The sequence below is a fragment of the Actinomyces sp. Marseille-P3109 genome, from assembly GCF_900323545.1.
Taxonomy (GTDB): Bacteria; Actinomycetota; Actinomycetes; order Actinomycetales; family Actinomycetaceae; genus Actinomyces.
The window spans coordinates 2,247,169-2,304,839 of sequence record NZ_OOHN01000008.1 but is presented as its reverse complement, the minus strand read 5'-3'; the positions used below and the strand labels follow the sequence as shown (position 1 = coordinate 2,304,839).

Sequence of the window (57,671 nt, the reverse complement as noted above, 5' to 3'; positions counted from 1 at the left end):
GGCCAGCAGGTTGCCGGTGCCGGCGGGGATGAGGGCCATGGGCATCTCGGTGCCGGCGAGCTGGGAGGAGACGGCGCGCACGGTTCCGTCACCGCCGGCCACCATGATCAGGTCGACGCCGGCCTCCAGGGCGCGGTGGGCCATGGAGCGGCCGGGGTCGTCGGGGGTGGTCTCCAGCCAGATGGTGGGGCGCCAGCCGGCGGCGTGCACCTCCGCGGCGACCCGGCGGCGCAGTAGCGAGAGGTCGTCGAACTTGGTGGGGTTGTAGATGACGGCGGCCCGCTTCTCGCTGCTGGCGCGCGACAGGCGGGCATTGACCCAGCTGGTGAGGATCGCGTCGATGCCGCCGACCCACAGGGCCAGGTTGGCGAAGGCGGCGCCCAGGAGGAACCCGCCGACGAGGTCGCTGAGCGCGGCCAGGCCCATGTACCACTGGCCGACGGCGGTCACGGCGACAGCGGCGTAGCCCAGGACGGTGCCGGTGGCGACCATGGCGCTGCGGTGGTGGGCGCGAGCGAGGGTCACCAGGACCCAGGAGGCCAGGGTCATGGCGGTGACGTGCGCGTTGGGGTAGGCGTGAGTGAAGGCGGAGATCGAGTCGGCGAAGGCCGCTCCCGGGGCGGGGTGGGCCAGGCGCAGGGCGATGAGGAACTGGACGGGGATGCCGGCTGCGGCGATGGCTAATGAGACGCTCAGACGGCGCATGCGGGCCGTATAGGCGTAGATCACCCAGGCCACGATGATCACGAGGATGAGGAGAGGATGGGTGAGGGTCGCGAAGGCCTCGGCGAGCTGGCCCGCGGCTGAGCGGGGGTGAGTGTCAGGTGCGGGGAGCAGAGCGTCGAGGCCGAGCGGGCCGCCGGGGGACTGCGGGGCGGCGCTCGGGGTGGGCGCGCTCAGGCGGGTCCAGACGATGAAGGCCAGGGCGAAGCAGACGCACAGGACGGCCTCGACATACTTCAGGCGCATCGGGGGGCGTGAAGGGGAGGAGGCGGCGGTGTCGCGTCGGGGCCTGCTCACGCTCGCTCGTCCTTTCCACCGGTTGATTGTCCGGAAGGCAGCCTAGCCGGTGTGGCTGGGGATGGCATATGTCCGGGCTGTGGGCGCGGGACGGAGAGTGCGCGCCGGTTCTGGCCGGTCCCGACGGCGGTCCAGGGCGACCGGCCGCGTCCTGATCGTCGCTCGGCGGAACTGCAGACGTTCCCCGGGTGCTCGCTGACGGTGCGCACGTCGACGTCGAACAGCCCGGCCATCGGGCGCAACGTGACTATGTGTTGCGCCGTTGGATGTCTGATCGGCTGGCGAGCGCCTGGTGGCCCTCGAGCCCCAGGCCGCGGGCGTGATGCGCCTCCAGCGCCTGCTTGCCGAGGTGCTCACTGCCCAGCACCTCGCCGACGATGCGGACAGCCTCCTCCCAGTCGATCGGCTCCGGCGAATAGGCCTCGGCCAGTGCAGGGTAGTCCGGAAGGAGCTCGTCGCAGGCACCTGAGCCGAGGGGAAGCACCTCTCCCTGAGCCCGGGATAGCACCCCGGCGATGGCCATCATCAGTGCGACCCGTCGTAGGCCGGCGATGCCGTGCTCTGCCAGGAAGGCCAGGTAGGGCTCCTCCTCCCGGTACCGGACCGCGATCGACAGTGTGTGGAGGGCGTCCTGGAGCTCATCGATCCGTTGGGACTGCTCCTCAACCCGGCGACGTAGCTCCTCAAGCTCCGTGCTGGATTCCGGCATGCACGGTGCCTCCTTCCCCGTCGTGTCCTCGCCTCAGAGTAGAGCCTTCGGCGTCCGACCTCGAGAGCGGAGAAGGTGCTCTCCTGCGAATCTCCGACGGAGCGGCGTCGTTCTGGGCTCTCACTTCACGGGGTTCGGGCCCTACCGGCCAGGGGATGACCGCTCCTGCACGGGACCCGGACCCTCGTGGGGTACACCCATGTCCCAGCCTGTGGCACCCAGGCCTCATGCAGGACGGGGATGGCCGTTGCTGGGAAACGAAAACCCACGTCACGGAACGTCCATGACGTGGGTCTGAATGATGACTCAATCGTCGGGGTATTCGGCCTGACGGCCTCTTACTCCCTCCTCCTCAGACGTCTCACGAGCAAACTCGCGGACGTCCTCGTCGTCGGGGTGGCGGGATTTGAACCCACGACCTCTTCGTCCCGAACGAAGCGCGCTACCAAACTGCGCCACACCCCGTGTGCAGCAGGCGTCAGCATAGCCTCCTCCCACCGCGGGGAGGAAATCGGATCCACTGAGTCGTCCGTCACGTCGCCGGCCGTGCCTCTCGGGCCCCGGTTGGCGGCCGACGACGTCCGTGACAGGCTGCTGCTTGTCACCGGTTCGGTTGCCGGAGCGCCCCAGGGCGTCTCCAAGGCCCCAGTGCCCGGCGGCCGGCCCGAGGATCCGAGAACCCGAAGAGACCGCCCAGAGCATCAACCGCGGAACAGGAGGACCCCTCATGCGCATCGAGGCCGTCGTCGGCGACATCACCACCGAGAAGGTCGACGCCATCGTCAACGCCGCCAACAGCTCACTCCTCGGCGGTGGGGGAGTTGACGGCGCCATCCACCGCGCCGCCGGCCCCCGCCTGCTCGAGGCCTGCCGGAAGCTGCGCGCCACCGACCTGCCCGACGGTCTACCGGTCGGCCGCGCCGTGGCCACGCCCGGATTCGACCTGCCCGCCGCCTGGGTCATCCACACCGTCGGCCCCAACCGTCACGCCGGCGAGGACGACCCGGCCCTGCTGCGTGCCTGCTTCGACAGCTCCCTGGCCCTTGCCGTCGACCTCGGCTGCACCAGCATCGCCCTACCGGCCGTCTCCGCCGGTGTCTACGGCTGGCCGATCACCCAGGTCGCTGAGATCGCCGTGGCCCGGGCCCGCGCCGTCGAGCAGCCCTCCCGCACCGAGCCCGACGCCGTCGGCCGCCTCGAGCTCATCCGCTTCGTCCTGTCCTCGCAGGCCAACCATGAGGCCTTCGCCCGCGAGCTCGCGCGCACCGAGGGCTGACGCGGTCAGTCCGCCGCCCCTCTTCCTCTGAATGGGCGGGACAATCGACGCCGTCGGGGACATTTCTGCGCGGCCGGGGGCGTGCCACGAGAACCGGGACCATCATCCTGCACCCGCACGCGCGGGCTGTCCCCGGCCGGAGGAAAGCGCACCCGTAGGCGCGGAAGGCTTCTCTACAATCACCGGTATGACCACTGATGCTCACCATGAGAACCGTTCCGTCGGTCCGGGCGGCGCGGCCGGCCCCGTCGGTCGTGACCCCTTGCCGCTGGCGGGCCGCACGGTGCTGGTCACGGGGGTCAGCCGCCGCGTCGGTATCGGCCACGCCATCGCCTGCCGCGCCGCCGACTACGGGGCGAGCGTCGTCGCCCACCACTACCGCCCGCACGACGCGGCCCAGCCCTGGGGCGCTGAGGACGTCGAGGCCGTCATGGCCTCCATCCGCACCCACCTGGTCGGCCCGGCCCGGCTCATCGATATCCCCGCCGACCTGGCCACCCCGGGGGAGCCGGCCCGCGTCGTCGAGCAGGCCGCAGCTGCCGCCGGCCATCTCGACGCTCTCGTGTGCAACCAGGCCATGAGCAGCCCCGACGGGCCGCTCAGCGAGATGACCGAGGCCGTCCTGGACGCCCACTGGGCCGTCGACGCCCGCGCCTCCATCCTCCTGGCGCAGTCCTTCGCCGCCCAGGAGGGCTTCGCCTCACCGGCTCCCGCCGCCTCCGGGGGCTCGCGCCGTCAGCCGGCAGGCGGCGGCCGCGGCGCCATCGTCTTCCTCACCTCCGGCCAGGGCCTGGGGCCCCTGCCCGGGGAGATCGCCTACACCGCCGCCAAGGCCGCCATCGCGGGCGTCACCCTGACCATCTCCGATGAGCTCATCGACGCGGGCATCACCGTCAACACGGTCAACCCCGGCCCCGTCGACACCGGCTACGTCACGCAGGCGGACCACGAGGCGACGGCCGCCATGTTCCCCCGGGGACGCTGGGGTGAGCCCGACGACGCCGCCCGTCTCATCACCTGGCTGCTCACCGACGAGGCCCGTTGGATCACCGGGCAGGTCATCAACTCCGAGGGCGGCTTCGCCCGGTGGCGCCGCTGACGGCCGGTCGAGGCCCCGAAATCGACCAAAATTTCATAGACGACACGGCTCCGCGTCATCTATGAAGTTTTGGTCGAAGTTGGTGGAGCGCGCCGACCCTCAGGTCGGAAGCAGCCTCAGCAGCGTGGCCTCGGGCCGGCAGGCCAGGCGCACGGGCGTGAAGGGACTCGTGCCGAGCCCGGCGGAGACGTGCAGGTACATGTGATCGGCCGCCCGCAGGTCCCCGATCCTCCCCGGCCACTGTGACAGGCCCGAGGCCCGCCCCGGGTCCAGGTCGCAGTTGGTGACCAGTGCGCCCACGCCGGGCACGCACAGCTGCCCGCCGTGCGTGTGGCCGGCCAGGACCAGGTCGACGTTGTCGGCCGACATCGCATCCAGGACCCGCCGGTAGGGGGCGTGCGTGAGCCCCAGGCGCAGCGCTCGGCCCTCGTGGTCGCGGATCGCGGGCAGGGAGACGGCCGACCCCGCCGACCCTGCCGACGCAGCATCGCCGGCGGTCTCGGGGGCGGGGAAGACATCGCGGTTGGCATGCGGGTCGTCGACGCCGACCAGCTCGATGCGCCGCCCGCCAACAGTGAGCGAGGCACGTCGGTTGGTCAGGTCCGCCCAGCCGCCGGCGGCCTGGAGGTCTCGGACCTGCTCCCAGGGCAGGGCCTCGATGTCCTCGTCGCGCACGCGGCTGGAGGCCTTGCGCGGGTCGCGGTGCAGGTAGCGCGTCGGCAGGCGGAAGACGGTGGTGCGGTAGTCGTGGTCGCCCATGACGAAGGCGCCGGGCAGGCTCGTCAGCGGCTCGAGCGCCCGCCGCAGCGGCTCCAGCCCGGAGGCCAGGGACAGGTTGTCGCCGGTGTTGACGACGACGTCGGGCCGCAGCTGCGCCAGACGGCGCACCCATTCGACGCGCGCCTCGGTGCAGTCGGTCAGGTGCAGGTCGGCCAGGTGCAGCACCGTGAGGGGCTCCTCGTCGGCCGCGAGGACCGGCACGTCGATGCGCCGCAGGACGGGGCAGCGGGCCTCGATGAGGCTGTAGGCCAGTGTGGCCGCCCCCAGGGCGGTGGTGGCGCCGACGACGGACAGGGCCGTGCGGCCGGCAGGGGAGGGCGTCATGGAGAGTGGGATCCTCTTCTGTTCAGTTGTTCACAGGTGGCCGGCGATCACTAGTGGGAGGGGATCTGCAGAGTCGGTTCCCCCGCCAAGGCCTGGGACATGTAGTCACGCCACATCGGCACGGCCAAATCGCTACCGTACATTCTCTCGAAGTAGCGCCCACCAATAGTCCTGCCCACGAGGCTCCTGCTGCTCTCCTTCGCGTCACCGATCCAGACCGCGGTGGACAGTTGCGGGGTGAAGCCCACGAACCAGGCGTTCTCGGCTTCGTCCGTGGTTCCGGTCTTGCCCGCAATCGGCCTCCCGATTCCGGCGTCCTTGGCAGTACCTCCAGGTTCCGACGTGGCTTGGAGCGTGGTCGCCGTCTGATCTGCGACCTTCTCCTCCAGGGCCTGGGTGCAGTCGGCGCTGGGGACCGCCATCGAGGTGCCGCTCGCATCCAAGATGGACTCGATGGCGATGGGCTTGCAGTACTTGCCCCCGGAAGCGAAGGTCGCATAGACATTGGCCATGCTGAGCGGCGGCACGGGCTTGGCGCCCAGGGCCAGCGCGGGGTCGGGATCCAGCGGGCTCCCGTCCGCCTTGGTGACGCCGATGGAAGCGGCGAACTGCGTGACCTCGCAGACGTCCAGCTGCTTGAGCATCTCGGTGAAGCCCACGTTCATGGATTGCTTCGTGGCGTCCCTGACGGTCATGTTTCCAGCGTTGGTGCCGGCGACGTTGTTCACGGTCCAGGAGCCTGCGGCGAGCTGAGGGGCGCAAGGAATATTGAACGTGTTGGGCGGATAGGTTCGTGGCCCGGACGCATTCACTGTTTGAGCAGCCGTGTGGCCGTTCTTGAGCCACTCGGTCAGGATGAGGGCCTTGAACGTGGACCCCGGCTGGAAGCCGACAGTGCCGTCGCTGAGCTCGACCCCGCCGTGCTTGGCGTCCGCCGCGAAGACGAGCTGAGAATCCTCATAGGTGGTGTTCTGAGCGATGGCCCGGATCTTTCCTGTGCCGGGCTCGATCGAGGCGATTGTGGAGTTAGCGTCATCGGAGTTCCCGGTCGGAGTGTTGGCCTGAATGACGCCGTCGGCGGCGCTCTGCTGCTTGAGGTCCAGGGTGGTGGTGATCTTCAGCCCGCCGCGTGTCAGGAGCTGACGGCGCGAGGCGACATCGGGCCCGAAGTTCTCCGACCCGAGGATCTCGTTGACCACGTAGGTGCAGAAGTAGGCGGCGGTCCCAGCGGCGCCGCAGCCCGCTGGGGTCTCCGAGACGTTGAGCATGCTTTCGATCGGGGTGGCGACGGCCTCGTCGTACTGCTGCTGGGTAATGAACTTCTCCTCCAGCATCTTGGAGAGCACCCAGTCCATGCGGTTCTTGGCCAGTTCTGGCTGGCTGACGGGGTCGTAGGCGCTGGGGGCGTTGGTGGTGCCGGCCATGAGGGCGGCCTCGGCCACCGTCAGCTCACTGGCCGACTTGCTGAAGTAGTGCCGGGCGGAGGCCTCGACCCCGTAGGTCGATGGGCTGAAGGCGGCGATGTTGAGGTATCCCTCGAGGATCTGCTGCTTGGAGTACTTCTGCTCCAGGCTGAGCGCGAACTTCATCTCCCGCAGCTTGCGGGCGACGGTGCTCTCAGTGGCGTCCCGGATGATCTTGTGGTCGTCGTTCCTCAGGCCGGTCTCGATGAGCGTGTTGCGCACGTACTGCTGCGTCAGGGTCGAGGCGCCCTGGCGCGAGCCGCCGGCGTTGTTGGAGACCAGGGCGCGCACCATGCCGGTGGGGTCAACCCCCTGGTGCTGGTAGAAGCGCTGGTCCTCCACGGCCACGATGGCGTTCTGCATGTTGACCGAGATCTGGCTCAGGGGCACCACGATGCGGTTCTCTGCGTAGAACTGGGTGATCTCCTGGCCGTCGGCCGCGTACAGGGTCGAGATCTGGCTGGGTTGCTGGACGTTGAAATCGCTGGGGAGCTCCTCGAAGAGCTCGGCGGAGGCCTTGGTCAGGGCCGCCGTGACGCCCACGAAGGGGGTTGCGAAGCCTGCGGACAGGACCCCGCCGACGCCCGAGAGTGCCAGAAAGACCACGAGCATCGAGACGACCTGAGGTGGTGCCAAGGAGCGCCCGCGCGCAGAGGATTTCGCCATGGCGCCAGCCTACGTGGAATCACTGGGACGGTGCAGTGGTGTAGACCCCCTTCGGCCTGAGAAGACCCTTGGAGACTGCCCCGATGTCCCTCTGATTCAAGGGATGCGCGTCGGCGGGGTGCCGTCGTCGGGGCGGTCAGGGGTGGTCGGAGTGGCCAGATGGCGAGACAACTTTCGGTGCTCAGGAGATTCCTAAGAAATGTTCAGGGGCGGGTCACTGCGGGATTACGGTTCACCGACGGCGTTCGTGCTCTCGCGGGTGCCGCCCGGCCGTGAGAACCGGAATTCCCAACCTTGCGAAAGGTGGGATTTCGGTGGACTCGACGTCCAGCAATCGGCTCGCTCTCAGAGAACTCTTCTTGAATGGGCTGGTATGCGCCGGTCCCGCCGAGTTCTGCGCCGTCGAAGGCGCCTGGACCACAGAAGTGGGATTTGGTGCGCGGCGCTCGGTTGCCATACGGTAACGGCTGTGACGTGTCTGACAACGGCGTCGGCCGTTGAATGAATCGGGAGCGAGTATGACTCAAGACGACCAGACCTGGGCGACCCAAGCAGCCTGCGCATCTGTCGAACCCGACCAGCTTTTCGGCAAAGGGGCCGAGCAGCGCGATGCCAGGTCACTGTGCTTCTCGTGTCCGGTTCGTATGGAGTGCCTGGCCGAGGCGCTCAACTCCGAGTCCAGCTTCGGGGTCTGGGGCGGACTCACCGAGCGGGAGAGACGGGCGCTGCTGCGGCGCTTCCCCGAGGTGGACGACTGGGGCCTGTGGCTCCAGCGCGAGGATGACGATCTTGTCGCCGAGATCCACGCCCGCCGCGCCCCCCGCATCCTGGCCCGAATGCGCTGCGCCTCCTGAGGGCGCTGCGCCTCCTGGAGGCTCCCGGAGGCTCGGACTCAGCTCATGTCATCCGATTTTCCGGTGCTCCGGGGCGGGCTCTAGGCTGAGCCCCATGACTGCATCCTCTGACCACGTACCCGCGGCCGCCTCTCCGACCACTTGGGAGTACGTCACCGTCCCCCTCATCACCCACGCCACCAAGCAGATCCTCGACCAGTGGGGGGCTGACGGCTGGGAGCTCGTCCAGGTCGTCCCCGGCCCGTCGGGCACGGAGAACCTCGTCGCCTATCTCAAGCGCCCCAGGGGCTGACGGCGCTCGCTCGGGCAGGCACGCCAAGCCGGTTGCGTCGTCGGGCTTCCGTCCGCACCGACGATGCGGACGGCGTCCCGGCGGAACGCAGGCACAGCGTCGCGTCTGCGGCCCGTGCCGATGGTCCGCAGACGCGACGCTGCCAGTTTCGTCGGTGCTGCTGTGCCGGTGCTCAGCGCAGAAGCGAGCGGTGCGGAGGGCTCGTGACCCGAAACGGGCCCTCAGCGGGCGCGACGGCGCAGGCGGTCGACGTCGAGCAGCGTGACGGCACGGCCCTCCAGGCGGATCCAGCCGCGGGAGACGAACTCGGCCAGCGACTTGTTGACCGTCTCGCGCGAGGCGCCTACCAGCTGGGCGAGCTCCTCCTGGGTGAGGTCGTGGGGGACGTGGACGCCGTCGTCGGTGGGCGATCCGAAGCGGTCGGCCAGGTCCAGAAGGGCCTTGGCCACGCGGCCGGGCACGTCGGAGAAGACGAGGTCGGCCAGTGCCGTGTTGGTGCGGCGCAGGCGCTGGGCCAAGGCGCGCAGCATGTCCTTGGCCAGCTGCGGGTGGGACTCCACGAAGGTCATGAGCTGGTTGTGGTCCAGCGTCAGGAGCTCGGTGGGGGCCACGGCGGTGGCGGTGGTGGAGCGCGGGCCCGGGTCGAACAGGGTCAGCTCGCCGACGATCTCACCGGGGCCGAGCACCGCGAGCAGGTTCTCGCGGCCGTCGGCGCTGGCGTGGCCGAGCTTCACCTTTCCGGAGAGGAGAATGTAGAGGCGGTCGCCTGAATCGCCCTCATTGAAGAGGGTCTCGCCACGGCGCAGAGTCGTCTGCGTCATCATGGCGCGCAGTTCCTCCTGCTCCTCCGGGCTCAGGCCCTCGAAGAGCGGGATCCTGGAGATAATGCTGTCTTCCACGGAGATCCTCCTGGTGGTTAGGGGGCTGGCGTCCCGCATGCGGGAGCCCTCGGGTCTATCCTGCCACGGCTTGTGACCTGTGGCACGCCGTCGAGCATTGTAGCCTCCGTGTGTTGCAGGTCAAAGGGAAGTGAGCAAAATCGGGTGCGTCCTGTGCCACGTCCGAACCGGGTGCGGTTGCGGGTGATCGGGAGGATCGGCTGCAATGGCTCCCCGATAAAAAGGGCTGCGGCGACGCCGGTGGGGCCGCCCCGGATGCTGTGGACGTCAGCGATGTCAGCGGCCGTCAGCGGATGTCAGCGGATGTCAGCGGACGTGATGGACGTCGTGGAGGCTGCGCGTCCTGCCGGCCGGATCGCGAAGAGAGGATGAGGTGCCCGAGGTGACGAGCAATGCCGCGGCGGCGGGATCCGCATCGAGATCGGTGCCGGGGGCGACGTCGGGTTCCGGGACGGGGCCCATGCCGAGTTCCACGGCGCTGGCGCAGACGGCTGGGGTCGTCCCGCAGGTCCCGGAGGTGTCGGCCGTTGCGGACCCGGTCTGGCGCGCGGGCGCCGTCGACGACGAGCTCATCGCCCTCTATCCCGACGCCGCCTGCTCCCTCGACCACGACGGCCCCTTTCAGCTGCTCATCGCCACCGTCCTGTCCGCCCAGACCACTGACGCGCGCGTCAACACGGTCACGCCCGAGCTCTTCGAGCGCTACCCCGATGCCGCTGCCCTGGGGGCCGCCCGGCGCGAGGACCTCGAGGCGATCCTGCGGCCCCTGGGCTTCCAGCGGGCCAAGGCCGGCCACCTCCTGGGCATCGGCCAGGTGCTTGACGAGCGCTTCGGTGGCCGGGTCCCGCGCAGCCGCGAGGGCCTCGTCTCGCTGCCGGGCGTGGGACGCAAGACGGCGAACGTCGTCCTCGGCAACGCCTTCGGTGAGCCGGCCATCACCGTGGACACCCACGTCGGGAGGCTCTCGCGCCGTCTGGGGTGGACGACGTCGAAGGACCCGGTGCGCGTGGAGAAGGACATCGCCGCCCTGTGGGAGCCCTGGCGCTGGACCGACGGCTGCCACCGGCTCATCGAGCACGGGCGCCGGGTGTGCCTGGCCCGTTCGCCCCGCTGCGGTGAGTGCGCACTGCTCGAGGCCGGGCTGTGCCCGCGCGTGGGCGTTTGATGGGTGTCTGAGCGCGGTACCCGCGGAGCCGCCGTCGAGCCGGGCGAATCTCGCGTAGCCCCACCGTTTTTCTGTAGGGCTACGCGAAAGATGACCGGCTCGAGGACGTCAGGTGGAGGCGTCCGGGGCTGATGTCGGGCTAGCCCCACCCCCGATTCGCCAGATGGCCGGATGGGGCGGAAGGGTTGGAGCGGCCAGGCTGGAGGCATCCACCCCCTCCTCCCCCTCCGCTCGGGTCGTGCCGCCCTCCTCGGCAACGCCATCAGCGACGCCGGTCGGAACACCGCCCGTGATGTCTCCGCCTGGACCGGCCGCGTCGTCGGTCGCCATCCGCCTGCGCGGCCTCACCCGCGTCTACGAGGTCCCCGGACGTCAGGACGCCCGCGTCACCGCCCTGGACCACGTCGACGCCGACCTGCCCGAGGGCAGCTTCACCGCCGTCGTCGGAGCCTCCGGATCGGGCAAGTCGACGCTGCTGCACTGCATGGCTGGGCTCGATGAGCCCAATGACGGCCAGGTGACCATGCTCGGCACCGTCACCTCCGGGATGCGGCCGGCCGAGCGCGCCCGGTTCCGCGCCCGCCACGTCGGCTTCGTCTTCCAGGAGTACAACCTCATCGCCTCCTTGAGCGCCGCCGACAACGTCTCCATGCCCTCGCGCCTGGCCGGGCGTCCCCTGAGCGACGCCCAGACCCGGGCGGCCCTCGACGCCGTCGGGCTCGCTCACCGCACCGGCCTCAAGCCCCACCAGCTCTCCGGCGGGGAGCGCCAGCGCGTGGCCATCGCCCGCGTCATGGCCAGCCGGCCCCGGATCGTCTTCGCCGACGAGCCCACCGGTGCCCTCGACCTGAGCTCCGCCGCCCTCGTCCTGGACTGGCTGCGCCGGCTCACCGAGCAGGGCACCACCGTGGTCATGGTGACCCACGACGTCGAGGCCGCCGCCAAGGCCGACGCGGTCGCCGTCATGAGCCAGGGGCACCTGGTGCAGTGGACCAGCTGCCGTGACGCCCGCCAGATCGCCGAGCTCGTCCACGCGGCCCGCGCCTCACGCGCCGCCTGACGGCGAAGAGACGGAGAGGATCGGAAAAGATCATGGTCACACTCATCTGGAGCGACCTGCGCCACCACGCCCGCCAGTGGTTGTGGTCGCTGCTCGTCGCCACCGTCGGCGGAGCCATCATCGGCGTCATCACCATCGCCTGGTACAGCGCCCTGAGCTGGGCCCAGGCCCAGGGCGTGGCCGAGCTCGTCAACGCCTCCCACATCATCGGCTCCAGCCTCGTGTCCTACGCGGGGCTGGCCACCGCCGTCATCCTGTCCACAACGCTGGGACTGACCGTCTCGGCTCAGCAGCGCTCGCACGCGCTGTGGAAGGTCCTGGGCATCCCCGGCAGTCGCATCCGCCGCATCATCCTGGCGCAGGTCGGGGCTGTCGGTCTGCTCGGAGGGCTCCTCGGGGCGGTGGCCTCGCTGCCGCTGGCCCGCGTCTACCTGCTCACCTGGCGGGAGTTCGAGGGCTTTCCGCACGATCTCCCGGTGATCATGCCGGGCTTCGGGGTGCCGTTGACCATCGCCGTGACGACGCTCTTCTGCGTCCTCGGCGGGACGGGGGCGGCCCGGCGGGCGGCGTCGGTCCCCGAGATGCAGGCGCTGCGGGAGGCATCTGCCCCGCAGACTCGGACCCGGTGGTGGCAGTGGGTGATTGTCGGTGTCCTGGTCCTGGCCCTGGTGCTGGTTCCCTTCGACAGCGCCATGCCTCTCAACGAGGCGGAGAGGGCGGAGATGGTCGCCGCCGGTGCCAACCTCAACGACCCTGGGGAGCGCGCGGTCGTCGGCGGCTCCATGGGGCTCATCGCCGCGATCGCGGCCCTCAGCGTGCCGAACTGGACCCTGCGGCCGCTGCTGACCTGGTGGACCGCGCTCATCCCGGGCCGCAGCCCCGCCTGGTTCGCCGCCCGTGCCAATGCCCGCCACCGCGCCTCCTTGTCGATGACGACGATCGTTCCCTTCGCCATTGCCGTGGCCATGACCGGAACCGTCTACGCCGCCGTCGGCGCCGGGCAGGCCACCGGGGCCCAGGGCTCGGTCAACGGGTTCCTCACCGTCGGGGTGCCGATCTTCCTCATCGCCGGCGTCGGGGGGATCGCCAATATCGCCATGGTGGGGCGGGCCCGGCGCCAGGAGGGCGCGCTGCTGGGGGTCATCGGGGCGCGGACCCGTACGGTCCTGGCCTCCACCGCGCTGGAGGGCGTCATCTACGCCGTCACCGGCATCCTCTTCGGGCTGGCCGCCACCGCCTTCAGCGCCGTCTACGCCGCGCTGTACTCCGGGGGCGGGATGGCGGTTCTGGTCGCCTCGGTCCCGGTGGGGCTGCTGGCGCTCGTCAGCGGGATCTCACTGGTGCTCGCGGTGGCGACCACCTGGCTGCCCGCCCAGCTCGACCGCCGTCCCCTCATGGACAACCTTCGCCAGCCGGTGTGAGCCGGCGTCGCACCGCACCGCACCTGCCGAGCCGGGCATATTTCGCGTAGCCCTACAGTATTTCTGTAGGGCTACGCGAAATATGCCCGGCTCGAGGCATGAAGGGAAGGCATGAACGGAAGGTCAGACGGAGGCGGCCGGGGCGACGTCGGCCAGGAAGGACAGCAGGACCCGGACGAGTTCGGCTGGGGCCTCCTCCTGGGGGAAGTGGCCGGAGCGGCGGATCGTCGCCTGGCGCAGGTTTCCGGTCACGTGGTGGGTGTCGCGCGCGTAGGCCTGGGCGGGCTGGACGGGGTCGAGCTCGCCCTGGACCGACAGGACGGGCACCGCTACCGGCTTGTCCAGCGCCGCCGTCTCCGCCCGGGACAGCATGAGGTTGCGCAGCGGCTCCAGGGCGCTGCGGGCGGCACCGGGCCGGGAGAGGAGCTCGGCGTAGTAGGAGGCCTCCTCGGCCACCGCCTCCCGGGTATGAGGCCCGGCCCAGGAGCGCAGCAGACCCTCCAGGGCGCCGCGGCTGCGCAGGCGCCGCTCGGCCAGGCCCGGGATCTGCAGGCTCGCATACTGCAGCGCCGGCCCCGACAGCACCCGGGCCCGCAGCGACCGCAGCGCGAGCGGGTGGGGGGCGCCGATCGGGACGATCGCCATCGTCAGGTCCGGGGCCACGTGCGGCAGCGCCCAGGCGACCTGGCCGCCGAGCCCCGCTCCGATGACCACGGCCCGCTCGTGGCCCAGGGAGCGGACCACGGCGGCCAGGTCCTGGGCCAGTGTCACCAGGTCATAGCCCGACGGCGGCCGGTCCGAGCCGCCGAAGCCACGCAGGTCGAGAGCCGCCACGCGGTGTCCTGCCTGCGCGAGGGCAGGGATGACGTGACGCCAGGTCCACCAGCACTCGGGGAAGCCGTGGACCAGGAGGGTCAGGGGGCCGGCGCCGGTCGGGGCCTCCGGGCCCGCCAGCGCGACATGGAAACGGGTGCCGCGGGCGGTGAGGTCGCGGTGGGTCCAGGGGCCGGGGCGATTGACGTCAACAGGCACGGTCGCAGCCTACTGGCCGGCGCCCGGCACCGCCCACGGGGGTGCCGGGCGCCGTCGGGGACGGACTGGTTCGGCTCACCACGCACGGGGACCTTCTACGCGTACGAGGACAGAAATCCCGCATCCGTACGCGTGAGATGTCCCCGGCCGCAGGGAAAGGTCCCCGCACGCGCAGAATGCCCCTCGGCAGTACGGTGGTTGCGGTCCGGCTCCCCGAGCCATGCCGGAGATGGCGATCGGGTTCAACGTCGCCACTGATCGCGGATGGAAGGAGAAGGCATGACTGCCCATCGCCACCATGACTCGGGTGATGGCTCTGCCGACGATCTCGCCGAGGGCATCTGCCCCGACGCCTACGGGCGCGCGAACGCGGATGTCGCGGTCTCGGACGCCGTTGCCGACCCGGCTCCCGAGGAGGGGGCGGCCGCCGGGGCCGGCGGCACCGGAGGAGAGGATGGACCGGGGCTGATCTCGACCGGGCGTCTGGAGGCCTTCAGCGACGGCGTCATCGCCATCGCGATCACCCTGCTGAGCCTGGAGATCAAGCTGCCCGACGAGGGCGGGAGCCTCCTGCGCGCCCTGGCCTCCCTGTGGCCCGGCTACGTGGGCTTCGTGCTCAGCTTCCTGCTGGTGGGGCAGGTCTGGCTCAACCATCACGCCATCTTCGTGCGGGTGCGCAGCGTCGACCAGTGGATGCTCATCTGCAACCTCTTCCTCCTGCTCGATGTCGCCTTCCTGCCCTTCGCCACCTCGGTGCTCACCCGCTCCCTGGAGTCCGGCCACGACGAGCGCACGGGCGCTGTCTTCTACGGGCTGGTCATGGTGGTCGGTGGGCTGTTCTTCAACGCCCTGTGGCGCACGGTGATCCGGGACCGGAGGCGCCTGCGGCCTGAGGTGACGGAGGCGGAGGTGCGGTCCATGACCCGGCGCTTCGCCATGGGGCCGTGGCTGTACGCGCTGGCCGCGCTGCTGGGCCTGGTCAGTGCCTGGCTGAGCGTGGTCACCTACGTGGCCCTCATCGTCTTCTACATGGCCGGACACCGACCGCGCCGGGTCAGCCCAGCAGCAGGCTGAGGGCGACGTAGACGCCGGTGCCGCCGATGAGCGACAGGCCGATCGAGCGCCGCCACAGGTGCAGTCCCGCCGTCGCCCCGATCCCGCCGACCGCTGGCAGCCAGGTGGACGGCGCCAGGCTCACGCCGCCCAGCGTGTAGGCCACCAGCACGATCATGACGCCCAGGGGCATCGCCCGGGACAGGAAGGCCAGCAGCGCGCTGTCCTTGCGTCCGCGCAGCAGCACGAAGGGGGCGATCCGGCAGGCGAAGGTGATGACGGCGACGACCACGACGGCGATCGCGATCTGCGGGGTGGTGAGCATCAGGCGGCCTCATGTCCCGCCGTCGTCGCAGGAGACTCGCTCCCTCGCCCGCGGCTGCGCCAGGCGTACAGGCCCACGAGGCCGACGGCGAGTGCCACCAGCGCGGTCAGCAGCGCCGCCGATCCGCCCATCGCCAGGCCGACCCCGCCGGCCACCAGTCCCAGGCACAGCACCCCGGTATCGGGGTGGTTGCGCCAGTTCTCAATGGCCAGGACCACGAACAGGGCCGTGAGCACGAACCCGAGCAGCTCGATGCGCTCGCCCACCAGGGAGGCCAGCGCCGTCCCGGCCAGCGCGCCGATGGTCGTGCCCGCCACCCAGGAGGACTGGCTGATCGCCTCCACGGCCACCAGGTATCGCCCGCTCATGGCCCGACGATCACGGGCCGCCAGGAGTGCGTAGACCTCATCGGTGATGGCGTGGACGGCGTAGAGACGGGTCAGCGCCCCGCCGCGCACCCGGTCCAGGGGGAAGCCCAGGCCGTAGAACACGTGCCGACCCGAGACGAAGCCGGTGGACAGGGCGATGGTTGCCAGTGGCTCGCCGCCGCCGGCCAGCGGCACCAGCAGCATCTGCATGGTGCCGGAGTAGATGACCAGGCTCCACACCGGGGCCCACCACCAGGACAGCCCCTCGGCGACCAGCAGCATCCCGGCGGCCAGCCCCAGGGTCACGTAACCGACGACGACGGGCACCGCGTCACGGGCGGCGTCGCGGGCCGTCTGCATCCGTGGGGCCGTCTGTGGAGCCTGCCGCGAGGGCGCCCCGGAGGAAGGCCGGGCGGCGTCGGGCTCAGTCACGGCTGTCGCGGTCGTCGGTCTCCTGCTCGTGCTGACCGGCCCGGCGTGCCAGGTGGGCGACGACCGCGACCATGATCGTGAGTACGCCCATGAGGATGAAGCGACCGGACAGGCCGTCGTCCATGACGTAGGTGGACAGGGCGTGCCCCAGGTCGGAGTGGGCCTGAAGCCGGTCGACGGTCGGGCCCAGGACCGACTGGGCGACGCCCGGCATGAGGACGAAGGGCAGGCCGATGACCGTGCTGATGGCGCCGACGACGAAGGCCCCCAAAGAGGAGCGCGAGATCATGAACAGGGCGGCGGCACAGGCCGCGGTCCCACCCAGGATCTCCAGGGCGCCCATCGGGGAGGCGGCGGCCGGCCAGGCCGAGGGGTTGCCGCCGGTCAGGGTGGCGGCGCCGTCGTGCACGAGGAACCAGGCCACCGGGAACAGGACGATGGCGATGAGCACCCCGGCCCAGTGGGTCTCGGCGCGCGAGCTCGAGGTGGTCAGCACGCTGGCGCCCTTGAGAAGGATGCTGTCGTCGTCCTCGGCCGAGCCGGTCATGGCCGCGGCGGCCTGCCGGGCGCGCGAACGGCCGCGCTCCTCGGGGTCATCGCTCTCCAGGGCGTCCGCGGCCGCCGAGAGGCCCCGGGCGGTCGAGGTCGAGGGCCAGACGGGGGACTGCTGCGAGGAGAGCTCCGACGGCGCCGCGGCGGATGCGGAGCTCGATGCCGGGACCCGCTCGGACGCTGTGGCGGAGGAGGCTCCGGCTGCCGCCGCCGGCCGGGCGGTCGGTGCGCTCTGAGAGGCGGGGGCGGGGCGGAAGGCCTGGGGCGTCGCAGCGGTCTGCGGCGATGACGGCGCCGAGGCCGATGCGGACGGCGCTGTCGTGGCCGCGGCAGTGGCGGCCGTTCCGGACGCCGGTGACGCGGCCGACGACGTGACCGACGTGGCCGTGGCCTTGGCCGTGGGCTCGGAGGCGGCCTCGGCTGCGGTGGTGGCCGGGGTGCCGGCGGAGGCCTCCGGGCGGTATCCGGGAAGCCTCGAGGAGGGGGCCGAGGCGGTCGAGGAGGGGGCCGAGGCGGGCCTGTTCGTCGAGAAGCCGGCAGGTGAGGCGCTGGCGGTGGGGGAAGCGGAACGCACGGAGGAGGTCGACTCGGCCGAGCGCGCCGTGGAGGCGCTGGCCGCCGAGCTGGTCCGAGCCAGCTGGGCTGCCGGGGTGGCCGGCCAGGCGGGGGCCGAGGGGCGGTTGTCGACCGGCCTGTCGGCGACAGGCTCGGCCGGCTTGGGCGAACTCGTCGTGTCCGGCGTCGGTTCCGCCGGTGAGGCCGCTGAGGATGCCGACGGCCCGGCAACCGGCTGGGCCGACGACGCACCCGCGGGGGAGGCCGCCGATGAGACGGCCGGTGCTGTCAAGGGGTGGCTCTCCGGCTGCCCATCAGCGGCGACGGATCCGTCGGTACCGGGAGCTCCGGCGGCCCTGTCGCTGGTGGTGCTGGTGGGGCGAGCAGCACCGACGGTGCTGGCGGTGCTGGCCTTGGCGGCCGTCACCGGAACAGCCGCTGCCCTTGCGGCTCTGGCGGCGGAGGGAGCCGATGGCGCCGAACCGGTCGCTGAAGCAGCCGACACGGCCGACACTGCCGACACTGCCGATGCTGCCGTCGTCGAGGCCGCCGATGACGCCGACGCCGCGGTCGACGCGGATGATGCCGATGCGGCTGCCCCGCCGGCGGTGGCTGCCTCGACCGTGGTGGCGTGAGCGACGCCCTCGTCGGAGGTAGGGGCGTCGGAGGTGACGGTCCCCGAGCTCGACTGCTGTGTCCGTGGAGCAGGGACCTCAGGGCCTGCGGCCTGCTGAGTCTCCTCCCGAACGTCTGCCTCGGGATCGTCATCGACGTCGTTCGTCCTCGCCGGGGCGGACGCCGCCGATGGCGTCGTGGCCGTCGTCTCCTGATCCTCGGGCTCGTCCGAGACGTCCGCAGGCTCCGCAGGGTCCTCGGCGGTACCGGCCGAGGAGGCGTTCACCGCTGAGCCTGCGGCTGTGGCAGCCGCTGCGCCCGCGATCGCGGCCGTCACCGTGCCTGTCACCGTACCTGTCACCGTACCTGTCTCTGCACCCGTCTCCGCGCCCGTGGCGCTCACTGCGCCGGCAGCGGCCGGCGGCTCGTCCTCATCCACAGACTGCTCGGGGGACGACGACGTCTCCGCGGTGGACACGGAGTCCTCCTGGCGAACCGGCTCCGCGGGGTCCGCGGGGTCCTCGGCGGTACTGGCCGAGGACAGGGAGGAGAATCCGGCCGAGCCGGAGTCGGCGGTCGCAGGGACCGTAGAAGCCGCGGGGGCCGTGCGGGCCTCCGGGGCTGCGGAAGTGGCGGCCGACTCGCCCGGAGCCGACGACGGCGGAATCGACGGCGGCATGTCGGGGCTCACCGCGCTGTCGGTCTCCTCGTGGTCGATGGCGGTCCTCACGACCGTCTCCCCGTCCTGCTCGGAGTGCTCGGACGGCGTCGGCGCCGCCTGAGTGACCACGGGGCGGGGCGAGGAGTCGTCCGGGCGCAGCGGGTCCTGGGCGGGACGGCCGACCGGAAAGGTGCCCACCGGCGGCTCCTGCGAGACCGCCGACGCCGGAGCCTCCTGGTCGGAGGGCTCGACGGCTGCTTCGTCAGCTGCTTCATCGGCCGTATCGGCGACCTCGGCGGTGGTCTCGGGTCCGTCGGTGGCACGCCCGCCCGTCTGAGTACGGATGTTCACGGTGTCGACGTCGCGGTCCTCGGTGCCGTCGGCGGCGCTGTCCGATGTCGTCGCCGTCACCGGTGTGGCCGGCTCGGGGGCCGTTGCGGAGGGGACCGGCCCAGAGGCTTGAGAGACCTTGCTGGCGAGGTTCTTCAGGGAGGCGAGAGCCTCATCGGCCAGGTTGACCATCGTCTCTCCCGCTCGAGCCCCCGACGCCGCAGTCCCCGTCTCGGAGACGGGCTTCTCGGATGAGGCGGAGGCGATGCCGTCGGGTGTGCGGGGCGTCTGCGGGGTGGGGCGGTCTGTGTTGTCGGTGCTCACGAGGTCTCCTTACGCATGCACACGGTAGTAGTAGGGGCGGGGACGCCGAAAGGGGCGGTACGGTCGTCCCGGGACATGACTGCGGGCATGGGCCCTCAGGCACCGGAGCGCAACCGGGCCAGCGCGTTGGCGCGGCCCTGGCGGCGGGCCATGTGAGCTCCCCAGCCGATCGCCATGAGCTCGATCCCGATGGCGGCGAGCACGACGGCGTCCGGGCCGTACGGCAGGAGCCTGGAGATCAGATGACCGCCAGGGATCATATCGTCACTGAGCGCCGGGACCGCCAGAAGGATGAGAATCGGGCCGGTGACGCGCGCTCCGAGGGTGGAGCGCGCCGTCGAGGCCCCGGCCGCGGCCAGAGCGATGACGGAGACGAGGACAGCCCCGAGCATCAGCGGACCGGTCTGGATCCCGGGGGCGACCGCCCGCAGGTAGGAGCGGGGCAGGAGGAAGGCGGCCAGCGCCAGCCCGGCCAGGACCCACGGCAGGGACAGGAGGTGGTCGCGCCGGCGCGAGGGCGGTGGGGTCGGAGTGGAGCCCACGGTCCGGTCGGCCTGGGTGAGACGGAAGGCGGCCTGGCCCTGGGCGTGGCCGGCGCGGCGGGCCAGGCGCATCCCCCAGGAGCCGCCGAGCCACAGGGCCGCCAGGATGAGCACGAACCCGGTGCTGATCAGCTTCTGCAGCCAGGGGTAGGGCAGGGAGGACGCGTGGATGGGAGCCATGAAGGCGGCCGACTGGGCCACCAGGGCGGTCAGCCCGGTGACCAGGGCGCCCAGTGAGGAGCGGCCGGCGAACAGCGCTGTGGCGGCGGAGGAGAGCAGCAGGATCGCGCCGAGGAGCAAGGACGTGCGCAGGACGGACTCCGGGGCGGGAGCGGTGGCGGCCAGGCCCAGCAGGACGGAGACACTCAGGGCGAAGATGACCCCGACGACAGCGGTGAGCACGTAGTCGGGTCTGCGACTGCGAGGCGGTTGTCCCGACGCGCCCGGTGCCGAGGGCGGTGGGGCTGAGCCCGGAATGTTATGGGAGGGGGAGTCACTCACTTGATCGAGTCTAGGGGGTGCGCCCAGCCCGTGTCGGTTTCGTCGGGGTCCGGGGCTGCTACGCACCGCTGATCCGTCACTGACGGCCGTCGAGTGTCGAGCCGGCCGCCGTTGTCTCCGAGCGGCCGTGATGTGCCACAGTGGGCGCGTGGTGCGAATGTCTGTAGGGATCGGGCCGTCCGCGGCCGGGGCGCCGAAGCGGCGTGACATGGCTGGGACGACCGGGGCGGCGAGTCGGCCCGGCGTGTCGACCGGGCGGTCGAATGGACGGCCGGTCGACGACGGCGCGGGCGGGCAGAGCGGTCCCGAGGTGCCGGCCGGCGCGGGCGCCTCCGGGGTGCCGGTGTCCCCTGTGGTGGAGGCGCTGCGGGCAGTGGCCGCCGACGAGCGGGTGCGCGCCGCTGAGACGGCGGTGCGCGAGGCCTGCGCCGAGCTGCGCTGGAACGAGGCGCTGCGACGTCGGTGGCGTGAGGCCCGCGCCGAGGCCGCGATCCGGGGCGCCATCGCCTCGGGAGGCGTTGAGGGGGCAGTGGTCTCCGCCGAGGTGCTGCGTGAGCACGTGGCCTCCGCCTCCCTGACCGAGGCCGCCACGGGCGACCCGGGCCTGGATGCTGTCGCCGGGCTGTGGCGCGCCGGGACCCGCCTGGTCGGATGGATGCCGGACCTGGTGGGGCGGGGACGGCCCGCGGTGCCGCCAGCACGTGCACTGCTGGCCGCGCTGCACCGCGACGTCGTCGGCCCCTTGGCGGCAGGCGGACTGATCGGGCTCGAGGAGGTGGGCGCCCCGCGCGCCGGGCAGATGCGTTCCCGCGAGGGCGGCCCGGGACGGGCGCCGCAGGGCGAGGAGCTGGCCGAGCGGCTGGCGGGCCTGGTGGAGCTCATCGAGGCGGAGCAGGCGCCGGCGCTGGTGCGGGCCGCCATCGTCCACGCCGAGATGCTGGCGGCGCGGCCCTTCACGGCCGGAAACGCCGCGGTCGGCCGACTGCTCGTGCGCCACCTGCTCGTGCGCGACGGGGTCGAGCCGACGGGCACAGCGGTCAGCGACCTGTATCCCGGGCAGGTGCCGGCGGCCTACGCCGATGCCGCCGGCACCTACGTCCTGGGCACGATGGAGGGCGTCGTGGCCTGGGTGGTGTGGCAGGCCGAGGCGGTGCTCGCGGGGGTGCAGGAGGCCCAGCGCCTGTGCCGGGCCGTCCAGGCGGGCACCTGGCGCGCCGGGTGAGTCCGGGCGGACGATTCAGGCTCCGCGTCCGCCCTGCCCGCCATGGCGGGCGACCAGCCAGGCGGCGGCGCCCCCGACGGCGAGGACGCCGGCCGCACCGGCTACCAGGACGGCCCGGGTCGACAGGTGCGCCGGCTCCCAACGCGGCCGCAGCCGCACCGGGCGGGCGAAGTCTCGCACCGGCCAGTCCCGTTCCTGGGCCAGGCGCCGCAGGTCCCGGTCGGGGTTGACGGCGACGGGGTGGCCGACGGCGCCGAGCATCGGCTCATCGGAGATGGAGTCGGAGTAGGCCCAGGACCGGGCCGGGTCGATGCCGTGGGCGGCGGCGTCCTCACGCAGCGCGACCACCTTCTCCGAGTGCAGCATGGAGCGGGCGATCCGCCCGGTGAACAGGCCGTCCTCGCCCACCTCCATGTGGGTGGCGATGGCGCGGTCGGCCCCCACGAGGCGAGCGATGGGGGCGACCATCTCGCTGATGGAGGCCGAGACGACCACGACGTCGTGCCCGGCCCGGTGGTGGGCCTCGATGAGGTCGAGGGCCTCGGCGTAGACGGCCGGCTCGATCACCGTGGTCAGGGCGCCCTCGACGACGTCGACCAGGTCGCGTCGGCTGATGCCGGTGGACATGAGGGCCAGGCGCTCCATGAGGCTGGTTGAATGCCGGGTGCCGGCGCCCACCAGGAGGTAGGGGAGCTGGGCGATGAGCCCGTGGGCCAGCGCCCGTGAGGAGATGAGGCCGCTGCGCCGCATCGGGCTGCCCAGCGCCCAGGTCGACGACGTCGCCAGGATCGTCTTGTCCAGATCGAAGTAGGCCGCGGCGCGCTGGCCTGCGGGTGGGGGAGGGGCGGCGGGCGCAGTGGTGGACCCGGCGTTGGACCCAGTGGTGGATCCTGTGGTGGGCGCAGTGGACGTGACGGACACGGCGGAGACAGCCGGCGAGATCGTCGGTGACGTCGCCGGTGACGCCGCTGTCGGCTGGGAGGGGTCGCTTGCGCGGGACGGCGCGCTCATGGGTCCATCTCATCACGAGGCGGGCCGCGGTGTCAGGCGTGTGAGCCCTCAGCCTCGCGCGACGTCGTCGAAGGGTCTCCGGGACGCCGCGGCGTCGCGTGTGGCGGTCGGCTGCGGGGCGCGCGGGGCCACAAGCCCCGATCTGCACCCCGTTTCCACAGACCCGATGACGCTGGTGGGCGCCGTCGGGCAGGGGACCGCACCCTGGTGAGCGGGACGGGCGTTGAGACGCCGCTGCACACCGGGTTGAAGGAGGCGCGATGGAGACGACGCAGATGCCGGGGAGGACGCGGGAAAAGATCCCGGAGACGCTGCTGCGCGAAGCAGAGGACACGGAGGTCATGGAGACAAGGGCAAAGGCCGTAGGGCTTCTGGCGGAACCGACCGCGCCGCCGGCGGGCTGGGACGCAGGTGACGTCTCCTTCCCGCCGCTGAGACCCGAGGCCGGTGGGCCCTGGCCGCCCGTCGAGAGGGCTGCGGTGCCGGCTGCGGATGAGGCCTCCGGGTCTGTGGGGGACTCGGAGGATCCCGCGTCGCCGTCAGCACCGGCGGAGCTGTGGGAGACATCCCGGGGGAGACATCGGGCGGCCCAGGTCCTGGCCGTCACCGGTGCTCGCGGGGGCCTGGGGACCAGCGTCCTACTGCTTCACCTGGCGTGGGCGCTGAGCCGAGCCGGCCGGCGGGTGGCGATGATGGACCTGGACCCCGCCGGTGGCCTGGACCTCCTGTGCGGGGAGACCGTGCTGACCGGACTGCGCTGGGCGGACCTTCCTGCCGAGGAGTCGGCCTTCCGGCCCGGGCACCTGGTCGGGGCCCTGCCCGCGTGGCACGCCATGCCGGTGCTCACCGGTGACGTCCGCGGCGGGCCGCTGCCCTGCGCGGACGCGGTTCTCGAGGCGATGCGCGCCGAGCACGACGTCGTCCTGGTGGACCTGCCCCGGGGCGCGCCTGCGCCGCCGGGAGCCCGGGTCCTGCTCCTGACCGGGCTCGACCTGCGCTCGGCCGTCGCCGCGGAGAGCGTGGCCCTGCGGCTGCGGGGCCCGCAGCCCGACGCCGTCGAAACGGCCGGTCCGGGCTCATCGGTGTGGCTCGTGGTGCGCCAGGCGGGTGAGGACGTCGCCACCGAGGACCTCGAGCTCATCACCGGCTGCCCGGTCCTGGGGCGGGTCCCCACCGACCGGGTCCTGGTCAAGCGCCTCGCCCTGGGGGAGGATCCGGTCCGGGCCCGCTCGGCCACCAGGCGCGCCGCCACGGCCCTGACCCGAGAGCTGCTGGCCTGGGGCCTCGCCCCCAAGGTGTCCGAACCGGCCCCGGTCACCATGGGACAAGCCCGAGGACGGACCGGAGAACCGGACGCAGAGCAGGCCGGGGAACGGGACGGGGAGCAGTCCGCTGAGCACGTCACCGGGCACTCTGCCGGGTGCACTGCAGGGTGGTGGGGGAGTCAGTCATGGCGACCGTGAACCCCGATCTCCCCGGAGCCGCTGGGCCTCACCGGGCCCCGGGCGCCGGCAGCCCCGAGCTCGCCCGAGTGCGCAGCGCCCTGGCACGCGGTGCCGACCTGGACGAGGCCCTGAGCGGCGCCGCCGACCCCACCACCGGCCGGCTGGGCATGGCCCGCCTCGGTCAGCGGGTTCGCGCCGACGTCGAGGGCGCCGGGCCGCTCCTGCAGCCCCTCATCGAGACCGACGGCGTCACCGACGTCCTCGTCAGCGGCGGGCGCACCTGGATCGACCGGGGCCACGGCCTCGAGCCCGTCCCCGACGCCTCCATGGATGAGCCCCAGGTGCGGGCCCTGGCCGTGCGCATGGCCGCCTCCGCCCACAAGCGCCTCGACGACGCCTGCCCCGTCGTCGACGCCACCCTGCCCGACGGCACCCGCCTCAACGCGGTCCTGCCACCCCTGAGCGCCGACGGCACCCTCATCAGCCTGCGCACCAAGCGCCGCCGCGGCTTCACCCTGGCCGAGCTCACCGGCGCCGGCACCATCGCCCCCGGCCTCGACGACGTCCTGACCGCCCTCGTGACCCGCCGCGCCAGCTGCCTGGTCACCGGTGCCACCGGAACCGGCAAGACCACCCTCCTGGCGGCCCTGCTCGGGCTCGTCCCGCACAGCGAGCGCATCGTGTGCATCGAGGAGGCCGCCGAGCTGCGCCCCGAGCACCCCCACGTCGTCCACCTTCAGGAACGCGGCGCCAACGTCCAAGGGATCGGGGCGGTCTCCATGACCTCCCTGGTGCGCACCGCCCTGCGCATGCGGCCCGACCGGATCGTCCTGGGGGAGTGCCGCGGCCCCGAGGTGCGCGACGTCCTGACCGCCCTCAACACCGGCCACGAGGGCGGCTGGGCCACTCTCCACGCCAACTCGCCGGGCGACGTCCCCGCCCGCCTCACCGCCCTGGGTGCGCTTGCGGGACTCGACGAGGCGGCCGTAGCCGCCCAGGCAGCCAGTGCGCTCGACGCCGTCGTCCACCTGCGCCGGCAGGCGGGTACCTCCGGAGCGCGCCGGTACGTCGCCTCCATCGGCGTGCTGCGGCGCGAGGCGACGCCGGTCGGAGCGGTCCTGGTCTGCGAGGAGGCGCTCAGCATGGATGACGATGGCCGCCTGCGCCCCGGCCCGGCTGAGCCGGCGCTGCGAGCCCGACTCGGTCCGCAGGCCTTCTCTCGCCTCGGACATGGCATGCCGGCCGGCTCCGGGGGAGGGGAGGCCTGAATGACTGGTGTGACGGTAATGACCGGCATGGCGGGGCCGACCTCCCTCATGGCCGCAACCGCACCCCCGGCCCTCACGACGGTCGGCTCAGCGGCCGACCCGGTGGCCGGCCCGCCGGGGGCGGGTGCCTGGATCGCGGCGGTCCTGGTCGCCCTGGCCACCGCCGTGCTCCTGCTGCCGGCGCGCCGCGGGCTCCCACGCGGCTGGACCGCGGGCACCTCGCCGACCGGCACGAGCACGCCGGCAGCGCGGGAGGCACTGAGCACCCTGCGTTCGCGTCGAGCCGGACCGCCCGAGCCGGACCTCGGCCTGCTACTCACCGAGGTCGCCAGTCTCCTGCGCGCCGGCGCCGTCCCTCAGCGGGCCTGGAGCCGCACCCTCCAGCGCGCCGGCCTCACCGCGGGCACCGAGCCAGACGACGACGGCGTCCCACCCGCGCTGCACGCGCTCGCGGACCTCCAGCACGACTCCTGGCTGCCCCGCTGGAGGGAGGGCCGCCTGCGATGGCACCCGCCCCCGAGGGGTGCGCGGGCCCGGCAGCGGCGAGCCACCGCCGCCGGGGTGCCGGGCGCCATCGCCTCCTGCCGGCTGTCGACCACCTTGGGAGCACCCCTGGCCGACATCCTCGAGGCCGTGGCCGGTGGCGTCGCCGAGTCAGGCCGCGCCGAGTCCTCCCGCCGGGCGGCCCTGGCAGGCCCTCGCACCACGGCCCGCCTCCTGGCCTGCCTGCCCGTGGTGGGCCTGGGGCTGGGGACGCTCGTGGGCGCCGACCCCGCGGCCCTGCTGCTCGATGGTGGAGCCGGAAGCGCTCTGGGGGCTCTCGGCGTCGTGCTCATGATCGTGGGCCACCTGGCCACCAGGCGCCTCGTGCGGGCCGCGACGGCGGAGGGGGATGTCGTCGACGAGGCCCTCGTCCTGGACCTGGCCGCAGCCGCCCTGAACGCCGGAGCCTCGGTTCCCGGGGTGCTCACCTCCCTGGGGCGGGCCCTTCAGGAGGAGGGCTCCGGTGTCGTGGGCCGAGCCCTCCTGCTGGGCGCCTCGTGGGAGGAGGCCTGGGAGGCGCCCGACGACGAGCAGTGGCGACGTCGGCGCACCCGCCTGGAGGCCTGCCTGCGTCCCGGCTGGGAGGACGGGGCCTCGCCGGTCGCCCTCCTGGCGGCGACGGCCACCAGCCTGCGCGTGGGGCGGCGCGCCCGCGACGAGGAGGCCGCCGAGCGCCTCGCGGTCCGCCTCGTTCTGCCGCTGGGCGCCTGCCACCTGCCCGCCTTCGTCATCCTGGGGATCGCCCCGGTCGTCGCCTCGGTCGGCATGGGCATGCTCACCGGCTGAGGGCCGGCCTTCCGCCGCATCCCAACCGTACGGGTGCGCAAATCCCCGGCAACCTGGCACGATGGGGCCATGGCACTGTCGAAGAAGCTCCTGAGCCGCGACGAGGTCGTGGTGCGGCACATGCACACCCACATCAAGGTCCTCCTGTGGCGGGTCGTCGTCGAGATCCTCCTGCTGGTGGTCGGCGTCGTCGGCTCCGTCATGGCTCCGGCCAGCTGGCAGCCGTGGGGCGTCCTGGCGATCTGGGTGGCGGTCCTCGCCTTGAGCGTTCCCCTGCTGCTCGTGCCGTGGCTGCAGTGGTACACCCATACCTACACGGTCACCACCAAGCGCATCATCACCCGCTCGGGCGTCTTCAACCGGGTCGGCCACGACCTGCCGCTGACCCGGATCTCCGACATCCAGCTCGACAAGGGCGTCACCGATCGCTTCTTCGGCTGCGGGACGCTGGCCCTGCAGACCTCCGCGGACGACCCGCTCCTCCTGCACGACGTCCCCCAGGTCGAGATGGTCCAGGTCGAGATCTCCAACCTGCTCTTCGAGGACGTCCAGGGCGCCATCGACGCCGACCCCCGCAGCTGAGCACCGCTACCGGGCAACGACGGCGGCCGCGGCCACGAAGGTGCCCCACTGCTGCTGCTCGGTCAGCGAGGAGGAGCGGGACAGCGTGGACAGGTTCAGGGAGAGGTCCTTGGCCCACTCGGGCAGGGCGGAGCGCAGGTTGTCGATNACCGGAGCTGCCGATGATGTTCATGCGCAGGCCCATGCGCTCGTTGTCGTAGGCCGAGCCCAGGAAGTGGCGCGTGCGGTAGGCGACGTTGTTCATCGCCATGATGGAGGCGGCGCCCAGGGCGGCGCTGACCGCCTCCTCGGACAGGTGGGCACGCGCGTCCTCCATGACCTGGACCAGGACGGACTCGTTGCGGGTGGCGGCGGCCGCGGCCACGAAGGTGCCCCACTGCTGCTGCTCGGTCAGCGAGGAGGAGCGGGACAGCGTGGACAGGTTCAGGGAGAGGTCCTTGGCCCACTCGGGCAGGGCGGAGCGCAGGTTGTCGATGCTCATGTGTTCTCGTTTCGTCGTGCGGGTGAAGGAAGTGAAGGACGGAGGAAGCGGACGGGACGGCCTGCGCCCGTCAGCCCATCTGGCCCAGGGCGTCGATGGTGGCGGCGCCGGCCTGCCAGTTGCAGGCGCACAGCTCGTCGGACTGGAGGGCGTCGAGCTGGCGCAGGACCTCCTCGGTGTTACGGCCCACGGAGTCGGCGGTCACGGAGACCGACTGGATGACGTTGTGGGGGTCGATGATGAAGGTGGCGCGGTCGGCCTCACCGGTGGCGCGCTTGATGCCGAGAGCCTCGGTGAGCTCGCGGTTCAGGTCGCTGGCCATCGGGAAGGGCAGGTCCTGGAGCTTGTCGTGGCTGCGGCGCCAGGCGTAGTGGGTGTACTCGTTGTCCACGGAGACGCCCACGACCTCGCAGTCGCGGTCCTTGAAGTCCTGGTAGAGGTCGCCGAAGGCCGCGATCTCGGTGGGGCACACGAAGGTGAAGTCCTTGGGCCAGAAGAAGACAACGCGCCAGGTGCCGGCGGGAACCTGGGAGGAGATGGTGGTGAAGTAGTCCTCGGGCTTGGTGGCCTCAACCTCCTTGAGGTTGCCGGGGACGACGGCGGTGAGCTCGTAGGCGGGGAACTGGTCTCCGATGGTGAGAACGGCCATGGGTGCCTCCTGAATCATGCTGGATCGCGGCGCGACATAGTGCGAGTGGGTGCGAGCCGATGCGGTGCTGGTGCCGGGTGGCTCGGTCAGTCCAACCGTAAGACGCGAAGTCCATAAGCGCAACTAAAACTTGTCCTATGTTTAAGAAGGTATGCCTTATCTGGTGACGTCGTGGTGACGTCGGCCGGTCCCGGCTGCACGAGCCCACCGGGACTCCGCCGTACCAGCGGCCGTGCGGGCCGGCCGCGCACCCGTCTTGGGGACTGCGTTTCGTGCCGGGGACGTGCTTCCATCCAGGATGACTGCGTCCTCGCCCCAGTCGTCTGCAGCAGAACGCAGTTCTCACGCGGGAAGTACGTCCCCAACCGGGACCGGTGCGGTTTGGACTCGGATGCGTGTCTCACGGCGCGGGCCCCGCGCGGAATGAGCGGTTGCCTGCCGGCGTTGACCGGGCTGACCGGCGGTCACCGTCATCCACCTCCACGCACCACCCCGCACCTTCACACCAGTTCAGGAGTAGTCATGAGCACTCGCCTCAGCCGCCTCAGCGCCCTTGAGCAGGTCCCCCTCTTCGAAGGGGGCGATGTTCGCCAGACCCTGGAGGACCTCGTCGTCCTGGGGCGCGGCCTGGAGGAGTCCGGGTACCACCGCTTCTGGTTGGCCGAGCACCACAGCACCGGATCCTTCCTGTCCTCCGCGCCCGACCTGCTCATGATGCACGTCCTGGACGCCACCAGCCGCATCCGCGTGGGCTCGGGCGGCGTCATGGCCATGCACTACGGCTCACTCCAGATGGCCGAGCGCTTCGCCACCCTGGCCGCTCTCCACCCCGGCCGCGTCGACATGGGCCTGGGACGCGCCCCCGGCGGGGACATGCGCGCGGCGGGCGCCCTCAACCAGGGCCGCGTCATCGACCCCGACGCCATCAACACCCTCATTGAGGAGACGGTCGCCCTCCTGCGCGACGATCTGCCGGCCTCCCACCACTACGCCTCCATCGAGGTGCGCCCCCGACCGGCCGAGATGCCGGAGGTCTGGCTCCTGGGATCCTCGGGCCAGTCGGCCGCCTGGGCCGGCGCCCACGACCTCAACTACGCCTACGCCCAGTTCTTCACCGGTCGCCAGCAGGTCGAGATCATGAACCACTACCGCGCCCACCTCCCCGAGAACCCGGGGATCCGCGGTGACGGCGTGCCCCACCGCGGCGGCGCCGGCCACGGCTCCATCCACGGCGGCCGGACCTTCTCCGCCCTGTGCGTCAGCGCCGCCGCCACCCGTGAGGAGGCCCGCGAGCAGGCCCTCGTGGCCGCCGACGCCCGCTTCAGCCTGCGCACCGGCCGCCCCATGCGCTTCCGGGACCCGGCCACCCTCGACGCCGCCTACCGCGCCGAGATCGAGCGCTACCTCGAGCGCGACACCGCCATCATCGTGGGCACCTACGACGAGGTCGCCCACACCCTGTCCTCCTTCGCCGAGAACCACGGCACGGAGGAAGTCATGCTCGTCAGCTACATCGACGACGTCGAGGTCAAGACCCGCCAGTACGCCGAGCTCGCCTCCCGGCTTCTGTGAGCCGGTGGGCGCCCCGCCGGGCCCCCTCCGGCGGGGCGCCGAGTGCTTCGGGTCTCCCGCGTTACGGTCGGGGCCATGAGCTCCGCGAGCACCCACTCCGACAACCGGGCCGACTCTGCGTGGTCGTCTACGACGCCGTCATGCCGGTCGTCCTTCCCGCCTCCCGCCGTCACCGACGAGCAGGCGGCGGACCTGCGGGCGGACCTGACCGAGGCCGGCTGGGGCGTGGAGGCGGTGGCCGCGCTCCTGGGCGAGGCGGCCGACGCCGCACTGCGCCGGGAGATCCGCCTGCCCGCCCTGCGGGCCGTGCGCGCCGCCCTGGCCGAAGGCTCCGATTCCGCGCCTTCCTGGCCCGTAGCCGTCCTGACCGCGCTGTTCATGCTCGGTGAACCGGTCCCGACTGGTGCGCTCGACGCCGCCCTGCCCCGCACCGGAGTGTCCGGCGCCCGCCGGATCGGCCTGGTCGGCGAGCCCGATGAGACCGGGTGCGTCAGCGCCCGCGTCGACCTGCGCCCCCACGAGGCCGTTGACGACGCCGGTGAGGTCCGCTGGTGGGTGGCCTCCGACCTGGGCGGCCTCGTCACCGGTCGGCCCCTGGCCCCCGACCACGTCCTGGGCATCGGCGGCGCCGGTCTCACCCTGGCCGGCCTCACCCCGCGCACGCCGGTGCGCACCGCCCTTGACCTGGGCTGCGGCTGCGGCATCCAGACCCTCTATCTGCTGCGCCACGCCCAGCACGTCGTCGCCACCGACATCTCCGCACGCGCCCTGGCCTTCACCGCCTTCAACGCCGCCCTGGCCGGCATCACTGCCGTTGTCGACGCCGCCACTGCCGCCGATGCCCCTGTCGACCTTGACGCCGCCGGTGCTTCTGGCTCCGCCGTCGGGACCGCCCGCCTGGAGCTCCGGCTCGGCTCCCTCCTTCAGCCGGTGGCCGGCGGCCGCTTCGACCTCATCGTCTCCAACCCGCCCTTCGTCCTCACCCCGCCCACGGTGCGCGAGGCCGGTCTGCCCCTCATGGAGTACCGCGACGCCGGAGGCCCCGTCCTGCCCACCCTCGTCGCCGGGCTGGGCGAGCACCTCGAGCCCGGGGGCAGCGCCGTCATGCTCGGCAACTGGGAGCACCGCCACGCCTCCCTCGGACGCGGCGATGCCCCCGACTCGGCCAGTGACCTCGCTGGTGACTCCACGACCGACCCCGGCGCCGCGGTCTCCTCCTGGCGCAACGCCGTCGCCGCCTGGATCCCCGAGGGCCTCGACGCCTGGGTCATCGAGCGCGAGGTCCAGGACCCGGTCGAGTACGCGACCATGTGGCTGCGCGACGGCGGCCTGACCCCCGAGCGCGACGCCGCCGGCTTCGAGGCCGCCCTGGGGGCCTGGGTCGGCGACTTCGAGGCTCGTGGCGTCGAGGGGATCGGCTTCGGCTACCTCATCGTCCACCGCCCGCAGCGGCCCCGTGAGCCCTGGCACCTCCTGGAGGAGGTGTCCACCACCGGTCAAGGGGTCCTGGGTCCCCACATCGCCGACGTCCTGGCGGTCCGGGAGCGGCTCGCCGGTCTCGACGACGACGCCGTCGCCGCCCTTCACCCGATCCTCGCCCCCGACGTCACCGAGGAGCGTCACTTCATCCCGGGCGCCGCCGAGCCCACGGTCATCCTGCTGCGACAGGGCGGCGGGCTGGGGCGCACGATCCGGGCCAGTACCGCCGTGGCCGCCCTGGCCGGGGTGGCCGACGGCGAGCTGAGCGTGGGCCAGATCGCCTCCGCGGTCGCCGCGCTGACCGGGGAGGACGCCGTCGGACTGCGCGCGGAGATGATTGAGGCGACCCGGCGCCTTTTAGCCGGGGGCTTCCTCACTATCGGATGAGAATTGCGCACCGAAAGAATCTCGAAAAGACGTCGACTTACGGTGAATGTGCGGTAGGTAAACTCCTTTTTTGAGACTGGCGGTTTATGTTTGCTGCCTCCTCTTAATCATCGTGACCTCACCACCATCAATGATGCGCAACTGCGACACGGGTTGATCGGCGGTATTTCAGGGAAAAGTGGTCGCGTCGCGCAATGATGCGCGATTGTTGTTTCCCGAGGGGCTTCTCGGGTATCGGGACGGCTGTGAGAGTTCTACATTTCTCAGCAGTCAAGTTTGTGGCGCGCCTCGGCGCTCCCGTCCCTCATGATCGGAATCACATCGGCATGTCCCTCGAATCAATATGTTCGCGACGCGGACATGAAGGACTTCTGCGCAAATTCTTTGCGGCGTTCAGTTCTGTCGCCATTGTTGCGGTGACGGTGGTGGCTTTTCCATGGCTGGCTCCGTCCGCGGATGCGGCCACGAGCGACCTCAGCGTCCCTCTGGGGGAGACCTCGGCGCAGATCTCCTACGTGCGCAACACCGAGGGGAGCGACGCTATTACTGATAGGGCGGGCGGCTACTACTACTCGGCGCTCCCGTGGCAATGGGCCTCCACTCGCGCCTGCATCCGCTACTCGCCCACCGGTGGCGACTACTCCACCGACGTCGTCAAGGGGAGCAGTGGAGCCTACGCCACCGTCGGCTACGGGCGTCAGGAGCTCGATGGGAGCTGTCCGGACTTTGAGGGCGACCCTTCCTGGGGCAGTCAGTCCTCCCTGGGCTTCCAGCCCTCCAACACCACGTCCATCAAAGCCGGTCAGGTGTTTCTTGTCGGGATGATGAGGCACGTCAATCGTCCCATCTACTCCGATCTCAGCGAGGTCACCAACCCGGCCAGGCCGGAAACGGCTTATTACGGGAGCTTCAATGTCCGGACGGCCGGAACGATCGAGGCGAACTTCCCCTGGGTGGAAAAAGACACGATTAACACCTGTACCGGGAAGATCGATTCTGACGGCAGGCTGATCGTTGGAGACTATGGCAGGGAGGAGGAGAGGATTCCAACTTCTTACGCCTATGACTCCAAAGGAAATGTCGGACGTTATGGCCGCAAGTACAGCTATATGTACCAGAATAATCGTCTGGTGCGGTTCGACGGATATATGACCGAGAACTACACGGACAAAAATGGGCGCAGCTGCTCGGACGACATCCTCGACATCAAGTCCGACCGTTCGGACACCGCCTGGACCGACCCGAGCACCGGCATCAGGTACAAGCTGAAGCTCTGGGGCTTCGTCAACAACGGAAGCTCCGGCAACTGCCAGGCCCAGTTGTCCAAGGCCGAGTCCGCAGGACTTGAGGAGCGCTTCATCACCCGTGAGCGGGCCATCTCCTACGGGTGCCTCTACGGCTCCCTGGAGCAGGAGCGTCCCGTCACCTTCGCCAAGGACGTCAAGGCCGACCCCTCCGTCCTCGGTTCGTTGACGATTCCTCAGTTCAGCTACCTCAACGCCTCACCGGAGGGCACCTACGGCCACGAGAACTGGGGCACCCCCTCCGGCCTCACCCCCACCTGGGGCGGCGAGGCCGTGGACCCGCGGACCTACACCCTGCTGTCCCCCAACGATGCCGCCACGGTTCAGGAGGCTGACGCCTCGCCTCAGGGCGCCGTCGACAGAAGAGCTGGAGAGGCCCTCAGAACCGGATGGTTCCTGCGGGGTATCACCTGCACCACCGGCACCCAGGGGACGCCGCTGATGCGCCGCGACGGGGTCACCCGCCTGGATCAGTCCGACTCGGTCAACCTTCAGCAACAGACCGTCCGTCTGGACGAGACCCAGCTCGCCGAGTACCAGGACGAGATCGCCATCAAGTGCGTCTGGCACAACGAGTACGTCATCGCGCCCGGGCACCTGACCCTCGTCAACGTCGTCGACTCCGGCACCGCCAAGCCCAACGAGTGGACCCTGTCGGCCACGCCCACGGTCTCCGGACTCTTCGGGCAGAAGACCATCACCGGGGCCAGCGGCACCGCGCAGGTCACCGCAATCAGCACCGCCGGCGGCACCTACGCACTGACCGTGGGCTCCGGGCCGGAGGGCTACACCCAGAACGGCCCCTGGACGTGCACCGACGGCGACGGCTCCGACGTCCCGGTCAACGGCGAGGGACAGCTCGTGCTGCCCGAGGGCGGCAACGTCACCTGCACCGTCCACCACAAGCCCCTTCAGACCCCGGTCAGCGCGGCCAAGACCGTCGACGGCGCCTCCGATGCCGCCACGGCCGGCTCCTACTGGTTGTCCTACACCTGCACGCCGGGACCGGACGGCCAGGGCACCTCCACCGGAAGGATCTCGGTGGACGCCAAGGGCAAGGCCGCCGACCTGCCCGCCCAGCGCGTGGGCGCCACCTGCACCATCACCGAGGACGCCCATGTCGCCAAGGGGCTCAAGCAGCCCGCCTCGACCGCCGGCGGCTCGGTCAGCTGGAAGGACCCGGCCGCCTTCCAGGTGGTGACCCTCAAGGACCGCACGGAGACCGAGGTCGCCTCGACCGCCGTCGCCCCGACGAAGGGCAACGCCGGAGGCGTCACCTTCACCGTGCCCGACTCCACGCAGGGCGGTGTCCGGGTCAAGGTCGTCAACTCCGTGGTCCCGCACGCCGGTATCGCCAAGACCTTCACCAAGGTCGCCAAGAGCACCGAGAAGGTCGACGGCCGGACCACTTTCGACCAGACCTACACGATCACGGTGACCAACCCCTCGGCCAAGGCGGACCTCACCTACGACCTCAACGACGCCTGGCAGGTCCCCAACGGCGTCACGGTCCACAAGGTCAGTGTCTCCGGCGGCGCCATCACCGGCACGGAGACGCCTCAGGCCGACGTCCCCTACGCCAAGACCGGTATCACGCTGCCCGCGGGCCAGAAGCACACCTACACGGTGGTGCTCAACGTCTCCGGACCCGACGTCGGACTGCCCGGCATCCAGGGGACCTGCCAGCCCGCTGCAGTGGGCCAGGGCAAGGCCGTCTACAACAAGGCCTCGGTGACCACCAAGGGCGATGATCGGCCCCAGGAGGCGGCCGCCTGCGGCACCCTGCCCCCCAACCCCCGGTTCAAGGCCTCCAAGACCCCGATCGACGTGGTCCGCAACGCCGATGGCACCTTCACCGCCAGCTACACGGTCACGGTCACCAACACCTCGCTGGCCGCCAGCCCCGTGGTCGCAGACCTCACCGACACTCCGCAGATGCCCACGGGCACCTACCTGAGCCAGGTGAGGGTGCTGGAGAAGGGCGCCGACGCCCGCGGCGTCACCGTCCCGGGGGTGAACGCCGGCACCGGGACCCTCGCCGGTCCGATTACCCTCGCCAAGGCCGGAACCGGTGAGACCCTCGCCGCGGCCCGGCGAGCCGGCGGTGACGGCGGCAGGCGCACCTTCACCGTCCAGGTGACCTTCACGGTCCGCGAGAGCACGCCGGGCTTCACCGAGTCCGACTTCCAGTGCGGCCACCTGCGCGCCGACGGCAGTCCTTCCGGTCTGGTCAACACCCTCGCCATGGAGGGTGACGCCGACGGCGAGGAGAACAACCAGGCCTGCCTGTCGACCTCCGGCACGCTGAAGTTCTCCAAGGAGGTCGCCGTCCAGCCCGGCACCGGCTCCACCTTCGACGTCGTCTACACCGTGAGCGTCATCAACGAGGGCTCACTGACCGCGGCCACCGGCCCCATCAACGACGCCCCGTCCTTCGCCCCCGGGCTGACGCCCACCGCGGTCAAGGTCCAGCGGGAGACGGAGCGGACCCGCACGGTCACCCCGCAGGCCGACGGCTCCTACCGGCTGTCCGACAACGAGAACCTCTCCCCGGGAACGCGGATCCGCTACACCGTGACCTTCACCGTCAACATCGACCCGTCGGCGGCCGGCTACGGCGAGGACCTGCTGTCCTGCACCGCGCACAACGGCCGCCTCGTTGCCGGCCACGGCCTCTACAACAAGGTCGTCCCCGAGGCGGGCAAGGACTCCGACACCCGCCCGGACCACGACGCGGCCTGCGCCAATGTCTCACCCGACGCAGGCAAGCGCGTCCTGTCGATCATCAAGACCGGCAGCCAGGGCCCCCTGGACGACGCCGCCTTCGCCATCTACCCGATGGACCCCGCCACCCCGGGCGCCAAGCCCCTGACCGACGGCGTCACCTTCACCGGAGGCAAGGGCACCGGAACCTTCACCACGACGGGCCTGGCCCTCAACCGCGAGTACTGGCTGGTGGAGACCAAGGCCCCGGCCGGGCACCAGCTCATGGCCAGGCCCGCCCGCTTCAAGGTGACGGAGTCCGGCATCGAGCTCATCACCCCCGATCCCGGCGGCTCGGCCCTGACCGTCTCGCGCAGCGGGGCCAGCAGGGCCGACGACACGATCACCGTCCGAGACGTCCAGATCGGCACCCTGCCGCTGTCCGGCGGAGGCGGCATCGGGGTGAACGTCGCCGTCGCCATGGCGGCCCTCACCGGCGCGGCCCTGCTGGCGCTGCGCTCCAAGAAGGCTTCCTCACCCAGGCACGCCGCCTGAACGCGAGGAGAACCCGACTCCGCTGCGTCGCGCGCGGGTCACCTCATATCCCTATGTCATCCCACAACCACAGGAGAGAACAGCCATGCACTCCCTCACCATGCGCCGGGGCCTCGGCCTCGCCGCCGCGATGACGCTCGCCGCGGGCGCGCTCGTCGCCCCGACCGGCGCGGCGGCGCCTGCCGACGCCAATACCTCCACCGTCGATGGCAGTGCCGACACCTCGCTCACCATCCACAAGTGCGAGCAGACCGACACCAACGGGGTCAAGGAGGGCACCGGTAACGAGGACCCCACGGCCGAGTGCAAGCCAGTCGCCGGCGTCGAGTTCACCATCACCAAGCTGAACGTCGACCTCACCACCGACTCCGGGTGGAAGGCCCTGGCCAAGCTCGAGGGCGATGTCGCCAAAGCCCGAGAACTCAAGGACCAAGCCACCACGCGCACGATCACCACCGGGAGCGATGGCCTGGCCACCTTCGACGCCTCCCAGACCGACGTCGGCGCCTACCTCGTCAGTGAGACCCGCACCCCCGCCCAGGTCATTCCGGCCGATGACTTCGTCGTCACCCTGCCGATGACCAACCCGGAGAAAACCTCGGAGTGGAACTACAACGTCCACATCTACCCCAAGAACACGGTCTCCGGTGTGGACAAGAAGGTTGAGGACGAGCCTGCCGCCGGCTCGGGCCACTCCCTGGCCTACACCATCACCACCTCCATCCCGAAGGTCGACGTCGCCAATGGCGCCACCCTCAAGCGCTACCAGGTGATCGACCAGCTCGACTCCCGCATCAAGTCCGACGTCACCTCGTTGAACCCGGTCGTCAAGATCGTCAACCCCGAGACCCAGCTGGAGAAGGGCACCGACTACACCCTGACGGTGGCGCCCGGTCCTGCCGGGGACAAGCACAACTACCTCACGGTGACGATGACGCCGGATGGTCTGGGCAAGCTGGCCGAGGCCCGTGCCGCCGGCTCTGGAGAGACCAATGTGCAGGTGACTCTCACCGCCGCCTTCGATGCGAACGTCAACTTCGAGGAAACCCTCTCCAACGTCGCCAGCCTCATCCCCAATGACAACCCCGGCATCACCTGGGACCCGGAGAACCCCACCACGAACGTCCCCGGTGTGCCCACCAAGCCCGTCCTGTCCAAGTACGGCAAGGTGAAGGTCACCAAGACTGGTACGGATGACCTCAAGGACAAGACCAGGTACAACGGCGCGCAGTTCCAGGTCTACGAGTGCACCAAGACCGACAGCGGTGCCACCCTCAAGGACGCCGACCCCACCACCCCCGGCACGAACCCGCTGACCATTGGCGGTCAGAGCACCTTCACCACCACCGGTCAGGGCACGGTTGAGATCAGCTACCTGCGCGCCAACGACTACGTCAACGGTGCTCAGAAGACCCCGCTGACCAACGACGACCACTACTGCCTCGTGGAGACCAAGGCGCCCGAGGGCTACACCCTCCAGACCGACCCGATCCCCTTCCAGATCCTCGCCGCCAAGGCCGAGGCCAAGCAGGCGACTGAGGTGACCGTCATCGATGTCCCGAAGAACGCCGGTTTCCGCCTGCCCCTCACCGGTGCCAACGGCATCATCTTCCTCACCGTCGCCGGTGCCCTGCTGGTGGCCGGTGGCGCGGCGGTCGCCTACGCCAACAAGCGTCGCAACGCCGTCAAGCAGTAGGAGAGCACTGGGGTCACCGGGGCTCCGGGACCTCGGGAACCTTGCCCCGGTGCAGGAGACCGTTCCCTGTGCGGGGGAGACGAGCCCCTTCGTCTCCCCCGCAGGGACATCGCTGCCCCCACTCACCCGTTCGCCCCGGCCACGCCGGAGGCTCCCCGGCCCCGCCTTGCGGGAGGGGCCCACCAACAACCACCCGATGAAGGAAAGGCACGGTTCTGCCGTGACAGCGCTACTCCTCTCACGTCACCACCGACTCTCCGGGTCTCCCCAGGATCCTCCGGCCCATGGCGAGCCCGCCGGGCCCGAGGACAACAAGCCGACTGAGAACGCCCCGGACTCCAAGGATGCGGGGGGCGCCGCGAGCACCGAGGGCGCCGAAGGCACCGGAAGGACGTGCAGGGCCTCCCGCCGCACGTCGCTGCGCGAGCGCCTCCTGAGCTGGCTCCCGCTGGTCCTGGTCCTGGTCGGCGTCGCCGTCCTCCTCTACCCGGTCATGGCGACCCAGCACAACAACGACGAGCAGCAGCGTCTCGCCGACATGTACACCGCAACCGTCAACGCCGCGGGCCCCGACACCATCGCCGCGAAGCGCGCGTCCGCCGAGGCCTACAACAACAGCCTGGAGAGCGCGCCGATCCTCGACCCCTGGCTCGAGTCCCAGCGCCCCGACACCCCCCAGTACCAGGCCTACCTCCACGAGCTCGACATCGACCCCGTCATGGCTCGCATCGCCATCCCCTCCATCCATGTGAGCCTGCCCGTCTACCACGGCACCGAGACACGGACCCTGGCCGACGGCGTCGGGCACCTGTTCGGAACCAGCCTGCCGATCGGCGGCTCCTCCACCCACGCCGTCCTGACCGGGCACACGGGTCTTCCCACGGCCACGATGTTCGACAACCTCACCCGGCTCAGGAAGGGCGACGCCTTCTACATCTCCTCCCTGGGACAGACCCTCAAGTACGAGGTCACCGAGATCACGGTCGTCAAGCCCGAGGAGACCGACTCCCTGCGCAAGGTGCCCGGCCGCGACCTGGTCACGCTCATCACCTGCACGCCCTACGGCGTCAACTCCCACCGCCTCCTGGTGACCGGTGAGCGCGTCCCCATGGACCCCACGGCCGCCGCGGCCGAGGAGGCCAAGGCGCTGCCCGCCCCCATGCAGACCTGGATGAAGGTCATCATCGTCGCCGTCGTCATCATCCTGGCGGTGGTCGTCGGCATCCTCGGCCGCCTGTGGTGGCTGCTCCGCCGTCGTCGGGATCAGGCCGCCGACGACGAGGGGACTCAGGGCGCCCACGGGGGCGCCGACACCCTCGTCGGCAGTGAAGACGGCAGTGAGGACAGCGGGGGCTCGGGCGGGCCCGGCGCTTCAGGGGAGGCCGACGACGTCGGCGGGAGCGAGCGATGGCCCGGCCGCCATCTCAAGGACGTCTCCGCTTCCTCCGCCGCCAGCACCGCCGACGGTGCCGGCGAGCCGTCGAGCGATCCGCCCGGCGGTCCCGGACATCGGGAGCCGTGAGCAGTCCCGCACAGGAATCGCGGCCGTCTTTCTACTGATGGGTGCACTGGAGAACCTACGATCGACCGGTGTCCTCTCTCCAGTCGCAGACCACCTGCTCTCTGGGACAGCTGCGCCTGCGCGGGAGCCTGCTGGCCCTGTCCTGCCTGGGCGCGACCATCGGCCTGTGGTGCCTGTTCGTGTACACCCACACCGGTCAGGTCCTCGACGCCATGGCCCTGGAGGGGTCGGAGATCGGCTCTCACTACGTGAGCACCCACGCCCGCACCCTGCTGTCCATGGTCTCGATGCCGGCGGCCGTCATCCTCGTGGTGACGATCCTGATCATCGGCCTGCTGCGACGCAGCCACCGCCGGGCCGTGTGGGCTGTCGTCGCTGTGGCGGGGGCCAACCTGACCACCCAGCTCCTCAAGTACAGGATCCTGTGGCGCCCCGACTTCGACATCACCGAGCGCTGGGACAACGCCAACACCCTGCCCTCAGGGCACACGACCATGGCTGCCTCCGCCGCCATCGCCCTCATCCTGCTGTCCGGGCGGCGCTGGCGGGTGCTGTCGGCCTGGGCCGGCGCCCTGTTCACCATCGCCATGGGCTACTCCACCCTCGTGTGCCAGTGGCACCGCCCCTCCGACGTCCTGGCCGGGATCCTCGTGCCCGTGGCCTGGGGGGCGCTCGCGGTGGCCGGCGGTGCCTGGAGGGCCCCCTGGTCCCTGCGCTCAGGAACCGGGGAGGAGGACTCCGGTGAGGTGCCCGAGCTGACCACCGTGGGGACGATCCCGGTGACCGCCGCCGGGCCGCGCCTGTGGAACCAGTTCATCGGCAACGTCCTGCTGGCCTCGGTCGGCGTCGTGTGCACCCTGGGGGCGCTCGGTCTGGGGCTCTGGGTGTGGAGGCACCTGGAGGGCCCGGACACGCGCTGGCAGCTCTTCGGCGCCTACGCCACCGGGTCTGTGGCCGTCGTCGGCGTCACCTGCCTGGCGCTGTCCGCGCTCGTGTCGCTCACCGACTGGGGCCGCACCCGGAGCAAGCACGAGCCCCGTCACCGCGACTGACGGACGCTCCCGGTTCATGGAGACGCCGGCTGAGCCCGCCGTCTGATTCCGCCAGATCCGGCGGCCGGGGACATTCGACGCCGTCGGATGCGGTCTGCGCGTTCGGCGGCAGGAATCCGGTACCCGTACGTGTGGCACGTTCCCGCCCGGAGATCGCGCGCCTCACCTCCCGGCACGGGCCTCGGGCACGGGCTCTACCCCTCGACGGCGGCGGCCGGGAGCCTGACGGTGAAGGTGGTCCCGTGGTCCTCGGGCGCCGTGGAGGACTCGACGTCGATGCTGCCGTCGTGGGACTGGACGATCGCCAGGGCGATCGACATGCCCAGCCCCGTTGAGCCGGTGCGCCGCTCGCGCGAGGAGTCCCCGCGGGCGAAGCGCTCGAAGAGGCGGTCGCGCACCTCCGGCGCGATACCGGGGCCGTCGTCGTGGATGCGCACGATGAGGGTGCCGCCCTCGCGCTCCAGCGTCGTGGTCACGTGGCTGCCGGCGGGTGTGTGGACCCGGGCGTTGGCCAGGAGGTTGACGACGACCTGGCGCAGGCGCGCCTCGTCGCCGATGACCAGCGGCGGCTCGGGCAGGAAGTCCTCGGCCTCCTCCGGCGTGGCATCGGCCGGGGGCCTGAGGGCGGCCAGGTTCAGCTGCCAGTCGTGGTCCGGCCCGGCCGCACGGGCGTCGGCCACCGTGTCCACCAGGAGCCCGACCAGGTCCACCTCCTCACGGCGCAGCTCGCGCCCGGCGTCCAGGCGCGCCAGCAGCAGCAGGTCCTCCACGAGCGCCGTCATTCTCACCGACTCGGAGTGCACGCGTTCCAGGGCGTAGGTGGCCTCCTCCGGCAGGTCGGCGTCGGCGCCCTCTCGGTGGATGAGCTCGGTGTAGCCGCGGATCGAGGCCAGCGGCGTGCGCAGCTCGTGGGAGGCGTCGGCCACGAACTGGCGCACCTGCGTCTCAGAGCGCTGCCGGGCGGTCAGTGCGGACTCCACGTGTCCGAGCAGCGTGTTGAGGGCGCCGCCGACGTAACCGACTTCGGCCGAGGAGACCAGGTCCGTCCCGGCCACCCGGTCCTCGATGCTCACCTCGCCGCGCTCCAGCGGCTGGGAGGCCACACGGTGCGCGGTACGGGCCACCCGCTCCAGGGGGGCGAGCGAGGAGCGCACCATGGCCCGTCCGGCCAGGGCCACCACCAGGGCGCCCACCATCGCGACCACCAGCTCGATGAGCAGCTGGGAGCGGATGAGCGCCCTGTCCCCCTCCAGGGAGAGGCCGGTGATGACGGTGTCCCCCGAGACCTCGTCCCGCGTGGCCAGGACCCGGTAGCTTCCCAGGTGGTGCAGATGGACGGTGACGGGGTGGTCCCGGGTGGCCTCCGACAGTAGGCGCCGGCAGTCCTCCTGGGAGATGGCCGCGTAGTGGCCGTCCTTGTCGATGTAGGCGGCCGCCTCGCTGCTGGAGCTCGACGACGCCGGGGCGATGAGCGTCAGGGTGCCGGTGGACTGCCCGGCCGCGTCGAGCCCGGGAGGAACCCCCTGCTTGCCGGGGTCGGTTCCTTCCGCCCCCTCGGGCCCCTGGGCTCCGCCGGCCTGGCTGTCCTGGTTGCTCTGGGGCCCCTGCTCCTGGGCGTCCTTGGCCTCCTGCTCGAGGTCGTGGCGCTTGACGGCGGCGCGCTGGGCGGCTGCCGTCAGCTGGCTGTCGGTGCGGGCCATGAGGGTGTGGCGCAGGCTGACAGTGGAGAAGGTGCTCATGACCGCTGCCATGATGAGGACCAGCCCGAGCACCCCGGCCACCAGACGGGTGCGCAGGCTGCGGGGGCGGCGCGGGCTCGGACCGGACCACCATGAGCCGCGACCGGTTCCCCAGCCAGTCCGCGGACCGGTCTGCCCGCCGTCCGGTGCCGGGAGGCCCGACGTCTCTGACGTATCCGGCATATTCGGTGTCTCCGGGCCGTCAGACGCGCTCGCCGGCGCCGACGGCGGGCTTGAGGACGTAGCCGACGCCACGCATTGTGTGGATCATGGGCTCGCGGCCCTTGTCGATCTTGCGGCGCAGGTAGGAGATGTAGAGCTCGACGATGTTGGCCTGCCCGCCGAAGTCGTAGTTCCACACCCGGTCCAGGATCTGCGGCTTGGACAGGACCCGGCGGGGGTTGCGCATGAGGTAGCGCAGCAGCTCGAACTCGGTGGCGGTCAGCTGGATCTCGTCCTGGCCGCGCCAGACCTCGTGGGAGTCCTCGTCCATGCGCAGGTCCCCGACCTCCAGCAGGGAGGCGGGCTTCTCCTCGCTGGCCCCCGAACGGCGCAGCAGGGCGCGCAGGCGGGCCACGACCTCCTCCAGGGAGAAGGGCTTGGTGACGTAGTCGTCGCCGCCGGCGGTCAGTCCGGCCACCCGGTCCTCGACGGCGTCCTTGGCGGTCAGGAACAGGACCGGCACGTTCGGGCTGTGGCCGCGCACCCGGCGCATGACCTCCAGGCCGTCGAAGTCGGGCAGCATGATGTCCAGGACGATGACGTCGGGGTCGATCTCTTGAGCGGATCGGACCGCGGCGATCCCGGTCCCGGCAGTCGTGACCTCCCAGCCCTCGTAACGCAGGGCGGAGGCGAGCAGATCGGCGAGCATCTGCTCGTCGTCGACGACCAGGACGCGCAGGGGGGAACCGTCAGCGCGGGTGAGGTTCTCGGTGGGGGCGTTAGTCACATCGTCTATTCAACAGGAAGGCGCTGTGCTCGACCACAGCGCAACCTGTGTCTCGACTGTGTTACCGATCTGAGACCCAACGGCGACCCAGAGGGGTGGGTGCTGTGACATGCTTATGCGGTCGTGCGTCTCGGTTGTTGATCCCCACATCCGTGTGCACCATAACGTTACTTCGTAGCGTAGTCGCACAGAAGGCGGTTTAGTGGAATCTCAGCCGTCTCTCTATTCAGCGTGTCGCGGTCGGTAATCCGGCGGTGACCGATTCCCCCTACCATTGCAGGAGAGTCATGGAATACGTCGATGGCAACGAGCGCCGCTTCGGTGCCGAGGACCTGTTCTTCTCGACGACGGATACCAAAGGTGTCATTCGCAGGACGAACCGGGTATTCGATTCGCTGTCCCGTTACAGCGCTGAGGAGCTTATTGGCTCTCCGCACAACATTATTCGTCATGATGACATGCCCGCCGGGGCCTTCAAGCTCATGTGGGATGAGCTGGAGCAGGGGCGCTCGTCCTGCGTCTACGTGCTCAACCGGGCCAAGGACGGACTGGACTACTGGGTCTTCGCGACGGTCACCCCGCTGACGGATGGCTACCTGTCCGTGCGCGTGCGTCCGACCAACCATGCCATGTTCACCCCCATCAAGGAGATCTACTCCAGGGTACGGGCCGCCGAGCGCGCCTACGCCGAGGAGGGGCACGGACGACGGGAGGTCGCCGAGCACGGTGCGGCGCTGCTGACCGAGGAGCTGGCGGGGCTCCAGTACCGCGACCTGCACAACTTCGCTCGGGCCGCCCTCCCGCGCGAGCTGGCCCTGCTGGTGGTGGAGGGGGTCCGGGTCCCGCCGCGCGCTGAGTCGGACAACCCCATGTTCGCCGTCCTTCAGGCTGTCGCCGCGATTGAGCGGGACACCGACGAGCTCGTCTATCAGCTGGGGGAGTACCAGGAGCTCATCAACGGGCTGGGCTCCTGGGCCGGCGGGGTGCGCTCGGTCATCGAGCGGGCCAACCGCGTGGGCGACCTCATGGGCGAGGTGACCAGCCCCGACGACGAGTCCTCCGTCCCCACGGTCTCCGAGCGCGTCAAGGATCGCAGCGCCCAGGCCGTCGAGGTGCTCCGCCAGCTCAACTCCTCCCTCGTGGCGCTTTACGAGGCGGCCTCGGAGGTGCGCTTCCGCAGCTCGATGATGCGTCTGCACACGCTCATGGTCGGAATCTTCGCGGCCGCCGTCCTGGACGGGGAGGAGGGGGAGTCCGCCGACGCCATCGGCGACCTCGCCGAGGCGATGCTCTCCGACCTGGAGTCCCTGGTGCCCTCCTGTCAGGAGGCCGCGAACCTGGCCGAGCGCCTGGAGGGCGACCTGCGCGGCGTGGTCAGCAACCTCGACCGTGTCAAGCGGCCCTTCCAGCGCTGGATCCGCGCTCTCCAGGATGAGGGCACCCAGGCGCTGGTCGACGGCGTCGACGCCGAGGCCGCCCTGCGCGAGGCCGTTGCCGTGGGCGAGCAGGGCTTCCCGGAGACGGCCTCCCTGGCCGAGCTGGCCGCCAAGGCCCGTGGTGTCGTCGTGACCCTGGATGAGTCCGTCATCCGTGAGCGGGTGGCGACGGTTCGCGAGACCCTGGGCCAGCTGGGGGCGTAGTTAGTCGAAATCTACAAGATAGGTCCCAACTTACTGGTGACAATGTCGTAAACAGTCTTCCGCGGGCCCGCGCATGTCATTAAGGTTTTTCTGGCACTGTGTGAGGAGCTAGGGAAATGGTCCTCGACGAGGTGCTCCCGCGAACCATCTACCATGAAGGAGAGCGCCCATGGAATCGCAGGTCGGGTACGAGCGTTTGTTCGATCCTCAGGACATCTTCTTTTCCACCACGGACCTCAAAGGTGTCATTCAGAACACCAATAGGACATTCGACACGCTGTCTCGCTACTCGCGTGAGCGGCTCATTGGAGCTCCCCACAACATCATCCGGCACCTGGACATGCCGGCCGGTCTCTTCCGCCTCATCTGGGACGATCTGCAGTCCCAGCGCCCGGCCTGCGGCTACATCACCAACCGTGCGGTGGACGGCCTGGACTACCGGGTCTTCGCCACGATCGTGCCACTGCGTCAGGGCTTCCTGTCGGTGCGGATCAAGCCGATGGATAACGTGACCCGGGGCAAGGTCGAGGAGGCCTACCGGCGGGTGCGCGCCAAGGAGCGCGACCTTCAGGCCCGCGGCGCCTCGCGCCACCAGCTCGGTGAGTTCGGCGGCCGCGAGCTGGCCGCAGAGCTCCAGACACTGGGCTTCTCCTCCCTGCACGACATGACGCTGGCGACCCTGCCGCGCGAGGTGGCCTCCCTGGTCAGCTCCGGGGTACGCGTCCCGGCGGCCGCCCCCGAGAGCCTGGGCGCGGTGGCCCGGATCCTCAACACGGTGGCCGCCATGGAGAAGGACACCAACGCCCTGGTCTTCGAGCTCGACGAGTACCTGCGCCTCATCACCACCATGGAGGCCACCCACGACTCGGCCCGGGCGGTGGAGGCGCGGGTGGGGCGCATCGGCCAGCTGGTCTCCCACGACGTCGGCAACGGCACCCAGACCAAGGCGCAGATGCTCGCCGAGCGCATCTCCGAGCTCACCGGTGCCGCCGGCGCCGAGCTGACCGGGTTGCCCTCGCGCCTGCAGGTCCTGCACCAGTCGGTCACCGAGCTGCGTTTCTCCGTGGCCCTCATGCGGCTGCTCACCCTCATGGTGGGACGCTTCGCCCAGTCCATCCTCGACGGCAGCGAGGTGGACGCCATGCACTCCCTGACGGACCTGTGCGAGGCCCTCGAGTCCGGCTTCCGTGGGCTGGGGCCCGTGCTGCGCACCGTGAGCACCCAGGTCGCCCAGCTCAACGACGCCCTGCGCACGGTCACCTCCAGCCTGGACCGGGCGGCTCGACGCCTGGGCCAGTGGGTGGACCTGCGCGGCGGCGGGGCGGGCTCGTCGGGCTCGCCAGTCGTTGACGAGGTCGCCCAGCTGACCTCGCGCGGCTTCCCGGAGGTCCGCTCGCTGGCCGAGCTGGCCGCCGAGTGCCGCGGCCTGCACCTGCCCTACGACGAGAGCATCGCCGCCCAGCGCCTGGCCGCCGTGCGCAGCGCCCTGGCCGAGCTCATCTGAGGCTCCTCCGATCCGAGTCCCGTGGACCCGAGCAACCGCCTGCCGGCGGCCGGCTGCCTCGGGCCCAGCCCGTTGAGACGAAAGTCGTTTTCCGTGCGCTGCCTGGTTGGAAAAGGTGGGCGGTGCGTTACAGTCGGCTGAGAGCCGGCGCGAGCCGCCTCCCCTGCCGCACACCCTCGTCAGGGGCCCTGATCGCCCGGATCGTCCTGATCGCACGAAGATCGCCCGGCCCCGCCGACGTCGCGAACCATCGACCACCCCGCCAGGCGCGGCCAGCCGCGCACCGCCCGTGAGGAAGGCTTTACGTGTCCACCAAGCTCGTCATCGTGGAGTCCCCCAACAAGGTGCGCTCCATCGCCGGCTACCTCGGTCCGGAGTTCGACGTCGAGGCCTCCGTGGGGCACATCCGCGACCTGCCGCAGCCCTCCGAGCTGCCCGCCACCATGAAGAAGGGGCCCTACGGCAAGTTCGCGGTCGATGTCGAGGACGACTTCACGCCCTACTACGTCGTCAACCCGGACAAGAAGAAGACGGTCGCCCAGCTCAAGAAGGCCCTCAAGGACGCCGACGAGCTCTACCTGGCCACCGATGACGACCGCGAGGGCGAGGCCATCGCCTGGCACCTCCAGCAGGTCCTCAAGCCCAAGGTGCCGGTGCGCCGCATGGTCTTCACCGAGATCACCCGCGAGGCCGTCACCCGGGCCCTGAACAACACCCGCGACCTGGACATCAATCTCGTCGACGCCCAGGAGACCCGCCGCATCCTGGACCGCCTCGTGGGCTACGAGGTCAGCCCGGTCCTGTGGCGCAAGGTCCGCGCCGGCCTGTCCGCCGGGCGCGTCCAGTCGGTGGCCACTCGCCTCGTCGTCGAGCGCGAGCGTGAGCGCATGGCCTTCCGCTCGGCCTCCTACTGGGGGGTGGAGGCCACTTTCTCCACCGTCCTGTCCCCGGTGGACGTCACCGCCCGTCAGGACGCCTCCTTCGCCGCCCGCCTCGTCAGCCTCGACGGGCGGCGGGTGGCCACCGGCCGCGACTTCAACGACGCCGGTCAGCTGCGCCCGGCCGCCGTCAAGGCCTCCGCCGTCCACCTCCACCAGGTGGGGGCCACCGCCGTCGCCGAGGCCATCAGCCGGGGTGAGCCGCGGGTGGTCGGCGTCGAGGACAAGCCCTACAAGCGTCGCCCGGCGGCCCCCTTCACCACCTCCACGCTCCAGCAGGAGGCCTCCCGCAAGCTGCGCATGAACCCGCGGGAGACCATGCGTGTGGCGCAGGGCCTCTACGAGAACGGCTTCATCACCTACATGCGCACCGACTCCACGGTCCTGTCCAGCCAGGCAGTGGCCGCGGCCCGCTCCCAGGTGACCGAGCTCTACGGCGCCGAGTACGTGCCCCAGCGCCCCCGCGTCTACGCCTCCAAGGTCAAGGGCGCCCAGGAGGCTCACGAGGCGATCCGCCCGGCCGGCGACCACTTCCGCACCCCGGCCCAGGTCTCCGGCGAGCTCACCGGCGCCCAGTTCCGCCTCTACGAGCTCATCTGGAAGCGGACGGTGGCCTCCCAGATGGCCGACGCCGTCGGCTCGACCGCCACCGTGACCGTCGAGGTGCCCCTGACCCCGGCGGCCGGCGAGTCGCGCGACTCCGGTCCCACCTTCTCCACGGCCGGCCTGACGGCGTCGGGCACCGTCATCACCTTCCGCGGCTTCCTGGCCGCCTACGAGGAGGGGCGCGACGCCGAGCGCTACCAGGACGACTCCGGCGCCGCCGCCAAGGACTCCAAGGACGTGCGCCTGCCCGCGATGATCGCCGGTCAGGAGCTGGCCGCCCTGGCCGCCGAGGCCGCGGGCCACGAGACGACGCCGCCGCCGCGCTACACCGAGGCCTCCCTGGTCAAGGCCCTCGAGGAGCGCGAGATCGGCCGCCCCTCAACCTACGCGGCCACCATGTCCACGATCTCCGATCGCGGCTACGTGGACCACCGCGGGCAGGCCCTGGTGCCCACCTGGCTCGCATTCGCCGTCACCCGCCTGCTGGAGGAGAACTTCACCGAGCTGGTCGACTACGACTTCACGGCCTCCATGGAGCGCGACCTCGACCGGATCGCCGCCGGCGAGGAGGACCGGGTGGCCTGGCTGCGACGCTTCTACAACGGCCAGGGCGCCCCCGACACCGTCGCCCGGGAGATCGCCGAGGCCGCGGCCGCCGGCGAGCTCGACGCCGCGGCCGCCTCCGCCGCAGAGCTGCGGGCCCAGGGGCTCAAGGGGCTGGTGGACAACCTCGGCGAGATCGACGCCCGCGCCGTCAACTCCATCGAGATCGGTGGGGGTATCACCCTCAGGGTGGGCCGCTACGGCCCCTACCTGGAGGACACCGAGGGCAAGCGCGCCAACGTGCCCGCCGACGTCGCCCCCGACGAGCTGACCGTGGACAAGGCCCGAGAGCTCTTCGCCCGGGCCGCCGACGACGGCCGTGAGCTGGGCGTCGACCCGGTCAGCGGACACGTCATCATCGCCAAGGACGGCCGCTACGGCCCCTACGTCACCGAGGTCCTGCCCGACCCCGAGGAGACGGCTGGGGCGGCCGGGACCGCCGACGCCGACTCGGCCGCTGCAGCCGACGAGGCCGGTGAAGCAGCGACCAGGAAGACAGCGAAGTCTGCGAAGACTGCGAGGACCGCGAAGACGAGGAAGACGGCCAAGGCCGCCAAGGCTGCCAAGCCCAAGCCCCGCACGGCCAGCCTCCTGCGCTCCATGGACCTGTCCACGGTGACCCTGGAGCAGGCCCTGGACCTGCTGAGCCTGCCGCGCGTCGTCGGACAGGACCCGGAGTCGGGGGCGGACATCACCGCCCAGAACGGTCGCTACGGTCCCTACCTCAAGAAGGGCACGGACTCGCGCTCCCTGGAGACCGAGGAGCAGATCTTCACCGTCACCCTGGAGCAGGCCCTGGAGCTCTTCGCCCAGCCCAAGCGGCGCCGGGGGCAGGCGGCCGCCCGCGGGCCGCTGCGCGAGCTCGGCGAGGACCCGGACACCGGCAAGCCCGTGGTCATCAAGGACGGCCGCTTCGGCCCCTACTTCACCGACGGGGAGACCAACGTGACCCTGCGTCGCGGCGACGACCCGGCCACCGTCACACCCGAGCGCGCCTTCGAGCTGCTCGCGGAGAAGCGCGCCAAGGGCCCGGCCAAGAAGCGCACCACCCGCAAGACCACCACCAAGAAGACCACGACGAAGACGGCGTCGAAGTCCACCGCCAAGACCGCGGCCAAGAAGAGCACGGGGAGCAGGGCGAGCACGTCGAAGGAGTCCTAGCCGGCCGGTCAAGTGCGCGCTCGTCAGTACAGTCTCGGGGCTCTGCCGTGTTGACGTCTCCTCGGATCGGCGAGCCGGAGCTCCAAGGGCGCACGGACGGGTGGCGGGGCCGCACAGCGATGTTGTTGTTCCGTGAGCACCATCGCGCCCCTGGTCGCAGCACTGCGACATCTCGGCGACGAGGATGGCACAACTGGCCGGTATTGTATTTTGTGTACAACTCCCCACATGCATTCCTGAGAGGACCCCGTCATGTCGCTGCCCAAGACTGTTGTTGCCGGTACCGCCGCCCTGGCCCTGGCCCTGAGCCTGGGCGCCTGCTCCCTGTCCGCCAACCGCTCCGGCTCAGGCGAGTCCGGGTCATCGGCCGCGACCCAGGCCGAGCAGAGCAAGCAGACCGGGGCCAAGAGCGCCGACTCCAACGGCTCCGCCACGTCCGATTCCCAGGGCACGGCGAAGTCCGACTCCCGGGCCTCCTCGGGATCCTCGGCCAGGACCTCCACCGACTCCGACGACCAAGACGACGACAGGGACGGTGACGACGCTCCCATCACGGACGCCACCTGGAAGGACATCCAGAGCACGGGGCAGCGCACGGAGGTCTTCGGCGCCCACACGGTCCAGGGCTCCGGAAGCACCCTCAACCTGGTCGGCGACCTCGACTCGCTCATGGTCCAGGGATCCGACGTCAAGATCGCCGCTGAGGAGGTCGACGTCCTCACCATCCAGGGCTCCAACGTCACCGTCTACGCCCGCGACATCGACCACCTCACCATCATGGGTTCCAACGTCACCGTCTACTGGCTGGGCGACGACCCCACGATCCAGGACAGCGGTGCCGGCAACACCACCGGGAAGCTCGTTCAGTGAGGCTGCCGTGACTCAGCCCACCGCACCGGCTCCGTCCGCCACCGTCCTGCTCGTCGACGACGAAGCCCCCATCCGCCGCTCGCTGGGCCCCTACCTGGAGCGCAGCGGGTACCGGATCCTGCTCGCCTCGGACGGGATGGAGGCCCTGGATCTCCTGGCCTCCTACCAGGTGGACATCATCGTCTCCGACGTCCTCATGCCCAGGATGGATGGGCGCGAGCTGGTGCGTCGGGTACGGGCGGGCGGGGCCTGGACCCCCATCATCCTGCTCACCCAGGTCAACGCCTCCTACGAGCGGGTCTCGGCGCTCGATGACGGCGCCGACGACTACCTGTCCAAGCCCTTCGACCCCGCCGAGCTCGCCTCCCGGATCCGCGCCGTCCTGCGCCGCACCCGGGGGATGGCCCAGCCGCTGATCTCCGCCTCCAGGCTGGTGGCCGGCGAGCTGGTCCTGGAGCGCACCTCCCGGCGGGTCACCCTGGCCGGACGCGAGGTGGCCCTCACCCCGAAGGCCACGGCGCTCCTGGACTACCTCATGAGCCACCCCGGCGAGCTCCACACGCGCGACGACCTGCTGGCCTCCCTGTGGGGCATCGATTTCGCCACGTCCACGCGCGCAGTCGACCACCGCATCCGCGAGATCCGCCAGGCTCTGGGCGACGACGCCGCTCACCCCACCTACATCGAGACGGTCCCCTCCGTCGGCTACCGCTTCCGGGCCGGGGTCCAGGCATGAGTCAGTCGCCTACGCCGCCGGCGTCGGACCTGCCGCCCTCGTTCCCGCCCCGGCCGTCCTCGCAGGACGGCCGCACCAGGTACCTGCCGCCGACGGTCGACCCGGGCGGACCCCGGACGGTGGAGATCCACCGGCCCCTCGCGGGCGCACCGCATCCGCCGGCCCGGCGGTCACCGGCCTCTGCACCAACGCCTCAGCCGACGACAGTGCAGCCGCCGACCGCCCAGCCCGCGATCGCTCATCCCACGGCCGGGCGGCCCGCGATCGCTCATCCCACGGCCGGGCGGCCCGCGATGGGTAATGGCAGAGCCGTGGAGGCCGGGCTGACCGGGGTGGGTGTCCTGCTGCTCGCCCTCCTCACACCCACCCGACCCATATCCTCCCGGCCGCCCCGGTCAGCCCTGCTTCCACGGCGGACGGGGCGTCCGGGAGGATATGGGTCGGGTGGGTGCTCGCGCTGGTGGCCGTCGCCGGTGCGGTGGCCGGGGCCTACGCCGTCTACGGCCTGGTGCCCCTGCTCGTCACGACGACGGTGCCGCTCGTGGTGTTGGAGACCGGGGTGGGTGTCCTGCTGCTCGCCCTCCTCATCGCCGTGGGGCGACGCAGACAACGGCTGGCGATCGAGCGGGCTCGCCGCGAGGCCCAGCAGGAGGCGTGGGCCCACCACCAGCAGTTCCTGCGCAGACTGGACCACGAGCTGAAGAACCCGTTGACGGCGGTGCGCGCCGCCGTCGCCGACCTTCCGCAGGCTCGTCCTCAGGAGCTGCAGGCCAGGGTCGACGTCGTCGACGCCCAGGCCCGCCGGATGGGGCGCCTGGTGACGGATCTGCGCAAGCTGGCCGACTTGGAGACGGCTGCGCTGTCGCTGGAGGACGTCGACATCGCCGAGACCGTGCAGGACGCCGCCCAGGCGGTTAGCGAGGAGGGCGCCGCCCGGGGCGGAGCGCCCAGGATCCGCCTGGACCTGCCGCAGGTGCCGTGGCCGCTGTCGCACGTGCGCGGCGACGGCGACCTGCTGTACTCGGCCGTCTACAACGTCATCTCCAACGCCTCGAAGTACACCGGGCCGGGCGGGACGGTGGAGGTGCGCGGCCGGGAGGAGTCCGGCACCGTCACCATCGAGGTGGCCGACACCGGGATCGGGGTGCCGCAGGCGGACCTGCCGGCGGTGTGGAGCGAGCTGGCACGCGCCGGCAACGCCCGGGGCCTGCCGGGCTCGGGACTCGGGCTGGCGCTCGTGGCGACGATCGTGCGCCGCCACGGCGGCAGCGTGCGCATGGCCTCCCGCGAGGGCGTGGGGACCCGGGTGTGGCTGAGCCTGCCCGTCGCGGGCCCGGTGAGTGCGACGTGACCGGCCCGGCCGACCCCGGTCGAGGACTCTGGAGTCGCTCCACCAGGGGCCTGTCGCAGGACTGCGACAGCGTGGGGACCGAGCAGCGACAACGCGACGGTAACGTTCAGGTCATGACAAAAGCACTCGTCTCCCTGCCTTCCCTCGCCCTCATCACCACCCTCGCCCTGAGCGGCTGCTCCCTGTCCATCGGAGGCGGCTCGTCGTCGCAGGCCCAGAGCCAGGAGACCCAGGTCGGCTCGGACACCAGCAGCGCCGCGGGAAGCGCCAAGGGCTCCACCTCCGCCCCGGCGACGGGAACGACCGCCTCCACGGGCCAGGCCGTCGCAGGCTACGAGCCCGGCCAGATCCCTCCGATCCCCATGTTCGCACTGCCGGATCTCAGCCTGCTCACCCAGTCCACGGGCGCCTTCACCCCGGACCTCACCCGCTCCATCACCTCCCAGCCCGGCGTCACGGTCAGGCCGGCCCGCTGCGACGCGAGCGGTTCGCTCGTCTCCGGCTCCACGGTGCTCGGCGGCGACGGCTCGATGACCACGAGCTCAGGATCAACCGCAGTCACCAACAATGGCGACGGCTCCGGGACCTTCTCCGACGGCAAGGTCTCCATCGTCAACAACGGCGATGGCTCGGGCACCTACAGCGACGGCAAGGTCTCGATCGTCGTCAATGGTGACGGCTCGGGCACCTACAGCGACGACCACCTCTCCGTCACTGTCAATGGTGACGGCTCGGGGACCTACAGCGACTCCGCTACCGGGGAGTCCATCGTCCTGGGCGGCGACGGCTCGGGCACCTACAGCCGCGGCGAGGTCTCCATCGTCAACAACGGCGACGGCTCCGGAACCTACTCCGACGCCACCACCTCCATCGTCAACGAAGGCACGGGCAGCGCCATCGTCAACGGCAAGACCGTCTCCGCCAAGCCGGTTCCCAAGGCCGGCAAGGTCGGCACCTTCCCCTCCATCGACGCCGCCAAGCCGGCGCAGTCCTGCGGCACGGTCATCACCCTGGAGGACAGCGTTCTGTTCGACTTCGGCTCATCCGACCTGCGCTCCGAGGCCTCGACCACCCTCACCAACCTGGCCACCGTCCTCAAGGACTCCAAGGCCCCCAAGGTCCAGGTCCAGGGCCACACCGACTCCGTCTCCGACGACGCCTCCAACCAGACGCTCTCCGAGCAGCGCGCCAAGGCGGTCACCGACGCACTCACCTCCGACGGCGTCACCGCCGCCATCGAGTCCGTCGGCTACGGAGAGACCCGGCCCGTCGCCCCCAACGAGAGCTCTGACGGCTCCGACAACCCCGCCGGGCGGCGCCTCAACCGCCGCGTCGAGGTCTTCGTCCCGACCTTCTGACCCGCCTGATCATCAGGCCGCCTGTCCACCACGTCCACCTGACCACCCTCACCACATCTGAATACCGGAGAAGAACTATGTCCCTGACCACTCGTCCCCTCAACCACCGTCGCGCCGCCGCCGTCGTCCTCGTGTCCCTGTCCCTGACCGGTATCAGCGCCTGCTCCGTCTCCATCGGCGGCGGATCCACCGACGAGGGCACCGCCGCCACCGCGAGCCAGGAGGCCCCCTCAACCGAGCAGGCCGCACCCGCCTCACAGTCCGCGACGCCGGCGAACAGCTCTCAGACCCCGCCGGCGCGGGCCACTGCGCCGAGCACCCCGGAGCAGGCCGCACCGGCTGCCTCGACCGACGCCGGCGCCCCCGAGGCCAGCGCCCCGCCCGCGGCCGGTGGCCGCCCCGGCGCTCAGGCGACCATCTCCGACAGCGACTGGCTGAGCGACCTTGAGAGCGTGGACCGGACCGTCTCGGCGACCCCGTCCATGCTCCTGGACAAGCTCAACGACGAAGTCCGTATCGAGGGCGACGTGGAGAACCTGACCGTCTCAGCGGACAACGTGACGGTCTTCGTCGACTACGTCGGCCTGCTGACCATCACCGGCACCAACGCCGAGGTCTACGTCAAGGACGTCGACCGCGTCGTCGTCAAGGGAACCAACGCGGACGTGGTCTGGGCCGGCAACACCCCGAAGGTGGAGGACTTCGGCCGCAATACCGAGACCCGCCAGCAGGGCTCTAAGAGCGACTGACCGAGGCCGACTGTGAGGGCTGACTGAGACTGACTGCGCCCGTTTCATCCTGTGGCCCGCCCGGCCTGGAAACCGGGCGGGCCACACGGCCGCTACGCTGGTCGGGTGACTCAGCCGCCCCCCGCCACGGCCCACCCCGGTCTGTTCATCTCCTTCGAGGGAGGCGACGGCGTCGGCAAGACGACGCAGATCCGCATCCTCGCCGACCTCCTGACCGCCGCCGACGTCGATCACGTCCTCACCCGTGAGCCGGGTGGCACCGAGCTCGGCCTTGAGATTCGGCGCCTTCTCCTGCACGGCGGGTACGTCGCCCCGCGCGCCGAGGCTCTCCTGTACGCCGCTGATCGAGCCCACCACATCGCCACCCGCGTGCGGCCCGCCCTCGAGCGCGGCGCCGTCGTCCTGGCCGACCGCTACCTCGACTCCTCGGTCGCCTACCAGGGGGCGGCCCGCTCGCTGGGCCCCGACGAGGTCCGCGATCTCTCCCTGTGGGCCACTGAGGGCCTCCTACCGGACCTGACCATCCTGCTCGACGGCGACCCCGCCCTGGCCGAGCAGCGCGCCACCGGCCGCGGCTCCAAGGACCGCCTCGAGCGGGAGGGCGACACCTTCCGCACCGCCCTTCGCGAGCAGTTCCTCACCCTGGCCGCCGCCGAGCCCGAGCGATTCGTCGTCATCGACGCCGACCGACCCGTCGACCAGGTGGCCGACGACGTCATCGAGGCCGCCGTCGCGGCCGTGCGTCGCCACGGTGTGCGCCACGAGCACGGCGCCGCTCACCAGGGGGTTCTTGTCGGCCTGGAGGCCTTCGTCGAGGCGGCGGCCCGCCGCAGCGCCGGGGGGCCGCCGAGCCTGTCGGGGGAGCGGTCATGACCGTGTGGGACGACGTCGTCGGTCAGGAGGCCGCCGTGGCCGCCTTCAGCGCCGCGGCCCTGGCCGCCCGGGAAACGGCCGAGCGGCGTGAGGCGGGTGCCGCCGGAGCCGCCTCAACGGGACCGGGCGGCTCAGAACATGGGGGAGTGGGGTCAGCAGCGGGCCCACTGGCCGGGCTCGCGATGAGCCACGCCTGGCTCGTGACCGGCCCGCCCGGATCGGGCCGCTCGAATGCCGCCCGCGCCTTCGCCGCCGCGCTGCAGTGCATCGGCCCGGTGCCCGGCTGCGGGCAGTGCAAGCCCTGCCGCGACGTCGTGGCCGGCTCCCACCCCGACGTCGTGCGCCTGACCACCGAGAAGCTCATCATCACCATGGACGAGGTCAAGACCCTCATCGGTGAGGCCCAGCGCCGTCCCTGGACCGGCCGCTGGCGCGTCATCCTCGTCGAGGACGCCGACCGCATGGCCGAGCGCACCACCAACGTCCTGCTCAAGTCCATCGAGGAGCCGCCGCCCCAGACCGTCTGGCTGCTGTGCACCCCCAGCGCCGACGACGTCCTGCCCACCATCCGCTCGCGCTGCCGTCTGGTGACGCTGCGGATCCCGCCGGCCGAGGCCGTCGCCGAGCTCCTCGTGCGCCGCGACGGCGCCGACCCCGAGCTGGCCGTCCGGGCCGCCCGGGCCAGCCAGTCGCATATCGGACTCGCCCGGCACCTGGCCACCGACGCCGGAGCCTGGGACCGGCGTCGCCGCCTCCTGCTCGCCCCGGTCTCGCTGCGCAGCGTCGGTGACGCCGTCCTGGGCGCCGCCTCCCTGGTCGAGGCCGCCGAGTCCGAGGCCAAGGAGGCCACCGCCGAGCGCGACGCCCGAGAGAAGGCCGAGCTCACCCGTGCGCTCGGTCTGGAGAGCGACGGGAAGATCCCGGCGGCCCTGCGCGCCCAGATCCGCCAGCTCGAGGAGGACCAGAAGCGCCGTGCCAAGCGCGCCCGCACCGACGTCCTGGACCGGGCCATGATCGACCTGCTGTCCTTCTACCGCGACGTGCTCACCACCCAGATGGGCAGCGACGTCGAGCGCGTCAACCTCGATCTGTCCGACGCCGTCGACCAGGCAGCCCGCACGACGACCCCTGAGCAGTCCCTGGCGCGGATCGCCGCCATCGAGGAGTGCCGCAGCCGCCTGCGCTCCAATGCCGCCCCGCTGCTGGCCGTTGAGGCCCTCATGGTCCAGCTGCGCCCCCAGGCCGAGGGAAGGTGACCACCAGGTCCTATCCCGCCCGCCAAGGGATGCCCCACCCTCCAACCCACCCGGGCGATCACCGGGGCCAGGGCGTACCGGCTCATGGAGATCGAGTTCGATCGGGTCTGGATGTGGGCCGCGTCCCGGCGACTGGTGCGTCCGGAGAGCACTGAGGACGACGGCGCCCGCAGGGTTGGAGCACCCGAGTATTTCATCCCTAAGTCGGATCACGCACCGGGCGGTTAGTTCATACGATGCTGACCATGGAAACGAGAATAAGGCAGCACAATCGTTGGAGTCGCGCCCTTTCTGCTGGGATGAGCAGAGGAAGGCGAGAAGGAGGCGCCAGCGCAGCCGGGCAAAGTCGTCGGGTGGCTGCTGGGATGCTGGCGGTTCTGAGCGGTGTCTGTCTGGGGGCGGGGACCGGTGCGGTGCCGGCTGCTGCGGCTCCGGCAGCGGGGGCGGCTGCGGCGGCGAAGGCGGCGGTTCCCGAAGGGCTGGAGTCCTTCTACAACCAGACGGTGGAGTGGTACGACTGCGGCGCGACCGGGGGGATGGAGGAGTCCGCGGACAAGACGGGCTTTCAGTGCGCCAAGGTCACGGTGCCGCTGGACTACTCCCAACCCGAGGGCGAGACCATTGAGATCGCCATGAAGAAGCACGTGGCCACCGGCTCGGTGCGCCAGGGCAGTCTCTTCGCCAACCCCGGCGGCCCCGGGGACTCAGGGGTGGAGATGGTGGAGAGGAACGAGATCGAGTTCTCGCCCGATCTCAACAAGTC

The 57,671-nt window shown here is 71.0% G+C and carries 45 protein-coding genes, 1 tRNA gene and 1 pseudogene (2 of these 47 only partly in view); 30 read left to right on the top strand and 17 right to left on the bottom strand.

What is annotated here, in order from left to right; genetic code table 11:
* The 3 genes from BQ8008_RS09985 to BQ8008_RS09975 all read right to left on the bottom strand — a co-directional run.
* Positions 1–969, bottom strand: partial view of a diacylglycerol kinase family protein gene (locus BQ8008_RS09985; protein ID WP_108834876.1) — the 5' portion only. 600 nt of this gene lie to the left of the window's left edge; 969 of the gene's 1,569 nt are visible here — the first part of the coding sequence; the start codon lies at positions 967–969; its stop codon lies off the left edge, out of view.
* 298 nt (positions 970–1,267) lie between these two features.
* Entirely contained in the window at positions 1,268–1,729 is a 462-nt protein-coding gene (locus BQ8008_RS09980) for a hypothetical protein (protein WP_108833873.1), read from the bottom strand.
* A 391-nt stretch (positions 1,730–2,120) separates the two neighbouring features.
* Positions 2,121–2,194 (bottom strand) — tRNA-Pro (locus BQ8008_RS09975).
* Positions 2,195–2,456: 262 nt separating this feature from the next.
* On the opposite strand from BQ8008_RS09975, the gene BQ8008_RS09970 reads away from it, so the two are divergent.
* Together BQ8008_RS09970 and BQ8008_RS09965 are read left to right on the top strand one after the other, a co-directional pair.
* Complete coding sequence (locus BQ8008_RS09970; RefSeq protein WP_108833872.1) at positions 2,457–3,005, top strand: O-acetyl-ADP-ribose deacetylase; 549 nt, start codon at positions 2,457–2,459, stop codon at positions 3,003–3,005.
* Between the two features lie 187 nt (positions 3,006–3,192).
* On the top strand, positions 3,193–4,104 hold the full coding sequence (locus BQ8008_RS09965) for an SDR family oxidoreductase (protein WP_108833871.1): 912 nt from the start codon (positions 3,193–3,195) through the stop codon (positions 4,102–4,104).
* Positions 4,105–4,203: 99 nt separating this feature from the next.
* Here BQ8008_RS09965 and BQ8008_RS09960 read toward each other — a convergent pair whose 3' ends face one another.
* Positions 4,204–5,208, bottom strand: coding sequence for a metallophosphoesterase (locus tag BQ8008_RS09960; RefSeq protein ID WP_108833870.1), 1,005 nt, complete (start codon positions 5,206–5,208; stop codon positions 4,204–4,206).
* Between the two features lie 50 nt (positions 5,209–5,258).
* Complete coding sequence (locus tag BQ8008_RS09955; protein ID WP_108833869.1) at positions 5,259–7,337, bottom strand: transglycosylase domain-containing protein; 2,079 nt, start codon at positions 7,335–7,337, stop codon at positions 5,259–5,261.
* Between the two features lie 518 nt (positions 7,338–7,855).
* On the opposite strand from BQ8008_RS09955, the gene BQ8008_RS09950 reads away from it, so the two are divergent.
* Together BQ8008_RS09950 and BQ8008_RS09945 are read left to right on the top strand one after the other, a co-directional pair.
* Positions 7,856–8,191, top strand: coding sequence for a WhiB family transcriptional regulator (locus BQ8008_RS09950; RefSeq protein WP_108833868.1), 336 nt, complete (start codon positions 7,856–7,858; stop codon positions 8,189–8,191).
* Between the two features lie 94 nt (positions 8,192–8,285).
* Positions 8,286–8,483, top strand: coding sequence for a DUF4177 domain-containing protein (locus BQ8008_RS09945; protein ID WP_108833867.1), 198 nt, complete (start codon positions 8,286–8,288; stop codon positions 8,481–8,483).
* Between the two features lie 221 nt (positions 8,484–8,704).
* On the opposite strand, the gene BQ8008_RS09940 is transcribed toward BQ8008_RS09945, so the two are convergent.
* Both BQ8008_RS09940 and BQ8008_RS13360 read right to left on the bottom strand, forming a co-directional pair.
* Entirely contained in the window at positions 8,705–9,382 is a 678-nt protein-coding gene (locus tag BQ8008_RS09940; protein WP_003787943.1) for a Crp/Fnr family transcriptional regulator, read from the bottom strand.
* 306 nt (positions 9,383–9,688) lie between these two features.
* Complete coding sequence (locus tag BQ8008_RS13360; RefSeq protein ID WP_159086791.1) at positions 9,689–9,844, bottom strand: hypothetical protein; 156 nt, start codon at positions 9,842–9,844, stop codon at positions 9,689–9,691.
* Here BQ8008_RS13360 and nth point away from each other — a divergent pair.
* The 3 genes from nth to BQ8008_RS09925 all read left to right on the top strand — a co-directional run bounded on the left by nth (position 9,843) and on the right by BQ8008_RS09925 (position 13,028).
* Complete coding sequence (nth, locus tag BQ8008_RS09935; protein WP_234415340.1) at positions 9,843–10,547, top strand: endonuclease III; 705 nt, start codon at positions 9,843–9,845, stop codon at positions 10,545–10,547. The two genes, BQ8008_RS13360 and nth, sit on opposite strands and share 2 nt — an antisense overlap.
* A 292-nt stretch (positions 10,548–10,839) precedes the next feature.
* Entirely contained in the window at positions 10,840–11,607 is a 768-nt protein-coding gene (locus BQ8008_RS09930; RefSeq protein ID WP_108833866.1) for an ABC transporter ATP-binding protein, read from the top strand.
* 32 nt (positions 11,608–11,639) lie between these two features.
* Positions 11,640–13,028, top strand: coding sequence for an FtsX-like permease family protein (locus tag BQ8008_RS09925; RefSeq protein ID WP_108833865.1), 1,389 nt, complete (start codon positions 11,640–11,642; stop codon positions 13,026–13,028).
* A 123-nt stretch (positions 13,029–13,151) separates the two neighbouring features.
* Here BQ8008_RS09925 and BQ8008_RS09920 read toward each other — a convergent pair whose 3' ends face one another.
* Positions 13,152–14,060 carry an alpha/beta fold hydrolase gene (locus BQ8008_RS09920; RefSeq protein WP_108833864.1) on the bottom strand — a complete coding sequence of 303 codons (909 nt, stop codon included), beginning with the start codon at positions 14,058–14,060 and terminating at the stop codon, positions 13,152–13,154.
* Between the two features lie 279 nt (positions 14,061–14,339).
* Here BQ8008_RS09920 and BQ8008_RS09915 point away from each other — a divergent pair, with 279 nt between their 5' ends.
* On the top strand, positions 14,340–15,134 hold the full coding sequence (locus BQ8008_RS09915; protein WP_108833863.1) for a TMEM175 family protein: 795 nt from the start codon (positions 14,340–14,342) through the stop codon (positions 15,132–15,134).
* Here the strand turns inward: BQ8008_RS09915 and BQ8008_RS09910 are convergent.
* The 4 genes from BQ8008_RS09910 to BQ8008_RS09895 form a co-directional block, all read right to left on the bottom strand.
* A complete protein-coding gene (locus tag BQ8008_RS09910; RefSeq protein ID WP_108833862.1) occupies positions 15,115–15,438 on the bottom strand; it encodes a branched-chain amino acid transporter permease in 324 nt (107 codons plus the stop codon). The genes BQ8008_RS09915 and BQ8008_RS09910 overlap by 20 nt on opposite strands.
* Entirely contained in the window at positions 15,438–16,166 is a 729-nt protein-coding gene (locus BQ8008_RS09905) for an AzlC family ABC transporter permease (RefSeq protein ID WP_108833861.1), read from the bottom strand. The genes BQ8008_RS09910 and BQ8008_RS09905 overlap by 1 nt, the downstream gene beginning before the upstream one ends.
* A gap of 64 nt (positions 16,167–16,230) precedes the next feature.
* Positions 16,231–19,275, bottom strand: a complete 3,045-nt coding sequence (locus BQ8008_RS13925; protein WP_267896222.1) for a hypothetical protein — start codon at positions 19,273–19,275, stop codon at positions 16,231–16,233.
* Between the two features lie 95 nt (positions 19,276–19,370).
* Positions 19,371–20,219, bottom strand: a complete 849-nt coding sequence (locus BQ8008_RS09895) for a hypothetical protein (RefSeq protein ID WP_108833860.1) — start codon at positions 20,217–20,219, stop codon at positions 19,371–19,373.
* A gap of 307 nt (positions 20,220–20,526) precedes the next feature.
* Between BQ8008_RS09895 and BQ8008_RS09890 the strand changes: the two genes are divergently transcribed.
* Complete coding sequence (locus tag BQ8008_RS09890) at positions 20,527–21,540, top strand: Fic family protein (RefSeq protein WP_108833859.1); 1,014 nt, start codon at positions 20,527–20,529, stop codon at positions 21,538–21,540.
* 15 nt (positions 21,541–21,555) lie between these two features.
* On the opposite strand, the gene BQ8008_RS09885 is transcribed toward BQ8008_RS09890, so the two are convergent.
* The gene (locus BQ8008_RS09885) at positions 21,556–22,551 is read right to left on the bottom strand and encodes an HAD family hydrolase (RefSeq protein WP_108833858.1); all 996 of its coding nucleotides are present in this window, start codon (positions 22,549–22,551) and stop codon (positions 21,556–21,558) included.
* A 260-nt stretch (positions 22,552–22,811) separates the two neighbouring features.
* Here BQ8008_RS09885 and BQ8008_RS09880 point away from each other — a divergent pair, with 260 nt between their 5' ends.
* The 4 genes from BQ8008_RS09880 (at position 22,812) to BQ8008_RS09865 (ending at position 27,175) form a co-directional block, all read left to right on the top strand.
* Positions 22,812–24,014 carry a cellulose synthase operon protein YhjQ/BcsQ gene (locus BQ8008_RS09880; RefSeq protein WP_234415339.1) on the top strand — a complete coding sequence of 401 codons (1,203 nt, stop codon included), beginning with the start codon at positions 22,812–22,814 and terminating at the stop codon, positions 24,012–24,014.
* Positions 24,002–25,264, top strand: a complete 1,263-nt coding sequence (locus BQ8008_RS09875) for a TadA family conjugal transfer-associated ATPase (RefSeq protein WP_199907973.1) — start codon at positions 24,002–24,004, stop codon at positions 25,262–25,264. The genes BQ8008_RS09880 and BQ8008_RS09875 overlap by 13 nt, the downstream gene beginning before the upstream one ends.
* A complete protein-coding gene (locus BQ8008_RS13775; protein WP_234415338.1) occupies positions 25,265–26,593 on the top strand; it encodes a type II secretion system F family protein in 1,329 nt (442 codons plus the stop codon). It begins immediately after the preceding gene.
* Positions 26,594–26,662: 69 nt separating this feature from the next.
* Positions 26,663–27,175, top strand: coding sequence for a PH domain-containing protein (locus BQ8008_RS09865; RefSeq protein ID WP_108833857.1), 513 nt, complete (start codon positions 26,663–26,665; stop codon positions 27,173–27,175).
* A gap of 148 nt (positions 27,176–27,323) precedes the next feature.
* Here BQ8008_RS09865 and BQ8008_RS13995 read toward each other — a convergent pair.
* Both BQ8008_RS13995 and BQ8008_RS09850 read right to left on the bottom strand, forming a co-directional pair.
* Positions 27,324–27,656, bottom strand: a pseudogene (locus BQ8008_RS13995) (alkyl hydroperoxide reductase); the annotation flags it as partial.
* A 70-nt stretch (positions 27,657–27,726) separates the two neighbouring features.
* Positions 27,727–28,305, bottom strand: a complete 579-nt coding sequence (locus tag BQ8008_RS09850) for a peroxiredoxin (protein WP_108833856.1) — start codon at positions 28,303–28,305, stop codon at positions 27,727–27,729.
* 522 nt (positions 28,306–28,827) lie between these two features.
* On the opposite strand from BQ8008_RS09850, the gene BQ8008_RS09845 reads away from it, so the two are divergent.
* The 6 genes from BQ8008_RS09845 to BQ8008_RS09820 all read left to right on the top strand — a co-directional run bounded on the left by BQ8008_RS09845 (position 28,828) and on the right by BQ8008_RS09820 (position 40,575).
* On the top strand, positions 28,828–29,877 hold the full coding sequence (locus BQ8008_RS09845) for an MsnO8 family LLM class oxidoreductase (RefSeq protein ID WP_108833855.1): 1,050 nt from the start codon (positions 28,828–28,830) through the stop codon (positions 29,875–29,877).
* A 75-nt stretch (positions 29,878–29,952) separates the two neighbouring features.
* The gene (locus BQ8008_RS09840; RefSeq protein WP_108833854.1) at positions 29,953–31,743 is read left to right on the top strand and encodes a DUF7059 domain-containing protein; all 1,791 of its coding nucleotides are present in this window, start codon (positions 29,953–29,955) and stop codon (positions 31,741–31,743) included.
* A gap of 425 nt (positions 31,744–32,168) precedes the next feature.
* The gene (locus BQ8008_RS13920) at positions 32,169–36,305 is read left to right on the top strand and encodes a SpaA isopeptide-forming pilin-related protein (protein ID WP_267896221.1); all 4,137 of its coding nucleotides are present in this window, start codon (positions 32,169–32,171) and stop codon (positions 36,303–36,305) included.
* 85 nt (positions 36,306–36,390) lie between these two features.
* Entirely contained in the window at positions 36,391–38,001 is a 1,611-nt protein-coding gene (locus BQ8008_RS09830; protein ID WP_108833852.1) for a SpaH/EbpB family LPXTG-anchored major pilin, read from the top strand.
* A gap of 220 nt (positions 38,002–38,221) precedes the next feature.
* Positions 38,222–39,523 (top strand): class C sortase, encoded by a 1,302-nt coding sequence (locus tag BQ8008_RS09825; protein ID WP_108833851.1) that lies wholly within the window; start codon positions 38,222–38,224, stop codon positions 39,521–39,523.
* 68 nt (positions 39,524–39,591) lie between these two features.
* Positions 39,592–40,575, top strand: coding sequence for a phosphatase PAP2 family protein (locus tag BQ8008_RS09820; RefSeq protein WP_108834866.1), 984 nt, complete (start codon positions 39,592–39,594; stop codon positions 40,573–40,575).
* 194 nt (positions 40,576–40,769) lie between these two features.
* On the opposite strand, the gene BQ8008_RS09815 is transcribed toward BQ8008_RS09820, so the two are convergent.
* Together BQ8008_RS09815 and BQ8008_RS09810 are read right to left on the bottom strand one after the other, a co-directional pair.
* Positions 40,770–42,497: a sensor histidine kinase gene (locus tag BQ8008_RS09815; RefSeq protein WP_108833850.1), complete on the bottom strand. Its 1,728-nt coding sequence runs from the start codon at positions 42,495–42,497 to the stop codon at positions 40,770–40,772.
* Positions 42,498–42,516: 19 nt separating this feature from the next.
* Positions 42,517–43,263 carry a response regulator transcription factor gene (locus BQ8008_RS09810; protein WP_108833849.1) on the bottom strand — a complete coding sequence of 249 codons (747 nt, stop codon included), beginning with the start codon at positions 43,261–43,263 and terminating at the stop codon, positions 42,517–42,519.
* Between the two features lie 287 nt (positions 43,264–43,550).
* Between BQ8008_RS09810 and BQ8008_RS09805 the strand changes: the two genes are divergently transcribed.
* From BQ8008_RS09805 to BQ8008_RS09755, 11 genes are all read left to right on the top strand, one after another.
* A complete protein-coding gene (locus BQ8008_RS09805; RefSeq protein WP_108833848.1) occupies positions 43,551–44,903 on the top strand; it encodes a PAS domain S-box protein in 1,353 nt (450 codons plus the stop codon).
* Positions 44,904–45,072: 169 nt separating this feature from the next.
* The gene (locus tag BQ8008_RS09800) at positions 45,073–46,407 is read left to right on the top strand and encodes a diguanylate cyclase (RefSeq protein ID WP_108833847.1); all 1,335 of its coding nucleotides are present in this window, start codon (positions 45,073–45,075) and stop codon (positions 46,405–46,407) included.
* A 305-nt stretch (positions 46,408–46,712) separates the two neighbouring features.
* Positions 46,713–49,715, top strand: coding sequence for a type I DNA topoisomerase (gene topA, locus BQ8008_RS09795; RefSeq protein ID WP_108833846.1), 3,003 nt, complete (start codon positions 46,713–46,715; stop codon positions 49,713–49,715).
* 252 nt (positions 49,716–49,967) lie between these two features.
* The gene (locus tag BQ8008_RS09790; protein WP_108833845.1) at positions 49,968–50,585 is read left to right on the top strand and encodes a DUF3060 domain-containing protein; all 618 of its coding nucleotides are present in this window, start codon (positions 49,968–49,970) and stop codon (positions 50,583–50,585) included.
* Positions 50,586–50,592: 7 nt separating this feature from the next.
* Positions 50,593–51,321, top strand: coding sequence for a response regulator transcription factor (locus tag BQ8008_RS09785; RefSeq protein ID WP_108833844.1), 729 nt, complete (start codon positions 50,593–50,595; stop codon positions 51,319–51,321).
* A gap of 448 nt (positions 51,322–51,769) precedes the next feature.
* Positions 51,770–52,672, top strand: coding sequence for a sensor histidine kinase (locus BQ8008_RS09780; RefSeq protein WP_234415337.1), 903 nt, complete (start codon positions 51,770–51,772; stop codon positions 52,670–52,672).
* A 113-nt stretch (positions 52,673–52,785) separates the two neighbouring features.
* Positions 52,786–54,030 carry an OmpA family protein gene (locus BQ8008_RS09775; RefSeq protein ID WP_108834864.1) on the top strand — a complete coding sequence of 415 codons (1,245 nt, stop codon included), beginning with the start codon at positions 52,786–52,788 and terminating at the stop codon, positions 54,028–54,030.
* A gap of 77 nt (positions 54,031–54,107) precedes the next feature.
* Positions 54,108–54,779, top strand: a complete 672-nt coding sequence (locus tag BQ8008_RS09770; protein WP_108833842.1) for a DUF3060 domain-containing protein — start codon at positions 54,108–54,110, stop codon at positions 54,777–54,779.
* 105 nt (positions 54,780–54,884) lie between these two features.
* Complete coding sequence (gene tmk, locus BQ8008_RS09765) at positions 54,885–55,652, top strand: dTMP kinase (protein ID WP_108833841.1); 768 nt, start codon at positions 54,885–54,887, stop codon at positions 55,650–55,652.
* Positions 55,649–56,908, top strand: coding sequence for a DNA polymerase III subunit delta' (locus BQ8008_RS09760; RefSeq protein WP_108833840.1), 1,260 nt, complete (start codon positions 55,649–55,651; stop codon positions 56,906–56,908). Before tmk ends, BQ8008_RS09760 begins: the two co-directional genes overlap by 4 nt.
* Positions 56,909–57,273: 365 nt before the next feature.
* Positions 57,274–57,671: the 5' portion of an alpha/beta hydrolase gene (locus tag BQ8008_RS09755; protein WP_108834862.1), read on the top strand. It continues 1,270 nt past the right edge of the window; 398 of the gene's 1,668 nt are visible here — the first part of the coding sequence; its start codon is at positions 57,274–57,276; its stop codon lies beyond the right edge, outside the window.

Excerpts from the sequence above, each read along its gene's own strand:
- BQ8008_RS09980 (WP_108833873.1), bottom strand. The coding sequence starts at position 1,729 with ATGCCGGAATCCAGCACGGAGCTTGAGGAGCTACGTCGCCGGGTTGAG.
- BQ8008_RS09970 (WP_108833872.1), top strand. The coding sequence starts at position 2,457 with ATGCGCATCGAGGCCGTCGTCGGCGACATCACCACCGAGAAGGTCGAC.
- BQ8008_RS09965 (WP_108833871.1), top strand. The coding sequence starts at position 3,193 with ATGACCACTGATGCTCACCATGAGAACCGTTCCGTCGGTCCGGGCGGC.
- BQ8008_RS09960 (WP_108833870.1), bottom strand. The coding sequence starts at position 5,208 with ATGACGCCCTCCCCTGCCGGCCGCACGGCCCTGTCCGTCGTCGGCGCC.
- BQ8008_RS09955 (WP_108833869.1), bottom strand. The coding sequence starts at position 7,337 with ATGGCGAAATCCTCTGCGCGCGGGCGCTCCTTGGCACCACCTCAGGTC.
- BQ8008_RS09950 (WP_108833868.1), top strand. The coding sequence starts at position 7,856 with ATGACTCAAGACGACCAGACCTGGGCGACCCAAGCAGCCTGCGCATCT.
- BQ8008_RS09945 (WP_108833867.1), top strand. The coding sequence starts at position 8,286 with ATGACTGCATCCTCTGACCACGTACCCGCGGCCGCCTCTCCGACCACT.
- nth (WP_234415340.1), top strand. The coding sequence starts at position 9,843 with ATGCCGAGTTCCACGGCGCTGGCGCAGACGGCTGGGGTCGTCCCGCAG.
- BQ8008_RS13360 (WP_159086791.1), bottom strand. The coding sequence starts at position 9,844 with ATGGGCCCCGTCCCGGAACCCGACGTCGCCCCCGGCACCGATCTCGAT.
- BQ8008_RS09930 (WP_108833866.1), top strand. The coding sequence starts at position 10,840 with ATGTCTCCGCCTGGACCGGCCGCGTCGTCGGTCGCCATCCGCCTGCGC.
- BQ8008_RS09925 (WP_108833865.1), top strand. The coding sequence starts at position 11,640 with ATGGTCACACTCATCTGGAGCGACCTGCGCCACCACGCCCGCCAGTGG.
- BQ8008_RS09915 (WP_108833863.1), top strand. The coding sequence starts at position 14,340 with ATGACTGCCCATCGCCACCATGACTCGGGTGATGGCTCTGCCGACGAT.
- BQ8008_RS09910 (WP_108833862.1), bottom strand. The coding sequence starts at position 15,438 with ATGCTCACCACCCCGCAGATCGCGATCGCCGTCGTGGTCGTCGCCGTC.
- BQ8008_RS09905 (WP_108833861.1), bottom strand. The coding sequence starts at position 16,166 with ATGCAGACGGCCCGCGACGCCGCCCGTGACGCGGTGCCCGTCGTCGTC.
- BQ8008_RS09890 (WP_108833859.1), top strand. The coding sequence starts at position 20,527 with ATGGCTGGGACGACCGGGGCGGCGAGTCGGCCCGGCGTGTCGACCGGG.
- BQ8008_RS09885 (WP_108833858.1), bottom strand. The coding sequence starts at position 22,551 with ATGAGCGCGCCGTCCCGCGCAAGCGACCCCTCCCAGCCGACAGCGGCG.
- BQ8008_RS09880 (WP_234415339.1), top strand. The coding sequence starts at position 22,812 with ATGGAGACGACGCAGATGCCGGGGAGGACGCGGGAAAAGATCCCGGAG.
- BQ8008_RS09875 (WP_199907973.1), top strand. The coding sequence starts at position 24,002 with ATGGCGACCGTGAACCCCGATCTCCCCGGAGCCGCTGGGCCTCACCGG.
- BQ8008_RS13775 (WP_234415338.1), top strand. The coding sequence starts at position 25,265 with ATGACTGGTGTGACGGTAATGACCGGCATGGCGGGGCCGACCTCCCTC.
- BQ8008_RS09865 (WP_108833857.1), top strand. The coding sequence starts at position 26,663 with ATGGCACTGTCGAAGAAGCTCCTGAGCCGCGACGAGGTCGTGGTGCGG.
- BQ8008_RS09850 (WP_108833856.1), bottom strand. The coding sequence starts at position 28,305 with ATGGCCGTTCTCACCATCGGAGACCAGTTCCCCGCCTACGAGCTCACC.
- BQ8008_RS09845 (WP_108833855.1), top strand. The coding sequence starts at position 28,828 with ATGAGCACTCGCCTCAGCCGCCTCAGCGCCCTTGAGCAGGTCCCCCTC.
- BQ8008_RS09840 (WP_108833854.1), top strand. The coding sequence starts at position 29,953 with ATGAGCTCCGCGAGCACCCACTCCGACAACCGGGCCGACTCTGCGTGG.
- BQ8008_RS09830 (WP_108833852.1), top strand. The coding sequence starts at position 36,391 with ATGCACTCCCTCACCATGCGCCGGGGCCTCGGCCTCGCCGCCGCGATG.
- BQ8008_RS09815 (WP_108833850.1), bottom strand. The coding sequence starts at position 42,497 with ATGCCGGATACGTCAGAGACGTCGGGCCTCCCGGCACCGGACGGCGGG.
- BQ8008_RS09805 (WP_108833848.1), top strand. The coding sequence starts at position 43,551 with ATGGAATACGTCGATGGCAACGAGCGCCGCTTCGGTGCCGAGGACCTG.
- BQ8008_RS09800 (WP_108833847.1), top strand. The coding sequence starts at position 45,073 with ATGGAATCGCAGGTCGGGTACGAGCGTTTGTTCGATCCTCAGGACATC.
- BQ8008_RS09790 (WP_108833845.1), top strand. The coding sequence starts at position 49,968 with ATGTCGCTGCCCAAGACTGTTGTTGCCGGTACCGCCGCCCTGGCCCTG.
- BQ8008_RS09775 (WP_108834864.1), top strand. The coding sequence starts at position 52,786 with ATGACAAAAGCACTCGTCTCCCTGCCTTCCCTCGCCCTCATCACCACC.
- BQ8008_RS09770 (WP_108833842.1), top strand. The coding sequence starts at position 54,108 with ATGTCCCTGACCACTCGTCCCCTCAACCACCGTCGCGCCGCCGCCGTC.
- BQ8008_RS09760 (WP_108833840.1), top strand. The coding sequence starts at position 55,649 with ATGACCGTGTGGGACGACGTCGTCGGTCAGGAGGCCGCCGTGGCCGCC.